The sequence below is a fragment of the Vibrio neonatus genome, assembly GCF_024346975.1.
In the GTDB taxonomy this organism is placed as follows: Bacteria; Pseudomonadota; Gammaproteobacteria; order Enterobacterales; family Vibrionaceae; genus Vibrio; species Vibrio neonatus.
Map to the genome: position 1 here is coordinate 576,716 of NZ_AP024886.1, position 57,671 is coordinate 634,386.

Annotated in this window: 37 protein-coding genes (2 of these 37 running past the window's edge); 15 read left to right on the plus strand and 22 right to left on the minus strand. The window is 43.0% G+C overall.

Translation table 11 applies throughout. The features are described from left to right. Positions 1 to 1,571, plus strand: partial view of a mechanosensitive ion channel family protein gene (locus OCU38_RS14940; protein ID WP_261824311.1) — the 3' portion only. 217 nt of this gene lie to the left of the window's left edge; the window shows 1,571 of its 1,788 coding nt (coding positions 218-1,788); its start codon lies off the left edge, out of view; its stop codon occupies positions 1,569 to 1,571. A gap of 138 nt (positions 1,572 to 1,709) precedes the next feature. Here OCU38_RS14940 and OCU38_RS14945 read toward each other — a convergent pair whose 3' ends face one another. From OCU38_RS14945 to secD, 9 genes are all read right to left on the minus strand, one after another. After that, entirely contained in the window at positions 1,710 to 2,639 is a 930-nt protein-coding gene (locus OCU38_RS14945) for a LysR family transcriptional regulator (protein ID WP_261824312.1), read from the minus strand. A 287-nt stretch (positions 2,640 to 2,926) separates the two neighbouring features. Beyond that, positions 2,927 to 3,628, minus strand: coding sequence for a hypothetical protein (locus OCU38_RS14950; RefSeq protein WP_261824313.1), 702 nt, complete (start codon positions 3,626 to 3,628; stop codon positions 2,927 to 2,929). 246 nt (positions 3,629 to 3,874) lie between these two features. Further along, positions 3,875 to 4,552, minus strand: coding sequence for a hypothetical protein (locus OCU38_RS14955; RefSeq protein ID WP_261824314.1), 678 nt, complete (start codon positions 4,550 to 4,552; stop codon positions 3,875 to 3,877). 156 nt (positions 4,553 to 4,708) lie between these two features. Further along, on the minus strand, positions 4,709 to 5,359 hold the full coding sequence (locus OCU38_RS14960) for a MarC family NAAT transporter (RefSeq protein WP_261824315.1): 651 nt from the start codon (positions 5,357 to 5,359) through the stop codon (positions 4,709 to 4,711). Between the two features lie 36 nt (positions 5,360 to 5,395). Continuing rightward, complete coding sequence (locus OCU38_RS14965) at positions 5,396 to 6,787, minus strand: magnesium transporter (RefSeq protein ID WP_261824316.1); 1,392 nt, start codon at positions 6,785 to 6,787, stop codon at positions 5,396 to 5,398. Between the two features lie 45 nt (positions 6,788 to 6,832). Continuing rightward, positions 6,833 to 7,489, minus strand: a complete 657-nt coding sequence (locus OCU38_RS14970) for a DedA family protein (protein WP_261824317.1) — start codon at positions 7,487 to 7,489, stop codon at positions 6,833 to 6,835. 57 nt (positions 7,490 to 7,546) lie between these two features. Continuing rightward, on the minus strand, positions 7,547 to 8,638 hold the full coding sequence (locus tag OCU38_RS14975; protein WP_261824318.1) for a calcium:proton antiporter: 1,092 nt from the start codon (positions 8,636 to 8,638) through the stop codon (positions 7,547 to 7,549). A 341-nt stretch (positions 8,639 to 8,979) separates the two neighbouring features. After that, the gene (gene secF, locus OCU38_RS14980) at positions 8,980 to 9,882 is read right to left on the minus strand and encodes a protein translocase subunit SecF (protein WP_261824319.1); all 903 of its coding nucleotides are present in this window, start codon (positions 9,880 to 9,882) and stop codon (positions 8,980 to 8,982) included. Next, positions 9,882 to 11,669: a protein translocase subunit SecD gene (gene secD / locus OCU38_RS14985; RefSeq protein ID WP_261824320.1), complete on the minus strand. Its 1,788-nt coding sequence runs from the start codon at positions 11,667 to 11,669 to the stop codon at positions 9,882 to 9,884. Before secD ends, secF begins: the two co-directional genes overlap by 1 nt. Before the next feature lie 313 nt (positions 11,670 to 11,982). Between secD and OCU38_RS14990 the strand changes: the two genes are divergently transcribed. The 3 genes from OCU38_RS14990 to OCU38_RS15000 all read left to right on the plus strand — a co-directional run bounded on the left by OCU38_RS14990 (position 11,983) and on the right by OCU38_RS15000 (position 15,486). After that, positions 11,983 to 12,357: a hypothetical protein gene (locus tag OCU38_RS14990; RefSeq protein ID WP_261824321.1), complete on the plus strand. Its 375-nt coding sequence runs from the start codon at positions 11,983 to 11,985 to the stop codon at positions 12,355 to 12,357. 147 nt (positions 12,358 to 12,504) lie between these two features. Further along, positions 12,505 to 14,265: an alkyl sulfatase dimerization domain-containing protein gene (locus OCU38_RS14995; RefSeq protein WP_261824322.1), complete on the plus strand. Its 1,761-nt coding sequence runs from the start codon at positions 12,505 to 12,507 to the stop codon at positions 14,263 to 14,265. 312 nt (positions 14,266 to 14,577) lie between these two features. Next, positions 14,578 to 15,486: a haloalkane dehalogenase gene (locus OCU38_RS15000; RefSeq protein ID WP_261824323.1), complete on the plus strand. Its 909-nt coding sequence runs from the start codon at positions 14,578 to 14,580 to the stop codon at positions 15,484 to 15,486. A 42-nt stretch (positions 15,487 to 15,528) separates the two neighbouring features. On the opposite strand, the gene OCU38_RS15005 is transcribed toward OCU38_RS15000, so the two are convergent. Together OCU38_RS15005 and OCU38_RS15010 are read right to left on the minus strand one after the other, a co-directional pair. Continuing rightward, entirely contained in the window at positions 15,529 to 16,476 is a 948-nt protein-coding gene (locus tag OCU38_RS15005; RefSeq protein ID WP_261824324.1) for a LysR family transcriptional regulator, read from the minus strand. A 714-nt stretch (positions 16,477 to 17,190) separates the two neighbouring features. Continuing rightward, a complete protein-coding gene (locus OCU38_RS15010; RefSeq protein ID WP_261824325.1) occupies positions 17,191 to 17,541 on the minus strand; it encodes a DUF805 domain-containing protein in 351 nt (116 codons plus the stop codon). 372 nt (positions 17,542 to 17,913) lie between these two features. Here OCU38_RS15010 and OCU38_RS15015 point away from each other — a divergent pair, with 372 nt between their 5' ends. Beyond that, complete coding sequence (locus tag OCU38_RS15015; protein WP_261824326.1) at positions 17,914 to 18,468, plus strand: hypothetical protein; 555 nt, start codon at positions 17,914 to 17,916, stop codon at positions 18,466 to 18,468. Between the two features lie 879 nt (positions 18,469 to 19,347). Beyond that, the gene (locus OCU38_RS15020; RefSeq protein WP_261824327.1) at positions 19,348 to 21,198 is read left to right on the plus strand and encodes a M3 family metallopeptidase; all 1,851 of its coding nucleotides are present in this window, start codon (positions 19,348 to 19,350) and stop codon (positions 21,196 to 21,198) included. A 99-nt stretch (positions 21,199 to 21,297) separates the two neighbouring features. On the opposite strand, the gene fruA is transcribed toward OCU38_RS15020, so the two are convergent. Genes fruA through fruB form a run of 3 tightly spaced genes read right to left on the minus strand, consistent with a single transcriptional unit; the run spans position 21,298 to position 25,143 of the window. Next, positions 21,298 to 23,037 carry a PTS fructose transporter subunit IIBC gene (gene fruA / locus OCU38_RS15025; RefSeq protein ID WP_261824328.1) on the minus strand — a complete coding sequence of 580 codons (1,740 nt, stop codon included), beginning with the start codon at positions 23,035 to 23,037 and terminating at the stop codon, positions 21,298 to 21,300. Positions 23,038 to 23,048: 11 nt separating this feature from the next. After that, positions 23,049 to 24,005, minus strand: coding sequence for a 1-phosphofructokinase (gene pfkB, locus OCU38_RS15030; RefSeq protein ID WP_261824329.1), 957 nt, complete (start codon positions 24,003 to 24,005; stop codon positions 23,049 to 23,051). 4 nt (positions 24,006 to 24,009) lie between these two features. Next, a complete protein-coding gene (gene fruB, locus OCU38_RS15035) occupies positions 24,010 to 25,143 on the minus strand; it encodes a fused PTS fructose transporter subunit IIA/HPr protein (RefSeq protein WP_261824330.1) in 1,134 nt (377 codons plus the stop codon). Positions 25,144 to 25,518: 375 nt separating this feature from the next. On the opposite strand from fruB, the gene cra reads away from it, so the two are divergent. After that, positions 25,519 to 26,508, plus strand: a complete 990-nt coding sequence (gene cra, locus OCU38_RS15040) for a catabolite repressor/activator (RefSeq protein ID WP_261824331.1) — start codon at positions 25,519 to 25,521, stop codon at positions 26,506 to 26,508. A gap of 4 nt (positions 26,509 to 26,512) precedes the next feature. On the opposite strand, the gene OCU38_RS15045 is transcribed toward cra, so the two are convergent. The 3 genes from OCU38_RS15045 to OCU38_RS15055 form a co-directional block, all read right to left on the minus strand. After that, positions 26,513 to 27,466 (minus strand): LysR family transcriptional regulator, encoded by a 954-nt coding sequence (locus OCU38_RS15045; protein WP_261824332.1) that lies wholly within the window; start codon positions 27,464 to 27,466, stop codon positions 26,513 to 26,515. 132 nt (positions 27,467 to 27,598) lie between these two features. Then, positions 27,599 to 28,501 carry a LysR family transcriptional regulator gene (locus tag OCU38_RS15050; RefSeq protein ID WP_261824333.1) on the minus strand — a complete coding sequence of 301 codons (903 nt, stop codon included), beginning with the start codon at positions 28,499 to 28,501 and terminating at the stop codon, positions 27,599 to 27,601. A gap of 119 nt (positions 28,502 to 28,620) precedes the next feature. Beyond that, a complete protein-coding gene (locus tag OCU38_RS15055; protein WP_261824334.1) occupies positions 28,621 to 29,775 on the minus strand; it encodes a winged helix-turn-helix domain-containing protein in 1,155 nt (384 codons plus the stop codon). Between the two features lie 820 nt (positions 29,776 to 30,595). On the opposite strand from OCU38_RS15055, the gene OCU38_RS15060 reads away from it, so the two are divergent. The 3 genes from OCU38_RS15060 (at position 30,596) to pdxY (ending at position 33,080) form a co-directional block, all read left to right on the plus strand. Beyond that, on the plus strand, positions 30,596 to 30,979 hold the full coding sequence (locus tag OCU38_RS15060; RefSeq protein WP_261824335.1) for a Rid family detoxifying hydrolase: 384 nt from the start codon (positions 30,596 to 30,598) through the stop codon (positions 30,977 to 30,979). A 106-nt stretch (positions 30,980 to 31,085) separates the two neighbouring features. After that, positions 31,086 to 32,195, plus strand: a complete 1,110-nt coding sequence (locus tag OCU38_RS15065; RefSeq protein ID WP_261824336.1) for a porin — start codon at positions 31,086 to 31,088, stop codon at positions 32,193 to 32,195. A gap of 27 nt (positions 32,196 to 32,222) precedes the next feature. Next, positions 32,223 to 33,080: a pyridoxal kinase PdxY gene (pdxY, locus tag OCU38_RS15070; RefSeq protein ID WP_261824337.1), complete on the plus strand. Its 858-nt coding sequence runs from the start codon at positions 32,223 to 32,225 to the stop codon at positions 33,078 to 33,080. 317 nt (positions 33,081 to 33,397) lie between these two features. On the opposite strand, the gene OCU38_RS15075 is transcribed toward pdxY, so the two are convergent. The 3 genes from OCU38_RS15075 to OCU38_RS15085 form a co-directional block, all read right to left on the minus strand. Continuing rightward, entirely contained in the window at positions 33,398 to 34,261 is an 864-nt protein-coding gene (locus OCU38_RS15075) for a YDG/SRA domain-containing protein (protein ID WP_261824338.1), read from the minus strand. Between the two features lie 481 nt (positions 34,262 to 34,742). Beyond that, complete coding sequence (locus tag OCU38_RS15080; protein ID WP_261824339.1) at positions 34,743 to 35,651, minus strand: dienelactone hydrolase family protein; 909 nt, start codon at positions 35,649 to 35,651, stop codon at positions 34,743 to 34,745. 172 nt (positions 35,652 to 35,823) lie between these two features. Next, a complete protein-coding gene (locus OCU38_RS15085; protein WP_261824340.1) occupies positions 35,824 to 35,949 on the minus strand; it encodes a hypothetical protein in 126 nt (41 codons plus the stop codon). Positions 35,950 to 36,011: 62 nt separating this feature from the next. Here OCU38_RS15085 and OCU38_RS15090 point away from each other — a divergent pair, with 62 nt between their 5' ends. The 3 genes from OCU38_RS15090 (at position 36,012) to OCU38_RS15100 (ending at position 39,043) form a co-directional block, all read left to right on the plus strand. Continuing rightward, positions 36,012 to 36,617, plus strand: coding sequence for a hypothetical protein (locus tag OCU38_RS15090; protein ID WP_261824341.1), 606 nt, complete (start codon positions 36,012 to 36,014; stop codon positions 36,615 to 36,617). Positions 36,618 to 36,886: 269 nt separating this feature from the next. Then, positions 36,887 to 37,630 carry a sulfite exporter TauE/SafE family protein gene (locus OCU38_RS15095; protein WP_261824966.1) on the plus strand — a complete coding sequence of 248 codons (744 nt, stop codon included), beginning with the start codon at positions 36,887 to 36,889 and terminating at the stop codon, positions 37,628 to 37,630. A 120-nt stretch (positions 37,631 to 37,750) separates the two neighbouring features. Further along, positions 37,751 to 39,043, plus strand: a complete 1,293-nt coding sequence (locus OCU38_RS15100) for a cytochrome-c peroxidase (protein WP_261824342.1) — start codon at positions 37,751 to 37,753, stop codon at positions 39,041 to 39,043. Positions 39,044 to 39,150: 107 nt separating this feature from the next. On the opposite strand, the gene OCU38_RS15105 is transcribed toward OCU38_RS15100, so the two are convergent. Next, on the minus strand, positions 39,151 to 39,450 hold the full coding sequence (locus OCU38_RS15105) for an isoamylase early set domain-containing protein (protein WP_261824343.1): 300 nt from the start codon (positions 39,448 to 39,450) through the stop codon (positions 39,151 to 39,153). Positions 39,451 to 39,879: 429 nt separating this feature from the next. On the opposite strand from OCU38_RS15105, the gene OCU38_RS15110 reads away from it, so the two are divergent. Next, positions 39,880 to 41,373, plus strand: coding sequence for an anion permease (locus OCU38_RS15110; RefSeq protein ID WP_261824344.1), 1,494 nt, complete (start codon positions 39,880 to 39,882; stop codon positions 41,371 to 41,373). Positions 41,374 to 41,477: 104 nt separating this feature from the next. On the opposite strand, the gene OCU38_RS15115 is transcribed toward OCU38_RS15110, so the two are convergent. Then, a complete protein-coding gene (locus OCU38_RS15115; protein WP_023403087.1) occupies positions 41,478 to 41,705 on the minus strand; it encodes a hypothetical protein in 228 nt (75 codons plus the stop codon). 533 nt (positions 41,706 to 42,238) lie between these two features. Between OCU38_RS15115 and OCU38_RS15120 the strand changes: the two genes are divergently transcribed. Next, positions 42,239 to 57,671, plus strand: the 5' portion of a protein-coding gene (locus OCU38_RS15120) for a retention module-containing protein (RefSeq protein ID WP_261824345.1). The gene runs 4,316 nt beyond the window's last position; 15,433 of the gene's 19,749 nt are visible here — the first part of the coding sequence; the start codon lies at positions 42,239 to 42,241; the stop codon falls past the right edge of the window.

A 57,671-nucleotide genomic window follows, 5' to 3' on the forward strand; every position in this document is an offset into this window, starting at 1 on the left:
TCTCAATGGTGCCAAATCGTAGTAGAACTGTGGTTGTGATGGAAAAAGTCATTCTACTAAGAGAGTTACTTGAGCGAATAGACCCAAAGATTCATCAACTTGCTCCTAGCCATAAACAAGTTGTAGAGCGCGGGATTGAGCATTGGCGATTTGGAAATACGGAAATTGTCATTTCGCGTCAATTGGAGGGTGAGCGTAGCGACCAGTTTTTATTTAGCTCTAGTACCATTCAAAGTTTGCCACGTTGGTATCGCACGATGTCAGCGTCTCCTTATGATAAAGAACAACGTCATGATTATTATCAAGAGTTTCTGATTAGCCCTGGACCACTATTTTCTAAGCAGTTCATCTTATCTCTGCCTAAATCATTTAATCAGCTTCTTGGCCCATTACCTTTATGGCAATGGTTGGCATTTGGTGGTGTCCTTATCATGTGCCGGTTATTGATGAAAATCAGTTTTCATTTGGGGGCACGTTGGGATCAGCGCTGGGAAAGCAGAGGCATAAAGTGGCGGGCAGGCAGGTTGTTCTCATTAGTTGGGGTGGTGAACTTATTGCTTGTTGCAAGATGGGTAATTGATGATGGTGTCTGGATCACAGGAAGTATCTATCAACTGTTTACCACCTTATTTTTACTGGCTCAGTTCTTCTTTGTCTCATGGCTCATCATGGCCATTTTTAATTACTTTGCGAACATTTATACCTTTAAAAAGCACAACGGAAAACATGTTGATTCATCATTGATTACCGTGCTTGCCCGTATCTTTGGTGGCCTTACTATTGTCATTCTTGGCGTTTATGTCATTGAGTTCATGGGTTTTTCAATCTCACCTATTCTTGCGGGTCTGGGTGTGGGTGGTCTAGCGGTCGCGTTGGCGGTTCGACCTATCCTAGAAAACGTTATCAATGGACTCACACTCTATGCTGACGGCGGGGTTAAGCTGGGCGAGTTCTGTCGTTATGGGGATAAACTGGGAACTATAGAGAGTATTGGCTTACGCTCAACGCGTGTTCGAACTCTAGAGCGCTCTTTGATTACCATCCCCAACTCTGAGTTTGCCAATATGGAGATTGATAACTTAGAGCGACGTGATAAACGACGTATGGATCATATTATTCGGCTTCGTTCAGAAACGACACTCGATCAGCTGCGGGTACTGATTGTCAATATTCGTCGCTTGTTATTGCAACATCCTATGATTGAAGAAGAACCGGTGCGGGTTCGATTGATGGGAGTAGGGGAATACTCAATTAATATCAATATGATGGCTTACATTAGTTGTCGCGATAATGAAGAGTTTATGGCGGTGCAAGAAGATATTCTGTTTTCAATGCTGACTCAGGTCGATAGCGTTGGGGCGAAGATTGCGCATTCCACGCAGTACCAATTGTTCAATAAAGTATCATCGGATAACCAAGAACAGAAACGCAAAGCGGAGCAAGTGGTCGCACAGTGGCATGAAGAGCAAGCGTTCCCGTTTCCTGATTTTAGTTACGAATATAAATTTGAAATTAAAGACTCAATTATGTACCCAGCAGCAACGTCTGCAGTGCGTCCGTCTTCTACTTAAAACGAAGCCAATTAATACGTACTCAGCTCCTTCATACCTTCAAGTATCATGCCCTAAAGCGATCCATTATCGCTTTAGGGACTTGAGTTTGGCTGGTGGTTTTTATTTGAGAGCAGAAGCCAGAAAGCGGGCGTATTATCAACTGTCTGGTTGAACTACGCTGTCAAAGTAACTCTGCATAGTTTGATGCAACAGTTGATGAAGCGGAAAGCCTCGCTTGGATTGAAGATAGCCACCCTCTACAACAATTTGGCGCATTTCTTTTGGCAAGTTGGGTAATGGGTAACAGCTGAGATCCGGATCATTGGCGGTCATAAAGCTGCTACCAAAAGAGAAAGCATCTGAATTTTTCAGCTTACTGCGTAATACAGTCAGACTATGTGTCGCTAACACAACATTTGCGGTGTAGCCTTTTGATATATAAAGATCTTCGATTGGCGCTCGTTTGGTGTTGATGCCATCAATCAGGATTCTTGTGATCGGTAGATGATGAATATCTTCCCATTCACTGCTCCTACTTAGTACCGGATGCTCTTTGCGCGCAATAAGGCTCAACTTTACTTCGGTAAGTTTATGTTGGTAGATATCTTGAGGTAATGGGATGCCGGAAAGTTGCAACAAGTAATCGACTTGTCCATTTAGTACTTCTGCTAAGCTTTTGTCTTGCCAGTAGACCAATTTAAAGTTCGCTTGTGGAAGTGCCTCATGTAGAACCTTAAAAATCCCTTCTCCGTATTGTTCAATTAGAAATATGTTCAAAGCGATGGTGACTTCACCGGTAAACATTTTTGGATCAAAGTTGTGGTAGGACTCAACCACCTTAATCAAAGGAGAGTACATTTCATCGGCCGCTTCGGCGAGTTTCTCTGCCAGTTCTGAAGGCTCAACGCCGTGTGCTTTGCGAAGAAAAAGTTGGTCGCCAAAAGTCTCTCTTAACTTCGCCATTCCTCTGCTGACACTGGTTTGCGATATACCCAGCTTGTCTGCTGCCGCGTGAGTATTACGAGTCTCCACAACCGCTTTAAGTAACTTGAGCAGATTTAGGTCTAAGTCTTGAAGTTCTTTCATGGGTTCCCTTGTGGCAATGAAGTTCTATACATCATTTAAGAATAAGGGAAATTAGCGTTTCTTCAATAGCTTAGGAATGAAATGTGTTGAATAATGTTTGCTACGATTCGCAGGAATGTACTATGAGCAAAATGAGCGTTCAACCAAAGGTATTTTATGTCGTAAGGGCTGGCAACATCCGTGTTACAAAGGGCTGGTAAAGAGTTGATGTGAAATAACAAGAGCCTAAGTTAGAGTGTATCGAATTAGCTTAAGCACGCAGAAGCACTAAAAATGCATAAATACAGTTAAAACGCATACGCGTAGTTAAGGCCAAGTTTGTTGTCTGACTGATCATAGATGCCATAGTTAATGGAAACATTTTGATTATCTGCGATTCGATAGGAGAAGCTAGTTTCCCAGTCTAACGTATTGATTTTAAGTGTCTGGTCACTCAAAGACATCGTATAGATGGGTGCGATCATTATTGAGGTTTGTTCTGTAATAGTAATCACACTGTATAATTGTGCCATGGCAATAGGGACATTTTTATCAAGATTATTGCTGGAGATGATGCCCGCGCCAATAACGGGTGCGATAATGAGTCGTTCATGCAGTGGCAAGACTTGCATCGCGTTCAATACGACAGTGTGTGTGTCGTTGCGATCATCATATAAGTAGTCGCCCATCACGCCGCTACCAAAATGGGTGCTGAGTGCCGCAGCTCTAACTCTATATGTGTCAAAGTTATTCAAAGCCTGAGCAAATATCAGAGCAGCCCAATTGTCGGAGATAGTTCTCGCATAACCAAATCCGGTATCAAAGCCTTCGCTGTTGTAGCCTAACTGAAGAGAACTATAAGCTGCGGTCGGATCGGTGAAATCAATAGGGGATGTTTCTATGGTCGCTTCTGTAAATTCTTCTACAGCGGATTCAAAGTCGAGAGTATTTTCATTGGCGATTGAATAGGCGCTTATTACACAACTCAGCAATAATAGTTTATTTTTCAAAGTGGCTCACTTATTATCTGAAATAGGGAATATCTATGGTTAGGTGTTATACCAATCGTATTAAATTACGGGGCATTCTAGCTTGTTAAAATACTCGATAATTGCGTCACAAATTGATTGTAGAATAACTACTTGTCGAAAAGTTCTGCTTTGTTCTAGAACATTTTGCCTACGCTGTTTTTGCTCACTTACTTAGTGTGATTGGAATTAAAAGATGAGCTGCCAAAAATTGGCAGCTCTAATAATTTAGAAAGAATGTTTAAATGAGAATAATGAGAGGTTATTACCATCATCATATTGGTAGCTATACACGAATGCGTTTGTACTATTCAATTGATAACCCAATTCTGCCTTGTAATCCCAATCTCTCAGCTTTGATTGGTTGCCATTCTTTTCTTTCACTTTACCTAAGCTGTAAGTGTATTCGGGTGTGAAGCCCATCCACAGGCTATCGTTTAGGCTATAGGTCATATCAAGTGATGCACTGGTGTAGTAGACACTACTGCTCATCTGTTGGTGCTTTAGATTACCCAGTGTCACCTGAGGTATCACAGAAAACGATTCATTAGCCATATTCGCTTTATACAGGCTGAAGCTATAGTCATTCGCACGTAAATTATCTGATTGGTAGTTGGTATCATGCACATATTCAAAAACAAGCCCTAAGCCATTGTTTCTTTGAAAATCAAATGCAAATTCGTGGTGATTGAAATTATCGTCACTGCTATATGAACTTAACAAGTTCCAGTCGTTATTGAGTGATTTGGCATATTGAATGCCCATATCAAAGTCATTGCTTCCGTAACCAATATTAAAACCTGAGTAGTGTTGTTTAGATTCAGAGAAATTAACATTGGAATCTGCAATGACTAAAGGCGAAGAAATAAGTGATGCAATTAATAGTGAAGTTTTCGTTAGTTTCATAAATATAATCCTACTTGTGTTTGTTTATGCCTCCATTTTATTTATCGACTTAGTTATTGACTATGAATTACAGTGATTCATATTTGACAGGTATATAGACAAAAAAGCCCCGACTTAATAGTCGAGGCTCGATTCTTTTTTAGGAGGGGTATTAATTTATAAAAGCTCATTGATCTCAAGAACAATCTCTTGAATCCCTAGAGTGAAAAACTGCACTCCCATACAGATCAATAGGAAGCCCATAATGCGGGTAAATGCATTGATACCATTTTGACCAAGTGCTTTGAGCAGAGGGTACGACATGGTTAATGTGAAGGTGGCAATAAGTGCGACCAGAGCAAGCCCTGCCACTACACCACCATAGACGCTAGTCATACTGGTGTGGTTTTCATAGGTAGCAATTTGAGCGGCTAAGCTAATGATCATCGCCATAGAGCCGGGGCCACATAGTGAAGGAATGGTCAAAGGCACGAGTGCGATTGAATCTTGTCCAGAAGGGGCTGCGCCATTATCGGAGCGAGGAAACAGCATATTGAAGCCAATCGCGACAATGATGATGCCACCGCCTAAACGCAAGCTCGGTATTGAAATACTGAAGAGCTCGAGTACTGATGCACCAATGAAGAAGGTGATGCACAAGGCAATGAAAAGATAGACTCCTGTCGTTTTGGCTTGCGACACAATGTAGCTCTTATCTCGCCCTTTACTCAAACCGAGTAAAACCGTTGCGGCTGCGGGCGGGTTCATTATGGGTAATAGGCCAAGAACTGTGAGTGTCATATAGGTGAACAATGTTTCTAAATGCATAGGAATCCTTATTTTGTGGTGGCAAAGAAAGTTAAATCAAAGTAAAAAAGTGTGCGCTAAATACAGAATACTGAAGAACGAAATCGCGTCGGTTAAGGTGGTCAGCATTGGGCTTGATAGCATGGCTGGATCGAAGTTGAGCCGCTTTAGTAGTAAGGGCAATGTCCCCCCGATCACGACGGCAAGCGTGGAAGAAAGTGTGTAAGCGATGGCGATAACCAATGGCAATCCAGAGTGCTCCCCGCCAAGCGTGAACAGCGTCAGCAGAGCCAATACACCACCAATTAGCATTCCATTAATCGCGCCGATGGGGATCTCTTTTGCCACCACATACAGCAGATCTTTGGCTGAGATCTGCCCCGTGGATAATTCACGTATCGACACGGCAACGGATTGATTCCCTGCAGCGCCAGAAAGGTTGGCGACCAGCGGTAACACAGCCGCTAAGACGGCAATCTGTTCAATAATGGGTTCGTAAAGGGCAATGATTGAAATTGCGGCATAACTTAAGGCGACAGAAGGCAGTAAAAAGGCGAGTCGACGCAGATTGCGTTTTAGTATTGACATGCTGCGAGACTCATCCCCACCAAATACACCAGATTGCTCTAGCATTTGCTGTTTCGAGCGTTGGTATAACGCTTCATTGAGATGTTTAAAACCGACGATGCCTATTTGGAAACCTTGTTCATCAACGATGGGAACAACGGGATGTAAAGTGTTATCCAGTGTACTTTTAATTGTATTTAGATTCGTATCAGGGCCAATAGTAGGCACTGTGGTATCTATGTATTCCTTTAATAACGTCCCGCGTGGTAGCAAGAGTACATCACGGATTTTCAGCCCGCCTAAATAGCTGCCGTCATTGTTATGCAAGTAAACATAGCGCCACTCTAGCCGATCTAGGTTGTGTTCTTGTGCGCTTAATATTGCGCTCAAACTGTCTATGGTAGCGTCTGCGGGGAGTTTGAGGACTTCGCTTTTACAGATCCCTCCGGCAGAGTCTTGTGGGTAGATCAAGGCAGCACGCTCTTCGTCTTTCCATGCTGACGGTAGGGCTTGCCTGAGTCGTTTTTGTAGATCGCGTGGCAGTTCATTGAGTAGCAGTCTGCGGTCTGCGGAATGCAAATATTGAAATAGCACTATGGTGCTGTTTTCAGGTAGTTGACTGATCAATCGTAGCAGTTCGGGATTGGATAAGTGATCAAGTAAGTTGGCCGCAAGGCTTGGGTTTACTTCGCTTAATAGCGCCCAAGTGGCGATACGTTGCGGATCAGAAAGCTTTCTTAATACTGAAGGCAATTCGACAGGTTCAGCCTTTAGAAGTGTTTGATTCAGTCGTTTAGCCTTTCTTAGAGTAAGGCTCTCCAGTATTTTGAGGTACAGCTTTTGCGCACCTTCTGATGGAAAAGCTAATGTTATTAATGTCATATGTTAGACCTTTGACAACAAGTGAAAATGCGATTGAAGCGATTTTTATTCGGATGTTTGTGGTTGTCGTTTCTTGGTCGTAAGCCGAATAAAGAGGGCGACAAATGCGGTGACCATCAGGAGTAAACTGCTGATTAAGAACCACTTTGTAATCAACTCTTGATATTGAGAGACGAATGGATGTCGCATGATCCACTTTCCTATCAGCAATAAACTGAACACCCAGGTAATTGAGCTGGTGAAGCTAACAATAAGCGTTCTAATTGCGCTGAGTTGTGCAATGCCCATTAACATCGGGGTCAGCACGCGAACAAATGGCACAAATCGTGATACGAACAGGGATAGAAATCCGAATCGATTCAATAGCGTTTTTGCTTTGGGTAACGATTCATCGGGCAGCGTTCGCTCTGCTTTACGCATGAATTGGGTATTGTGTAGCCAGCGTCCTTGGACATACGCCACAATACTGCCAAAAAAAGCGGCACTGGTTAGAAGCCATAGTGCACTTGAAAACTCAATCAATCCTAAACCAATCATGCCCCCAACAAACAACACTAGGCCATCTCCGGGCAGTGGTAAGAAAACAAAACTCGACTCAAGGAAAAGTACAATACCGAGTAATAGCAATAAAACGTGCAGTGAATTCAATTCAAGAAGGGCATCAAAGTCTTGTAGCCAAATAGCAGAAATAATGTCTAACATGGGAACTCCAGATTATTGTTAGGCTCTAGCGGGTGATAGCTAGAGCCGCACTATCTTTTAATCAAACATCAAGATGATGTAGGCAAAGAACAAAATGAGATGGGTAGCACCGTTGAGAAAGTTTGTTCTTCCACTGCTAAAGCTCACGCTAGTCATTAATAGTGTCGCACCCAATAACACCATTTCAGCGGGGGCGAGGCCGAGCTGGATGGGTTCGTTCATTACTCCAGAAATCAGCAACACGGCCGGAACGGTGAGTGCAATCGTTGCGAGAACCGAACCAAAGAACAGATTCATCGCGCGCTGTAATTGATTGGTCACGGCGGCTTTGACGGCGCCCACCGCTTCAGGGGCGAGAATAATCAAGGCAACAATTAAACCACCTAGAGCCGCAGGAGCGCCCATTTCTGTGATGCCATCGTTAATTGGAATCGCCAGACTTTTCGCTAACAAAATCACCACCATCAAATAACTCACCAGCATAATGGTGTGGAATATATTGCTGTGCAGAGGGCCATGATGTTCGTGGTGATCTTCATTATCACCATCAATGAAGTAGTCGGTATGGCTACGTGTTTGGATGAACAGGAATACGGCATACAATGCGATTGAAGCGAGCACTAATGTCCATGTTAGGCTAGTCGACATGTTACCTAGCGAATCCATACTGGTGAAATTAGGCAGTACTAAACACAGTAATGAGAGTGGAATAATGGCCACCAAGTACGCTTTTATTCCATCAAGGTTGTAGGTTTGGGTATGGTATTTAATACCACCGATTAGCAAGGTGATGCCGACAAAGCCATTGAGCACCGCCATCACAACAGCAAACATGGTGTCACGCGCTAGGAAAGGGTTAGATTCTCCTGTCAGCATTACGGACGAGACCATAATGACTTCGAGCAAGACAACAGACAGCGTTAATATGAGAGTGCCGTATGGGTCGCCAAGTTTTATCGCCAGCGCATCTGAGTGACGAACAACAGAAAAAATGGCGCTCATTACCGCGTAAAACAGTACCGCAGTAACCAAAATGTAGGCGAATTGAGATAATTCTCCTGTAAGTAAGTTGTCGCCGAACAGTTTAAAAAACAGCACGGCAACAATGCCAAGAGGCAGTTTGTATTCTTGTTTGAGAGCGTTGAGCATGTTGAGCCTTTATTGAGTAACCGAAGGCTCGCTAATGTCCTTTAACGAGAGTAAATCGGGTGAATACTGCAATTTCCTGTGCAGCAGACGGTTCGTTTCAAATTATGTGTTTAAGCTTTTACGTTTAAAGCGATCTGCGCGCCTAACCATGCAGCTAACTTAAAGTGAACCGAGGATTCAGGCCATGAATTAGAGAAATTCTTTGTTGCTATCAGACGACCAACGGTCGCCTAATAGCGTTCTTAAATACGCCGCTAGCTGTGAGCCCTAGCAGTAAGCAATAAGAGCAGTAATAAATAAGATCAGTAAGAAATACGAGTAATAAGCGCAGTAAGCAAAAGCTAAGGCATGCTTTGCAGGGGTTCCTCTTTGTCCAGTTTATAGTGGGAGGGTTTCAAACCCACGCATGTGGGTAAGAGTGTGCCAATAGAGATTGAGGACCATGTACCACTGACAATCCCGACGCACAGCGCAATGGCGAAACCTTCTAGTGCACTCCCTCCTAACAACCACAATGCGGAGACTGTGACCAAGGTAGTGCCTGAGGTGACTAGCGTTCGTGACAAGGTTGATACGATGGACTGATCGAGAAGAGTATCGGTTTCTCCATCTGGCTTGGCGCGAAATACCTCACGGATGCGATCGGAAATGATGATCGAGTCATTTAGGGAGTAGCCCATCACTGCCAGTAAAGCGGCCAACACAGTTAGGTTGAATTCAATTTGAGTTACCGCAAAAAGCCCTAGCACAATGACAATGTCGTAAACCAACGCCGCAATTGAACCTAACGCTAATCGCCATTCAAATCGGTAGCTCAAGTACAGCAAGGTAAGGACGAAACACGCCAAAATTGCCAAGCCGCCTTGCTCGACCATTTCTAACCCAACCTGAGGACCAATTACACTGCTGTTGGTAATCTGAAAATTACTGTCTACTGGCAACAGTGCTTGGTTGAGCGTTTTTCGCAAATCGAGGTCGGTATCATTGAAACGCAGCTGCCAATTTCCCTCGTTGCCTGCCGCCGTTACTTGAACATCTTGGCTTAGTGCTGAATCGAGGTGAGATTTGAGCAGAACTTGAGTGACGTCTGGTTTTGTTTGAATATCGGCGACGACACCTCCGGTAAAGTCGAGCCCCCAATTGAACCCCTTTGCAACGATGGATGTCATGGAAAGTGTTAATAGAATCAGAGATATTATCGTCATCAATTGACGTATTTTGGTGACGTTAATTGATTTGGTCATTACAGTTTCACCTCATGTGAGGTGTTTCTTCCCCACAAATAATTGATAAGAATTCGAGACGCAAATACGCCGGTAAATAAGCTAGTCAGTAGTCCTAATCCGAGTGTGATAGCAAAACCTTGAATTGGGCCGTTACCTATTGCATACAAAGCGATGGCAACGATCATGGTGGTGAGGTTGGCATCGAAAATAGAAGAGAATGCACTATCGAAGCCTCTATCTATGGCTTGGGAAAAGTTTCTGCCTTCTCGCATTTTGTCTTTGATACGTTCAAAGATAAGTACGTTGGTATCAACAGCCATCCCCACGGTGAGTACGAGTCCAGCGATGCCTGGAAGTGTTAGTACAGCGCCAGGGATGAGTGCCAACAGGCCAAACAGACACACTAAGTTGATCGTCAGCGCAGCATTCGCAACCCAACCAAGGCGTCGATACCAACAGGCGATAAACACCAGTGTAAAACCAAGCCCCAAGGCGAGTGCAGCAAAGCCATTTTTGACGTTTTCAGCCCCAAGAGTGGGTCCGATGGTGCGTTCTTCTACAATGGTGACAGGAGCGGTGAGTGAGCCAGCTCTTAATAGAAGTGCAAGGTTTTGCGCGTCAGCCATTGACCCTGTGCCGGTGATGCGAAAACGGTTCCCTAGCGTGGATTGAATGGTCGCGACGCTGATCACTTCGCTTTGTTCAATGGATTGCCCGGTTTCCGTCTGACTGTATTCACTGTACACAGTTGCCATCAGGTTTCCGATATTGCTACGCGAGTGATTGCTTATCAGCCGTCCACCCGTGTTATCAAGCGTGATGTTAACTTCGGGTATTCCCATCTCCCCTAGGCTAGCGCGTGCATCGACAATATGTTCGCCCCCCAAGATACTGTTTCTATGCAAAATGACAGGTCGACCATCTTGGTCATTAATGGATTTTGTTCGGGTGTTGGCGTTGGGCTCCATATGGTAAAACGCCAGCGATGCCGTGGCGCCGAGAATGTTTTTTGCAGATGTCGGGTCTTGTACTCCCGGCAGCTCGATGCGAATTCGATTTTCCCCTTGGCGCTGGACTGCGGCTTCCGTGATCCCTAACTCTTCGATGCGACCTCGCATTGTTTGAAGATTTTGCGTCACCGTCAGCGTCTGAATTGCGCGTTTTTCGTCCTCATTCATTGAGAAAGTTAAACGTTCACCAGATTGGCTAACAGTCCAATGTGGATACTGCGTTCTTAAGTGGGTTCGAATATCGCCAAGTAATGCTTCGTTATATCGAGTTATGACCACTTCCCCATGCTCTACACGAGCGCGTAGACGAAACGTCTGGCGTAGGTCGTCGACCATAGATTGTGCGTGTGCATCAAAGACAGGGGCGAGATCTACGTCTAACAGAAATTGCACACCACCACGCAGATCTAATCCGAACTTAATCGGTTGAAAGCCTAGCGAGGTTAGCCAAGAAGGGGCTGAAGACTCAAGTGCAAGGGCAACGGTCTCCGGTGATTGAACGAATTTGGACATTAATGCTTGTGCGGCGGGCTGTTGTCCGCTTGAAGCAAACGTCACAACTAACCGATCGTTGTTTTCGCTAACACTGTGAACATCAATGTTGTTGTCTACAAGATAGCGATATACATCATCCGCGTGTGCCGAATGCGTTTGGTTTGAAATGTGCAAAGCTTCACGTTCACCAAAGGTTGAGGGCAGGGCACTGAGTAGCATCAGTACCACAGACAGCACGAGAACGATGACCTTCCATTTAGCGGAATAATTTATGGGTGCGATTGAGCGCTTTAACTTCATTTTGGTTGCATCTTATTGATTAACGCATACGTAAGTAGCACAGAGTTTATGTATTCAATAAACACAAGTATTAATCAGGTATGAGTTGAAACTAAGGGGTCTGAAGGAGTGTCGATGGCACTTTCGCTTGCATCGATAAACCTAACTGTTGGTTACCGAGCCATCTTAGTTTCTTGATTCAATAGAGCTATGGGTTAGAGAAATTCATATTTGGTTTGCTCGACTGTTCAGATATGAATTTCTCTAATTCCTCGCAGAGATTTGATTTATTCAAAACAATGGAATTTGAATTAATGATTGAGGATAAATCTACATGGATTACACAATATATTTAAACGACCGCAAGTATAGAGTTTGCGATATTGGCGAAGGGAGATGCACTCTAGTGCTCAGCTACGCAGAAGGCATAGAGTCTTTGCATGAGCACTTTAGCCATCCGCTTCTTGAGATAGAAAGAACGATAGTCATTGATATTTCAACCTGTTGGAGCGGAGAAATCGACACACTGTGCGAAAACGATCGCTACGAGTTAACCGAAGATGTTCGGTTATTAACGGACATCTTTTGGCTTGATGACTTTGAAATTAAAACGGATCACGGACAAGCCATATTTCAGGGAATTTCTGAATCCGCTTTGCCGATTGAAAGTAGTATGAGCTGCGCAAGTAGTGGTAATGAGTCATTGTGATGCGCCAGAATCCAAAGGTGAATTTGAGTGCTGATTAACCAAATATGACTTTCTCTAATTCATCGATTTAATCACTGATATTGAGTGTAATGGCGTCATCGAAAGGGGCTAACCCTAAATTATTCCTTTAACTAGAAGAACGATATTATGCGAAAGATAATTCTCAGCAGTACGCTTTTACTCTCTACTCCATTTGTTGCGGTTGCCGACCAATACAACCTTTCTCTTCAATATAATCCTATTGTTACGGATAGTGGCATTGTCACTACCAAGCCTGCCGCAACGGTGGATCATTTATGGGACGTAGACGTGCAATCAATCACTCAGATAACTGACGGTGTCTATCGTATTGCTGGCTGGGGAATAGGCAACGTTATTGCCGTTGAGGCTCCAGAAGGTTGGATTATCGTTGATACGGGAGACGATGTAAAAGTAGCGCAAGAGCAACGCAAACAGTTAGAGGAAAAACTGAACAAAGAGATTGATGTTCGCGCTGTTCTTTATACCCATTCACATTATGTGTGGGGCACACAGGCTTGGAGTAATGAAAACACCACTATTTATGCTCATGAGTGGATGGAGAAACACCTTTTAGCCGACAATGGCGTGAGCCCTTTAGCGGGAACCTTTTCTACACGAGTCGCTATTCAATTTGGTTTGTTACACCCAGAAAGCGGGCCCGATGCTTTTCCTAACAAACTCGGTTTTACAATGGACAAGCTAGAGGGAGAAAAAGGTTACCAATCTCCGACTGTTACTTTTAAGCACAATCAAGTAGAAACTCACACAATAGCGGGGACGGAGGTGATTGTTTTACCTAGCCCTACGGATGTGACAGACAGTGTTGCCTACTATTTTCCCGAAAAGAGCCTTATGGTGACCAATGCCATGAATGCCGGTTCAATTTTCAATCTCTATACTTTGCGCGGAGATAGGTACCGTGATCCTATTCGCCTTGTTGATGCTGCAGATTTAGTTCTTTCTTATGACTTTGACCATCACGTTGACATACACGGCGGTGCTAATGTGACAAAAGAAGCCGCTGAAAATGCCATTTATGAGTTTCGTGACTCGATGCAACTGATACATGACCAAACAATACGCGCAATAAAGCTTGGAAATGACGCTCAAGGTGCTGCCGAATTTGTGTATATGCCCGCTAACTTGCGAGTGGATAAAGAAACTTATGGGCAAGTTGAAAGCCACGTTAAGCAAGTCTATAACGGTGTTATGGGGTGGAACGGTTGGGATGTGTACGACATCAACCCTCTCAAGACAAAAACCTTTGCTCATCAATTTATCGAGAGCTTAGGAGGGGTTGAACTGGCGAATGCACAGGCGAAACAGTCGAATCAGAAACAAACGCTGGAAGGGTGGCAGTGGTCTTTGTATTTAACCTCACAAATACTTGAAATTGATCCTGATAGTGCCGACGCCAAACATTCTCGTGCAGAAGCTGCCAGAGCACTAGGGCAACGTACTAGTTCAGCCAATGCTCGTGGATTCTATATTTCCGAAGCATTACTTCATGAAGGGAAACTTTCATTTGGTGCGCATCATTTGGATAATTATCAAACGCTAACCCAGTTACTCGGCGCAATCACAATGGAAAAGCTAGAGAAATCACCGATAGAAAATAATGTAGAGTACATCCGTTATTTGGTGGATACACGCAAAGCGGAAGGTTTGTCTTCTCAATTTAACCTAAAGATGAGCGATAGTGAGCACGCGTTTGGTATTCAGCTTCGAAATGGCATCATTCAAATTAGCTCTCAATTAAATTCTGGAGTTACCGTTAATTTATCTCACTCGGACTGGAGCGAAGTGTTACTTGGCAAGACAGAGTTTAAGCAATTAGATAAGTCTCTAGCAGACTTTGATACAGCGCTCATTATTGCTGAGAAATAAATAAGCCTTAGCGTATTTTAGCATTTTCAATGGTGGTGAATTTCGCCACCGTTGTTGATGTTTTCTTATTTATCCTAAGTCGTTTAGGGAATTATCTGTAAACGACTTTTGTCCCAGAGACGGGTTAGTGGCCTAGTGCTAATCTGTCTTTGCTCTATTTCTTATCTCTCTATTACGGCAGTGCTTTGACGCTTGCGAATGTCATTGTTGCAATATCACCCCTAATCTTTTGCCAAAATTCCGGATTATCTCAACGAGAAAATGCGACATCATAGACCTCAGTTACAGATTACAGGCAAATTGGAGAAGAAGATGAGCGCAACGTTATCAACAGAAATCCCGTCAACAACAAAGTATACACACCAGTACATTGAGGTTTTAGGTTCTAAAATAGCCTATATCGATGTAGGAGAAGGTGACCCAATTCTTTTTCTACACGGTCAGCCAACATCGTCGTACTTGTGGCGTAATATCATGCCTCACCTTGAAGGTCAGGGGCGCTTGATTGCACCGGATAACATTGGTTTTGGTAAATCTGACCAACCAGATCTAGCGTATACCTTTGAAGACCATTACCGCTATTTTGATGCATTAATGAAGAAACTAGACCTTAATAACATTACCCTGGTTGTACACGATTGGGGGTCTGGTCTAGGTCTGCATTACGCACGTCTTAACGAATCAAGAATCAAAGCAATTGTCACGATGGAGGCGCTAATGGCACCGCTTCTACCGGCTGAAAGCTACGATGCTTACCCAAAGAAAAAGGCTGAGTTTTCTAAGATGGTTCGAGATCCTGTTCAGGGGCGTAAGCTTGTGATTGAGGACAATTTCTTTTTGGAAAAAGCATTTCCTGCTGCGATAATTCGTCCACTAGATAAAGAAACTCATGAAGAGTATATGAAGCCATTTCCTACTGAAAAATCACGCATTCAGGTTTTCCAGTGGCCACGTGAGCTACCCATTGGTGGAGAGCCTGCGGTAACGACTAAAGTTGTTAGCAACTACAACTCATGGCTTGAAACAACAGAAATTCCTTGGTTATATTTGTATGCGACTCCGGGTTCTCAGAACCCACCAGAGGCGGCGGACTACTGGGAAACTCGTGCAAAAAACATTCAAATTTCCTACATTGGTGAGGCCATTCACTACGTACAAGAAGATCAGCCATACGCCATTGGTCGTGCTATCTATGATTGGTATCGCCGTATCAATAAATAGTTCAACAAGCGGTTGGGGAAATTCATATCGTGCACTAAAGCGCTATTTGTAATAATTGGAAAAGTCATCAATGTAACTTTCCCAGACTGGTGTTTCACCGATAACATCTTTAATTGTTTCTATAAATTTGTTTACCAAAGGTGTCGGGTTACGGTGGGGGTATACGGCATGGATGCTCCCCAGACTATCAGGTAACGTATGATCGGTAAGCAGCGGAACGAGTCCAAGCTCTTCGAGATTTCTGTCAAGCATATACGCCCCTAATATGCCGAACCCCAACCCTGATTTAATCGTGTCTAGGATAAGTTCTGGCTCGTTTACCCGATAGCGTCCCTGAAACTCCCATATTTTGCTAGCTCCTGTTTTTGGATCGAGCCCGATAGGGATTCGGTTTACTACCAGTCCGTCATTAGCATAAAAAACAGCGGGGAGTTTAACTAATTCCTCTGGTGTTTTGGGCATGCCATATTCTTCAATAAACGCTTGCGATGCTAATATTACGGGCTTATTATCCGCAAGTTTTCTAGCGACTAAATTTGAGTCCTGAGCCTGGCCTATTCGAAACGCGATATCGTATCTGTCTTCTATGATGCTTCTTTTTTTGTTGTCTAGAATCAACTGGATATGTGCATCCGGATACTTTTTCATAAAGATCTTTACGGCCTGTTGAACGTAGCGTTTGCCAAACAAGGTAGGGCTGGTTATTCGTAATAAACCTTTAGGCTGATTGTGAAATGATTCAACGATCCGATGAGTGTCAGAGATAGTTTGGCGGACGGATTCGGCTTGTTTCAGAACCTCTTTGCCAGCTTCTGTCAGCGATAGGGAGCGGGTAGAGCGATTAAGAAGACGAATACCCAGCTCATCCTCCAAAGTCTTTATCTGCTTGGACAGCGATGATCTATCCATATGCCTTAAATCGGCAGCCTTGGTATAAGAGCCTTGCTTTACCACGTCGACAAAAAGATCAAGCCGCGTTGCTATGTCCATGATGTAAACCTCTCCGTTAAACTGCATGGTGAATAAAGACAAACCACCTCAAATAATCACACTTTCATTATACACAAGCGGTTTAGGTATTGAGGGAATAACCTCCACAATGATTGGATAAATGCTTCGATTATTAATCCGAGAATTTACGTAACAATAAGCGCTATTAAATCAGTACATCAGCTTAATCTATAGGCGGATATATGAGTAAAAAATAAAGATAGAATTTGTTTTCGGTGCTGTTTGTCTCTCGTAAGCAATTGGTTATAAGCGTTTAAAGCCGGCTATTTTGGGTCTGAACTTATAAGAAAAGATCGAGATTGAATGGCATCCGGCCAGCGAAGTCATATAAGTAGAGTTTGAACTAATTAAACATTGATAAACCCCAGCTATGCAGGGATGACTCGCATTGGTTTGACCGTGACAACGGTATATGTAATACCAATCGTACTAAATAACTGGTCATTTTTCCTGCGCTAGTTCTGATCACTTACTTAGTGTGATTGGTATAACTTCTTTGCTCGACCAAAAGTAAAGAGGACACAACCTTTGCGAGACAATACGAGTCTGTCTCATACCTGATGGGATCGTAAATTGCCTAGCTGGGCAAAACACGCCTATGCCCTTAAGTATCTAGGTAAGCTCGAAAATGTCATAAATCTAGTCGGCTATTTGCCCTAGTTATTCCAGTGCTGATAAGGTGAATTCATTCAGCTAAACGACCGCTGAACCAAAACGATTGTGTCCATCACTGCCTTTAAAAAAGCCAAGATAAATCAACATCAATAGTGAACCAATCAAAGGCACTAGGTTGACCACTACCCACCAACCTGTTTTATCAAGGTCGTGTAAGCGTCTTACTTGTGTTGCGATAGACCACCACATCAACAAGATACTCACTATAAAAGTCACAAACGATGCTAATGGCGAAACATTGTCGGGACTCTGATGAGATAAATTGCTATCAAGTGCGAGACGCATACCTACGCTTATCACTAAACAGATGACGAACATCAACCAATACGTTTTGCGACTGGCGCGGCCTTGAAATGAAAGAATGCCCATAAATTGACTCCTTTATAGCGATAGAGTTGTTAATTTGACTCAATATAGCACATCCCCAAGTGCGCCTAACTAGACCAAGCTATAGTTTTCGAAACCATTTGTTGCGCTTTTGCATAAACGTTTTTTAGATAGCGGTAATAGCGCAATTTTCGCAATCTTATACTGCATAGCCATTGTTGACTTTTTAATCATTTACCATAAAGACAGATTTATACCAATTGCAGTAAGTAACTGAGCAGTCTTGCTGGTTAAAGCACTTAATTACTGTGATTGGGGTTAGACCTGAGTGCTTGATAACGCTGGTGGAATTTATTACCAATAAATTTTCATCGTGAGCAAGAGACAAGCGAGGTTAATTTTTAAGGAAACTAAGTGAACAGTTATCAGATTTTGTACAAAAAAAAGATTATTTGGGCGGTCAATCTTGGCGGTAACAATGTTGTAGATCAGATAACCAGTTTAACGGAACAAGGGTATGAAATATTCAGTCGAGTAGTGCAGGCAAGCACTGAGAGTGATGCTATCCGTCAATTTAAAAAACTGTATAAACCGGCTAAAGACAGCCATGATGTGACAATGGGTAGTATCTTTTTCTTCAAAACCAACAAGTTACAAAGGCTTCCTTATCTGGCATATTCGATAGCCAGTTATATTGTCGCTTTAGTCAGCGTATTACTGCTGGCGATGGTCGCACACGAAAGCGATATGGATTACTCAATGTTTTTGTTAATCCCTACTTTCCTAGGATTGGTATGGTTTATTAGTGCATTATCTATTGCCAGATGGAAAAACTGCGGGCATAAAGTGTGGCAATATGTGGTCGTTGCGTTAATTGTTACTTTGCTTGATTTATATTTCCTAGGTGCAATGAATGTATTATTGATGTTGTATTTATTTTTTAGACCTCAGTCAAAAAATATAGCCTAAGAATTAATATAAATGTCATAAATAAAGCGTCAGACTATTAATAGTTTGACGCTTTATTTTTTTGTGAGTTGTTCATTTATTTAACTTGGTGTGAAAATAGAGGAAAGGTGCGTATTAACAGCTTTTGTGACACCTGTTTAAATAACTATTTCGATTAACTATTTTAACTTAACTATTCTATTGTGCGGGATAAAGCTTACCAATACTAGGCAAGTAAAGTCTTATTGGACTTGAGAAGTCTAGTGAGTTGATCCGTTAAGTTCAATCGCTTTGATAGCGTTAGTCGCCCTGCATCGTACAGTCTTACTAGCACACTGTTATCAGTCAGTTCACATCGATTTTCATAGCGTATTTCTTCTAGAAAAGCGTCCAGTTTATACGGAGATAAACAAAACCTTTCCATTTCACACTCTTGATCGCAGTTGTATATAACCACTTCCATACATGCTCTCCTAAGAGTAATTATTTTCGATGGATTTATTATCCTTAAATATTACTTAATAAACTCGTTGCTAAGTCACATAAAGAGTTTTGGCGCTAGTATGTGCGAGGTTGATCAACAAATTTACTTTCAAATCCTCTTTATCTGAGAAATAGGTCACTATTGTCAGTGCCCTAAATAAGGATAAAACCTTATATTTATTGCCTTAAATAAAATATGTAACTCGTTAATAAATAGTTAGTTACATAGGTTTGTGATATACGATGCATATAGATGTGGATTGATTGTAATGTTTAACTTTGGTTATTGTTAAATTTGGAAAATAAGTAGCAGAAAAAGACATTACTCAATCCATTTCATTATTTGAGTCAAATGACTAGAATGATACTGTGAAGCAATATCAATTAGATTCGTTGCTAGAAAGCAAAAGGAAACATATGAACCCGCAAAACTACCTTAACTCTTTAAATAGAGATTATCTGAATGTGCATCGTCAAAAAGAAGACCTGTTTTGGACAACTTATATGGGGACGTCAAACGATCAGGCGGGTTCAGCTGCCGCTGAAACCAAGTGGAACCAGTTTCTAAGTGACCCTGAAAGATTGAGCCAAATTCAGCAACAGCTTGAGCAATTAAATCAATTAGACAGCAATGAAGAAACGCAGTTGGTGAAACAAGGTTTGCAAGGCTGGTTAGCGACTTTTAAGGCGCACGCTTTACCTACCGAAGAATCTCGTCAACTAAAAGCCGATTTAATTAAGTTTGAATCGGATCTGTTTGAGAAAAAACAAAACTACACTCAAGTGTTTATTGATGCTGATGGTAACGAACAACAAGGTTCACTGCCGGTATTGGCGGCAAACATTCGTACCAGTGATCATGAAGCGGTGCGTAAATCGTCTCACCAAGCCTTGCTAGATGTGGAGCAATGGCTACTGCACAATGGATTTTTAGATCTGGTTAAGCTGCGCAATAAGTTTGCTCGCTCATTAGGCTTTGATAACTTCTTTGACTATTCCATTGTAAAAACAGAGCAAATGTCGACAGACGAGCTGTTTGCCATTTTAGACGACTTTGAACAGCGAACTCGCGACAGTAATTTACGCAGTTTGCAGGAGTTGGCGGCAGAAAAAGGCGATAGCGCCGTTGAAGCGCACAACTTTGTATTCTCTTTCTCTGGCGATGCAATGCGTGATTTGGATCAGTACGTGCCATTTTCACAATCGCTTCGTCGTTGGATTGAGTCGTTTGGTCGCCTTAACATCACCTATGCAAATGCGGAATTGACCTTAGATCTTTTGGATCGTAAAGGTAAATACCCTAATGGATTCTGTCATGGTCCAATTCCATCATTTGTCGATGAAAATTCGCAATGGGTTGCGGCAAAAGTGAATTTCACTAGTAACGCTAAACCCGATCAAGTCGGTAGTGGCTATGACGGAATTAATACATTGTTCCACGAAGGTGGACATGCCGCGCACTTCTCGAATGTGAAAATGAACGCGCCGTGTTTTGCGCAAGAGTTTGCACCAACTTCAATGGCATACGCTGAAACACAATCGATGTTTTGTGACAGCTTACTAGGGGACGGTGATTGGCTAAAACTGTACGCGCTGAATGAGAAGGGCGAAGCCATCTCAGATGACGTGATTAAAGCGATGGTGGAAAGCAAACAGCCGTTTCGCGCTTATGGTGAACGTAGCATCTTAGTGGTGCCGTATTTTGAACGTGCTTTATACCAACTTTCTGAGCAAGAGCTGACGCCTGAAAACGTGACTCGCCTTGCTCGTGAAACAGAGCAAAAGATCCAAGGTTTGGCCTGTAGCCCACGACCGCTAATGGCGATCCCGCACTTATTGTCGGATGAATCTGCTTGTGCGTACCAAGGGTATTTATTGGCGCACATGGCGGTTTATCAAACTCGCGCGTACTTTACCAAGAAGTTTGGCTTCCTTACCGATAACCCTGAAATTGGTCCGTTGCTAGAGCAGCACTACTGGCGTCAAGGTAATGCGGTCAATCATAATCAGACCATTATTCAACTGACAGGCGAGGGCTTTAATGCCAAATATCTGGCGGATGAGTGTAACTTAACGTCTGAGCAAGCGTGGGACAACGAACTACAAAAAATTGCGGGTTTAGCGGATCGTGAACGTGCAAGTGTACACGCTTTAGACGCTCGCATTAGTATTGTGGATGGCGATAAAGAATTGGCAAACAATGAGCTTAGCGATGAGCAAATGTGCCAAGGTTTTGAACGCTATATCGTAGAGACCTACGGACGTTAATGACGTTGATAGAGCGTTATAGCTAACGCCCTCATTTATACAGACAATAAAAAAGGTCGGAATCACTTATGTGACTCCGACCTTTTGTTTTTTAGTGTATTACGCTTGCGCTAATACTTTCTGGTCGCTTTTCTTCAAGAAAGCGTAAGTGAAGCCAGTCACCAGTGTACCTGCGGCAATTGCCACTAAGTACATCACCACTGGTGTAATTGCGTTTGGAATTAACAGTACGAATAAGCCGCCGTGTGGTGCCAGTAACTCTGCGCCAAACAACATACATAGCGCACCGGTAATTGCTCCGCCAATCATACATGATGGGATAACACGCATTGGATCTTTAGCTGCAAATGGAATCGCACCTTCTGAGATAAAGCATAAACCTAGTACAAAAGAGGCTTTACCTGCTTCACGAGCACTGGATTCAAACTTGTTTTTCGCTAAGAAAGTCGCTAGACCCATACCGAGTGCAGGTACCATACCTGCCGCCATAATTGCCGCCATTGGTGCGTATTGTTGTGATGCAAGTAGACCCACACCGAACGCATACGCTGCTTTGTTTACTGGACCGCCTAAGTCAAAGCACATCATTGCGCCAAGTAAAATACCTAGCATTACCGCATTACCTGCGCCCATAGTGTTTAGGAAGTTCTCAAGGCCACCCATTGTTGCTGCCACTGGGCTACCGACCACGTAAATCATAACTAAACCAGTAAACAGAGTCGCAACAAAAGGAATGATTAAGATGGGTTTAAGTGCTTCCATCGACTGTGGTAAAGAGAGTTTTTCGGCGATAAATTTTGCGCTGTAACCGGCAATGAAACCTGCCGCTATGCCACCAAGGAAGCCTGCGCCTAATGAACTGGCTAACATGCCACCCACTAGACCGGGTGCAAGTCCTGGACGGTCAGCGATGGAAAAGGCGATGTAACCAGCAAGCACTGGAATCATCAAGGCAAATGCAGAAGCGCCACCAATCTTCATTAATGAGGCAGCAAGGGTGCCTTCTTCTTTAAATGCTTCAATACCAAACACGAAGCTAAGAGCAATGATAAGTCCACCTGCAACCACAACCGGTAGCATGTGCGATACACCGGTCATTAAGTGTTGATAGACGCCTTTGCTAGCAGTGTTGCTGTCACTAGAGGTTGCTGCGCCTGTTGCTTTATAGGTAGTTGCTTGGGCAAACGCATTTTCAATTTCTTGCTTGGTTTTCTTAAGCGCAGGGCCAGTTTTGGTGCGATACAGTAATTTGCCATCAAAACGATCCAGTGGCACATCAATATCAGCGGCAATAATTACTAAATCCGCGTCTTGGATTTCTTGGTCAGTCAGTTGGTTTTTAGCACCAACCGAACCACGTGTTTCTACTTTTATTTGGTGTCCTTGACGTACCGCTTCTGATTCTAGAGCTTCAGCGGCCATAAAGGTATGTGCAACGCCAGTAGGGCAGGCGGTGATTGCCACAATCTTTTTGCTAGCAGAAGCACTTGGCGCACTTGCCGCACTTGCTGTTGTCACATCGGCATTGGTTAGCGTCGTTGCATTGTGAATTGCTTTATTTAAGAACTCACTGGCATTGCTTACGGCATTTCCAATACTTCCTTGGTAGACACTTTTCCCAACAAAGCGAGAGGTATCAATTGGGGTATCTGCGGCGATGATAATGGCATCGGCGTTATCTATATCGTGCTGGGTTAATGTATCTCCTTTTACGACTTTAGATTGGCATTCAATTTTCGCACTGATCTGTAGCGATTGAGCGGCTTTTTCTAAAAGTCCCGCAGCGATGATGCTGTTCGCAACTCCACTTGGGCAGGCTGTAATAATTGCAATATTCATAGGGAAGACCTTTATTTAGTTGTAATAGAGTGTCGTACATCAACTTGATTGATGACGCTGTGCAATTGTTCTTTACTGGGTATACCGACTCCAACTTGGGCGACGGCAAGAGCGGATAAACCTGTAGCAAACTGCAACAAGGGTTCTTTTTCCATGTTTTGCATATGGCCCCAACATAGGCCTGCAACTAATGTGTCACCAGCACCAACGGTGCTAACAACGTTCATTTTCGGTGGTTGGGAAAATAACCATTTTCCCTGTTTTAGCCACATTACGCCGTTTGCACCCATCGACACGACGATGTTATCGATGCCTTTATCGGCAAGCTCTAATGCGGCTTGTTGGCACTGCTCGGCAGTGCTTAATGAGCGGCCGACAAACTCAGCCAGTTCTTCATCGTTAGGTTTGATAAGCCAAGGCTTCGCGTCCAGTCCAGCACGCAGCGCATCGCGACTGCTATCAAACAGGACTTTTTTGCCAAGTTGATGCAGTTTTTCAATCCACGAGGCGCAAAGCTGTGGTGAAATCCCTTTGGGTAAACTACCTGCTATCACGAAATAGTCATGGTCTTTGGCAAGTGCAAACAGGGTTTCTTCAAAGGCTTTGATATCTGCTTCTGTGACCGCCACGCCAGGGAAGTTGATGTCGCTGACTCTGCCATCTTCTTCAATCAATTTGACATTAATGCGTGTTGCGCCATCGACTCGAATAAAGGCATCTTTGGCTTTGATATCGTCAAATAGTTGGCTAAATAACTCTGGGTTATCTTTGCCTAAAAAGCCGGTTACCGTGACCTCTGCGCCAAGTTCACTCAGCACTTTAGCGACGTTGACGCCTTTGCCTGCGGCGTGTAGTGAGCCTTGTTCAACAAGGTTTACTAAGCCTAAATGTAGCCCCTTTACACTGCCTGTTAGATCTAACGCAGGGTTTAAGGTAACGGTGACTACTTTGTTGGTTGTTGAAGTCATGTTCTTATCCTTCACCAAGACCAGATTCTATGGCGATTCCGATGGCCTTTAGCGCCGCTTCTGCATCAATACCATCGGCAGAAAACTGTAATTTGTGACCATGTTTGACGCCCATCGCAATCACCTTCATCAGGCTCTTAGCGTTTACCGGTTTTGCTTCGCCGTCTAAGTTGCACACTTTGATATCGGATTGGAATTTCTTCGCTTCAGCCACCAACATTGCGCCAGGTCTTGCGTGCAAACCGTGTGCATTTTTGATAGTAAATTGGGCTTGAGCCGCCGCTTCGCTAGCATCAGCTGCGTCACTATCACTTGAAAACAGAGCAAGCAAGGCTTGTGGTGTGGATTGCAACAGCTCGTTTTGTCTTTGCAAAGCCACAGTGTTCGTTAAGGTGGTGAGCATAGGTTGATGAGTTGCGTTAGTGGCAGAAAATGCCACTAAACCTTTCACTGGTTGTCCTTGGTACTGGCAGTGGTTTGCGGTAGTCACAAATGACATAGCAGTGCGCTGACAGCCGACATCACTGGACAGCAACCATAGACCTTGACCTAGATTGGTCGGCGTTTTCGTGACCAAATCAGCGATAAAGTCATTGTCTACGCTGCCTTGGTTTTTAAGCAAGCCCCCGGCAACGGCGGCCAGTTGCAATACATCGTTAGCTGGGAAGTTAAGCTCGATAAGGGACTCATTGAAATCGGCATCAAATTGCACGTCACCGTTAAGTAAGCCGACAATCGTTTGCGCCGTTTCTGCATTTTGCAGGGCACTTTCCACACCATCAGATGAGAGAACTTTAGTTAACTGTTTTAAAATGCCTAAATGTTCATCAGATTTAGCGGCAATGCCAATCGCTAAATACACTGTATTGCCGTCACCCCACGGCACACCGTCGGGAAAGTGATGGATTGCAACGCCGGTGCTTTTTACTAGCGAGCGCGTGTTTACTGTGCCATGGGGGATAGCAATGCCGTTACCCAAAAAGGTCGAGTTTTGCGATTCACGGTTTAGCATTCCTTGAACATAGCCAGACTCAACAAGTTGTTTGTCCGCTAGACTTTTGGCAATGCTTTGAATCGCTGTTTTTTTATCAACCGCTTTTTGCTGCAATGTGATGTCTTGTGTCGTAATTGTGAGCATGTTCGCCTCTTCCTATTTGGTTTCACTCTCACTTAATTGTTGCTTTAAGTGGTCTGCTTAATCGATTCAGCAAATTGAGAAATAAAATGCCCTTTATTTCTAGGGCGACTGCGTTTGTCTATTTCAAAGCAGTGTTTTATTACTTAACGCTGTATGAACAAATCATTTTTTGGGGTCAATAAAGTTGTAGTTCAATTGCGTTACTAATGATTAATCGGCAATCTGTTTAACAACGAAATAGTGACCTTGATCATCTATTTTTATCTGCTTAACCGTTTCAGCTTTAATAATTAACCGATTCAGCATATCATTCAAATAAAAGTAGCGATTAATCTAAATAAATATGATCTACTGCACAATTTACTAGGAATTGAGATGACCTTAGAAGAAATTGCCAAGCTGGCTGGCGTATCAAAAACCACAGCAAGCTATGTGATAAACGGTAAAGCGAATAAATATCGCATTAGTGAGAAGACGCAGCGCAAAGTGATGGCGGTTGTGGACGAGCATCACTTTCAACCGGACCACGCGGCATCGTCTTTACGAGCGGGTAATAGCCGCTCATTTGGCTTAATCATTCCCGATCTAGAGAACGGCAGTTACGCAAAATTGGCAAAATTGCTGGAGCAAAATTCAAGAAAAGCCGGCTATCAGATCTTAATTGGTTGCTCTGACGACAACCCAGTGACGGAGCGTGCATTAGCTGAAGCTTTGTTGAGTCGTCGAATAGACGCGCTATTTGTGGCAACGTCTATGCCTCAAGCAAACGAGTTTTATCAGGCGCTTTTGAACAAAGGGACGCCAGTAATCGCGATAGACCGTTTGTTAGATGATGAAGTGTTTAGCTGTGTGGTCAGTGAAGATTTTGAAGCGGCGCTGCAACTCACCCAATCCATTATGCATGAAGAGGTGACAAGCCTTGGTATCGTGGGCGCACTGCCAAATTTACCCGTTTCACGACATCGTCAATCGGGCGTTGAAGCGGCTCTTAAAGGCAGTTCGGTATCAATCAGTTTTGCCTACGGAGAGCACTTCTCAGCAAACGAAGGAAGATTGTTAGCTCAGCAGTGGGTGGATAATGATTGTGTTCCTGATGCGATTATCTGTACCTCTTATACCTTGCTCGAAGGGGTGTTGGATGTGGTGCTGCCGAACCCTGAATTGGTCAAGCGACTGAAAATTGCCACCTTTGGTGATAATCGGTTATTGGACTTTATCCCAATCAAAGTCAACGCCATGGCGCAGCGTTTTGAAGACATTGCTGACAGTGCATTAGCATTAGCACTAAACGCCAGTGCAAAACGTTATGAACCGGGTGTTGAGTTGATTGAGCGTGCTTTAAAAGTGCGCAACCAACCAACGTAATAACTTATTCAACGCAAAATGCCTTGTTTTGTAAGGTATCTATGATGAGCTGTTTCAGCCATTGATGAGCCGCGCTATTTAAGGTGCGTTTGTGTTCAATAAGATAAACGCTAATCGCCATTTTAGGCTCATTTTTTAGCTCATAAACCGGCGCTAGGCGCTGCTTAAAATTATCAACGCTGCGTAGTGTATGCGTTGATATCAATAGCTTATCTGAGTCTTGCATGGCATCGACTAATGTATTGAGCTGACCACTTTTAAAGACCACATCTCGCTGTAATCCCTTCGTTTCTAGATAAGTGTCGATGGGGTTGTGCTCACCAAATACTGAACGAATGTCTAAGTTCAAATCAACAAACTGATACTTTAAGCAATTTTGCAACGTTACTTTTTCTTGCAAGGTTAGAGGGTGATCGAGCATGCCATAAAATACCGCATGGGTATGTCCGATAAGCTCACTGGGAAATTCTTCGGTGTTGTTGGGTTTTTCAATGTGGATTGAAAAGTCGACTGCTTGCTCTTTAAGTAATGCAGTAGGATCAAGAGACGCTGAGTATTCCACCAGACTGGCGTTTGGCGCGTGACGCATCAACTCTCTAATTAGCGGTACCGATAATTGTCGGCTCATCAGTGGCGGTAGCGAAAGCCTGAATGTTTGGTTACAGCTTTGCGGAGAAAACTGAGTGCTATCAATAAGCGAGTTGATAGACAGCAGTATTTCATTGAGCGGCTCTTGCAATGACAGCGCTTTTTCTGTGGGTTGCAATCCGGCTGATTCACGATAAAAAAGTGGATCATCGAACAAGTCTCGTAACCGTTTTAAGGTTCGGCTCATTGCAGGTTGAGAGAGAAACAGCATCTCTGCCGCTCTAGAAACATTTTTCTCTTTTAATAGCACACTTAAAGAGACTAAGAGGTTTAAATCTAACCGTGATAACTGCTGCTCTAACGTCTTCATGATATCCACTTAAATCATAGTAATTAATCATATGGTAACGATCTATGAATATGACTATAGAAGTGTTTTTGACAGTTTGCCTAGTTAATTTCAGGTCAACGACAAAGCGTATTTATACATAGAACCAAGCATTTACCATGTTTTTGATTGTTGAATAGACTCTTGTATAAGCGTAATAAACTGCTGATAGCGACTAGGAAGAGGGCGATCTTTTTTTGAAATCAAATACAGGTCATCTTCCACATTAGTCTTGGCTTGGTGAACATAGAGATCGGGATAAAAAGGCGAGGAGTGCACAGCGCTTAAAGGCAGAACGGTAAAACCAATCCCTTGTGCGACAGGGTATAAAATTTGGCTTAACTGATTGATATAAGTCACGCGCTTTATAGTCGGTAATGACAGTTCACTCAGCTCTGAGTTTCCACACTCTTGCAAATACTGCGCTAAATATTGTTCAGCATCAGGGTGTTCAACAAGCCCTAACTTTTGCAATGCGTCGGCATTGATTGGTGCTTGCGCGTAGCTTTTAGGCAACACCAGACATAAAACTTCAGTGCCAATTTTAGCCACCTCAAATTCAGCTTGGTTTGGCACTTGAGTCACAAGCCCAATCAAAGAATGCCCCTGCTGAACATGCTCACAAATTCGTTTGTTAGGCGCAGATTCAACACTGATACTAAGTTGGTCGTATTGGGATTGTAGTGTGATGAACTTAGGATAAAGCCACTGCGCCAGCGCACCTGAACAGGCCAGTTTAATACTACCGCTATACGGATCATCGGTTTTTAACGCAGTAAGAAGATGCTGCTGCTGTTCAATCAATTGGCAAGCATATTCATACACAGTATTACCTTGCTCAGTCAACTCAAAGCTTTTGCCTTTTTTGATCAAAAGCGGCGCACCGCAAGCTTGCTCTAATTTTTGAATATGCTGAGTCACCCCAGGTTGGGTCATAAACAGCGCCTCAGCTGTGCGGGTAAAATGATTCACTTCTACCAAGGTTTTAAAGGTTTTTAGCCAGCTATTGTTGAGCATGTTAATAACATTAAGTAATGAATTTGTAGTTAAATCATAATTTAATGTTGAGGGGATGCAAGGCGTGATTGAACTAAATTGTTTATTAACTTGTTTATTTATCTATCAGGCCTAAACGCTTATTTTAATCTATGAATGGGATAGCTCATATCCGGTTCAACATTATTAAAGGTAGCAAATCTGATGAGCTCAGCGTTGAACGCTTCCATAAACTCATCATGTCTTTTTAGTGATGGTTCAATAAATAAGTTGATGACGTTTAAGGTGGATGTTGCTTTGTTGATCTTGCAATCGACTCTTGCCACGAGGCGGCCATCCCACAGAACGGGAAGACAAAAGTAACCAAATTGCCTTTTTGTAGCAGGGGTATAGCATTCAAGAGTATAGGCGAAGTCAAACAGATGTTTGGCTCTTGCCCTTTGAATGACAAGGTTATCGAATGGTGACAGGATTTTTGCCTGTTTGCGTTTCAACTTATTGTTTAATAACTCAAGAGATGAAGATGTCGTGAAATAGCGTTCATTTTTTACTAAAACCTCCACTATCAGGCCTTCTTCTTTCAATTCAACTAGGGCTTTGCTGACCTCTTTTTGTACTCCTTTTAGTAGATAGGTGATTTCCTTGAGTTGGCCAATACCATGAGCTTTAAGGAAGTTTAAGATCAAAAATCGGGCATGTTCTTTAGAGGTTGGTATCGAGGTGTCGATATGTGTAGGAAGCACTCTTTCGGTCAGATCGTACACCTTATGGAAGTTTTTTCGCTCGGTGATCATCAGATCGCCTTGCATATACAAGTTTTCCAACGCTTGTTTGGTTGGCTTACTTTCCCATCCTGTATGTTTGTTGCAATTGGATTGAAAATCTTTTGCCATCGACGGCCCTTCATCTTTGATACGGGCAAGTACCTCTGACATTATTTGCGGGCTTTTCTTGAACCAGTGCGTATGTTTACCCGATTTTATGGCAAGTTTACGTGGTAACGTGAATCGATAATCTTTCATTGCAAGATAAGACGCGGCATGTGACCAATACTCGAAAACAATCTTTTCTTTGACCATTTGCTGTAAATTATCAAGTTGATAGTCACTATTACGACTCCAAAGGACATGATGGTGGGCTCGTTGTACAACCGATATGGTATCTATCTGGATATAACTTAAACGCTCTGCAACTTGAACTGATTTGCTGTAGGCGTTACCGACTAACGGTTGAGCAAGTAATCCCTGCGACAAAAGTGCCAATTTCTGGGCTTGGTGTAGTGACAGTGTTTCCATTGGCCTCATTCACATATTAGGTAAAGGGATGTTCTTCTGAGATTATAAGTAATTTATAAACAAAGAGGGGCAGTGAAATATTATTGGACACCTTGATTGGATATCAAAGCTCAGGATCCAAGAGACTATATCTTCAATTTTGGTTTGATTTCCGTTTAAAAGGAGCATCTTGCAAATCGTTGTCGCCGCTGTTTTAACTTTGGATATGGTTGGTGAAACTGGTAGGCAGTCAATTCCTATTTCCTGCGATTCATTTCTCATAGCATGACTCATCTCGATTTCAGATCATAGGAATGATGATTGCTATAACTCTATACGCAAATAACAGCAACGCAATAAAGTGCCTGATATGATCAAATTATCAGGCATTACATACACTAATTCACCTTCATTATTTATTAATTTAGCACCTTATATAAATTCATTTTTGTGATTGAAGACAAAATAACCATCTATTTAGCTAGATGATTGTCACATTTATAATTTGGTTTAATGTACTTAAAATCTAGTTTGTGGAAATATTGCGCCATCAGTCAACCAGCTATAAAGAACAAAGGAATTAGATATGAGTAACAATCTAAAAAACCTAGACCAATTATGGTCAAGCTCTTTAGCTTGGTACACCAACGACTATAAAATCTCTATTCTTCCTGCATCAATGCACTCCTAACTTCTTTGATTAGAAGCTTTCTTAGTTTCTAATGATCTGTTTTATACAATCAAAAATATTAATTCATAATCATTGAATCAATTTTTAATAAATTGATGGCTGATTAGTATTAATAAAACTTCTATTCTAAAAACAATAAGAGAAATAATAATGACCAATATTATTAACACTGAAAAAGCGCCATTGGCGATCGGCCCTTATGTGCAAGGTGTCAACTTTGGCAACCTAGTCATTACCTCGGGTCAGTTGCCGATTAACCCTGACACGAAAGTGATGCCAGAGGATGTGGCAGAGCAGACTCTACAGTCACTAAATAACGCGCTGGCAATTATCCAAGAGGCAGGTTTAACTGCGCAAAATATTGTCAAAACCACAGTGTTTGTAAAAGACTTAAACGATTTCCCTATAGTGAATAAAACTTACGGTGAATTCTTTGAGAAGCACAATGCTAATTTTCCTGCTCGCTCTTGCGTTGAAGTAGCTCGTCTACCTATGGATGCAAAAGTTGAGATAGAAGTAATAGCAACAAAATAAATATAATTAATTTACTTCCATTCTTTTTTAAAACGTGAATTTAAACATGGCAGGACATATGAGTCTTTTTGTCATGTTTTTTAATCCCTACATTCTGGAAATTAAAATGAAAAAATATAATAAAATATTATTATTGAGTGCAGGTCTAGTAATGTCTAGCCATGCAATGTCTGCCACTATTTACCAAGATGAAGTTAATAAAGTAGATATCTCTGGTGCATTCTTAGCGGATTACTGGCAGCCAGTACACTTCTTGGATCATTACTTTAATACTAGCCGTACTACTATCGGAATTGCTATTGAGCGTCAAATGGGCAATGGCTGGTCTGGTGATGTGAAATTAGAGTGGGATACACTGCTTAATCCACCATCAAATAAGATTGGTGATACAGGGCACGATCAATTCCGTAACCGTTTAGGTTATATCACCATTAATAATGAAGACTACGGTAGCCTACGTATCGGTAAACAATATTCGGCTTACCATGATGTTGCAGGTTATATGGATAACCTAATCGTGTTTGATCCAGATGCAACGCCACTATTTAGTGACGGCAAAGACGGCGGTTTCCTAGCAACGGCACGTGGTGACAACCTAGTGGTATACCGTAAAAGCATCAGCGGCTTAAACCTTTCTGCGCAATACGGTTCTAATAACGTGTCTAACGTGGCTGGTACGCTGGAGCGTGATAGCAACATTGCTGTTGCTGCTAGCTACGACTTTGAGTTCGGCCTAAGCGTCGGTGCGACTTACATGCAAAACAACATGGATGGCGCATCGGCCGTGCTTAGCGGCGATGATACGCAGCAATTAACCACATTGGCGGCTAAATATACCCATAAAGGTTTGAAAGTTGCTGCCGCTGTCACTGACGGTAAAAAAGCACACGAAACTGACTTATTAGGCTATGGCTTTGATGGCACTGCGCCAACGGGTAAAGCGAACGAATATGCCGATGCACTAGGTTACGATATGTACGCTCATTACTACTTCGGTATCGGCATTCGTCCTTATGTATACCTATCTCACGTAGACTTTGATGATAGCGATGTAAATATTGACGGTGAACGTAGTATCTATTCTTTAGGTTTGAGTTATCATGCTACTCCGCAGCTGATTATCTCAGGCGAAGTTAGAAAAACCGAAGAAGATAATCTAGGTGCGGGTAAACAAGAGGATACTCTATCTGGTTTAACAGTTATCTACGCATTCTAACTGCGGTTTAAGTAAGGTGTAACAACAATGCAAGGCGTTCTTTCAATACAATCTCATGTTTCTTTTGGTCACGCTGGCAATAGCAGCGCGGTTTTCCCAATGCAGAGAATGGGATTAGAAGTTTGGCCGATTCATACGGTTCAATTTTCTAATCACACGCAGTATCCCCAAGGTTGGAAGGGGAGTGTGTTTTCTGCTGATGACATTAGTGATGTCGTCCAAGGGTTGAGTAATATTGGAGCGTTAGAAAAATGCCAAGCGGTGCTGACTGGTTATCAGGGCAGTGCTGAGCAGTGCAATGCAGTAGCCGATGCTGTTACCCAAACCAAGCTAGCGAATCCTGATGCACTTTACGTCTGCGATCCTGTGATGGGGTCGCCAGAAAAAGGCTGTATTGTTGCATCAGGTGTGGCAGAGCATTTGTTAACTCGTTTGATGCCTATGGCCGATGTAATCGTACCTAATCAGTTTGAATTAGGGCAATTTGTTGGCATGGAAATCAATAGCTTGTCAGATGCGGTCAGAGCGTGTCAAAAAGCACTGACCATGGGACCAAAAATAGTATTGGTTAAGCACATTTATTGTGTGTCTGATGACAAGTTTTCCATGATGTTAGCCTATGAAGGCCAATGCTATTTAGCACAGCGCCCTCAACTTGATTTTGAGCGAGCATTGGTTGGAGCAGGTGATTTGATTTCATCTGTTTTCACTGCCGGCTTAGTCAAAGGTTGGCATCCAACAACTGCGTTTAAACATTGTAATGAAGCAGTTTATGGTGTGGTTAAACAGACCAAACAAGCCGACGAATGGGAATTGCAAATCATTGCCGCTCAAGATGAGTTTATTACCCCAAGTGAATCGTTTGATTTGATTGAGTGTGATTAATCATAATTTCGATAGTGTTTCTATAAATGTGGGGTGTATTTCGCACCGAATAGGAACATTCGAATAGCTCTTGAATAGTGTGAGTTTTTAAGAAGTTATCAATGTTAGGTTTTGATGGCTTCTTTTTATATGTAGACCAAATGATACTTTTAAAATATGACCACCTGCGTTACCTACAGCATCCATTCAAACGAACAAGATACCCCATTATATTAGCTCTTATAGAGGTGCACCCTCTGTCAAATTCGAGGCAACGCATCGAGTTTATTTATCAGTTAGGATAATACGTTGGCTTTGTAACGCTTAGTTCTTAATTTCTATGTATTTTTGTAATAGTGTTCTCTATGGTACTTAATAAAACGGATATCAACTTTATGAACTTTAACTTGTGTAAGTTCACCAGGTAATCCTATTAATGTGAAATCATCTGCGATAGTGAATCCGCCATTGTCAAACATAACGTGGTGATTTGGGCACAAACATAAAATATTATGCTCACTATCAGGGCCATTATGAGGCTCTCCTAGTGGTTTAATATGAGCAGCTTCAGCATAGAGGCCAGCACTAGTTTCTATTGCTAACCCGCAAACCTGACATTTGTATTTATGCCAGTTCTTCACATTTAGCGCTTTCTGATAATCACGTACAATCTTGTTAGAGCTCGATGACTTTCTTTTAGGGTCTACATAATCAGCTGGCGGTTCATTTACTTCAGTCGTTGGGGCCGATGAATCGAAAGAGACTAATCTGTAGCGCCAAATAATATAGCCAGCTTTACCTACTTCTTTCCAATAATCTTCTACCAGGTATAAACCTGAGTACTGATACCCAGATTTAGGACTATATTCACTCTTATGATTGTGCCCCCTTACAACTCGGACAGGCAAAGATTCGGTTTTACTTTTTGCTAGGGAGAGATTTACAGAATCTAAAGTTTGGTCGGCAACTTGTTTCTTTTTAGAGTTTTGGCCTCCAGCCCCAGTGTAAATAATGACATCACCGAAATCTTCATCATCCTCATATCCACCGGATAAAACGATTGAATCTGAACCTACATATTTTGAGCCACTTATTCCGGCTACTGTTGGACCGTGAACTCCGGCTTTTGAGAGTAAATCGCGATTATTAAATTTATCTCCGACCTTCACATCCGGAATATGGCCAAATATTCTTTTTTTCACGGAACCTCCCAATACAAAACGTTCTTGATCGTTTCTCTACTTGTTTAATTTTCATTTAAGCTACGATAAATTATTGGAATAAAATGCATATACGTAACATTCAGTTAGCATTGTGTCTTAACACAATAATAATCCTGCTTATTATCTTAGAGTAGAATAGCATTAATCTTTTTATTAATAATTACTTACTGTTTATTGAATTGAAAAATGAGATTGGGCCCTAGACAAAACATACCATTCTCATACTTAAACTGAATTTAGCCCTAATATGCATGAACCCCCAAATTCTAGAGATTAGAGTGCCAAGCAAATTTGGCCGCATAGTTCATGGTTGGGTAATTTGGTGTAGTGAAAAGTAAGTCAAATGCCCAGCAGAAGGTTGTGCAGAAAAACTAGCTTAAAACATAATAGCTCAACGACGTGCTGTGCAAACTCACACCAACACGTCTCTGAGCCCAACCTACCTCGGCGCAATTCCTCGCTAAGAAAGCTGCTTCGTAAAGAACTCAAGCGTACGGGACCAAGCTAATTCCGCTTCTTCTTTAGCATATCGGCCGGTTGAATCGTTGTGGAAGCCGTGGTTTACGCCTTCATAGATGTAAGCGGTGTATTCTGCGTTAATCTTTTTGAGCTCGGCTTCATAGTCCGGCCATGTTGCATTTACGCGTTTGTCGATGCCGGCAAATTGGATCAGTAGCGGTCCTTTTACATTCTTTCTTAAATCAGGCGCGGCAGGTGTGCCGTAAAAAGGGACACCTGCATTTAGCTCGTCTGGCATTACGGCCGCTAACATATTGACGATATAGCCGCCAAAGCAAAATCCGACTGCGCCTAGTTTTCCGCTGCTTTTATCATGAGTTTTCAAAAAGTTGGCAGCGGCGATAAAGTCTTCTTCAATTCGCTCTTTTGATAGAGATTTTTGCATCACTCGGCCTTCATCGTCATTGCCTGGATACCCGCCAAGGGAATAAAGTGCATCGGGTGCAAACGCAATAAATCCTGCGGCGGCAAGTCGTCTTGCAACGTCTTTGATGTATGGATTTAGGCCTCTATTTTCATGGATAACCAATACAACTGGTAACTTGCCATCGATCTCTTTTGGCACGACTAAGTAACCTTGGCCTTCTCCATGACCTTTAGGGGATGGGAACTTCTCGTAGGTGGCTTTAATGGATGGGTCGTTAAAAGAGACTTGTTCTGCTTTGGCGTAGTTAGGAATCAGCGCAGAAGTTAATGTTGTCATGGTTAAGCCAAGTACAGCCAGTCCAGACAGGCGAGCCATAAATTCTCTGCGATCAATTAGGCCGTGTGCATATTCGTCATACCAATCAAATGCTTCTTGAGGAATCGTTCTAGTTGCTGTTGATTGAGATTCGGGATTTTGATTCATAACCTTTCCTTGTTGTGAGTTGTTAAACCAAATAACTATAGTAGATTATTGAACGATCGCTCAATAATATTTTAAAATGTTTGTAACAACAAAGCGCCATATGTCGATGACAGTAAAACAAAACTCTGGCACAGCGCTTGTGAGGCCTCATGTTTAGGCCCCATGTTTAGGCCTATGTTTCTTGCTGAGTGTATTGGATAGAAGCACCTACAACATCCGCTGTATTGTTACAAATCATATACTTGTGATCTGCTTGCTTCTCGCTGATATCTACTTCTGTAAAATGGTTAAACGTCATTAAATTTGTTCGTAAACCACGCCATTGTTACTTGTTGTTAAACAAATGGAGCTTGATTAACTATGAAAATGATCTTTGTTGATGCTGAAAATGTTGGATTAAAAGCATTGGAAAAACTTACGGCTTCTGTAGTAGATAAGGTGTTCGTTTTTTCTAAATCTCACTCAGTTAAATTGGTGTGTGAAAAGTCGCTGTATTTGTTTTTAGATGATTATCCTAATGGGTCAAATCAAGCGGATTTTTATATTGTTGCTTATCTATCGAGGGTGTTGTCAGCTCTAGATAAGCGACAATTGGGATCAACTCATTTCGAGTTATACAGCAATGACGAAAGCTTAATATCTGCGTTTGAATTTCAGTGTGAGCAATTGGGATCAGCATGTAAAAGCATTCGAACTAGAGAGCAAACTGTGGTTCCTATCCTTAAACCACAGCCACTGAAGTCTAAGTTGTCAAAGCCCACTCTGGCTATATCTAATCAATCCAAGTCTAATTCGCCTGAAGAAAAGATGCTCAAAGCATTAACCTTTCCCCGCACTTTAGATCCAAGCTTGCAGAAGCAATTAGACTTATCTCAATCTGATTTTACTAAAGTGATTAATACACTTCGATCCACGCAAAAAATTAAACGGACCGAAGAATCGAAGAAAAAGTGGGTACGATGCTAGCGTTCATTATCTGAAATCTGGTCCCTTTCGCTTGAGAGTTAAAGACAACTGAATACTTTTTATTACAAATAACCACGCGCAGTCGCTGAGCTTATGAGTACACTTTACTTTGTGGACAGACTGCGTATTAACTGCCTTTCTATACTCCATTTTTATCGTTGTATACATTGCTATATGACGCACTCAGCATTGATAGCACTATAGTGTTATCAGACATCATTTTATAAAAAGGCAATTAAGTGGGAATTTTGGAATTTGTTTTGCTGTTTATGGCAGGTGTTGTGGGCGGCGTGATGAACTCCATTGCCGGTGGTGGCAGTTTTGTCACTTTTCCTGCGTTAATGCTCAGTGGTGTGCCGCCGATCATGGCAAACGCCAGTAATACATTGGCGTCGACAGCGGGCTATCTGAGCGGCGCTTATGCTTTTAAAGAAGACATTAAAAAAGATCGCGCCAATTTACCTAAGATCGTACTGCTCAGTATTATTGGTGGAGGGTTAGGGGCGTGGTCGCTGATGCGCGTCGAAGAGCACACCTTTTTAAAAGTGATCCCTTGGCTATTATTGTTTGCCACTGTGCTGTTTATTGTTGGTCCTCAATTTAATCGATTTTTGCAGACGTTAGCCGCTCGATATAAACACGCCTCTAAAATAGGACAAGTTTCGATTTGGTGTGGGCTATTGATTATTGCTACCTATGGCGGATTTTTTAATGCTGGGCTAGGCATTATTTCTCTGAGTTTTTTGGTGATTGCGGGTTATCGAGACATTAACACCATGAATGGCGTTAAGCTGTTGATCTCTTGTGGTGTTTCTTTGACTGCGATTGTCATTTTTATGCTACAAGGCGCGATTGATTGGCCGGCCACTATGGTGGTGTTAGTCGGTACCTTGGTGGGAGGATATTATGCGGCGCATATATCAAGGCGTTTACCACAGATATGGGTTAAAAATATTGTGGTGGTGATTAGCGTGTCTATTACTTGCTACTTTTTCTACAGTACCTATTTGTAAACAAAGATATAAGCCAACACATAAACAAGCTGGATTTTAATCAGGTTTATCATCATCGAAGGTTTTCACCTGAATATGCTAAACTGGCATATGATTAATGGATTAAAGTTATTGCTAATTATGCCAACAATAAGTACTAAAAATACGTTAGTTATCTTACTAGCAACCCTATGCTTAATGGCGTGTAATAGTGACGGTGGAAGTGACAGCGGTAGTAGTGAAGACGTTGCCGATCCAGAAGTTCCAACAAGCCCTGAAACTACTCCTGAAACCAGCCCATCATCAGCACTTAACTTGCCTGAAACTCATTTTAATTACTCTAATATCGAGCTTCCCGAACATTATTTGGTGAACGATTTTCCAGCGGGCTTTCAGTTTCAGCGCGCGGCTATCAATATGGATAATCAGCCCGATCACAACTTAACTACGGATGCGGGAGCAACGTTAGGCAGAGTGTTGTTTTACGACATAAAACTGTCTGCGAATGGAACCGTTTCGTGCGCTTCATGCCATATTCAAGAAAATGGTTTCTCCGATCCTAAAGTATTAAGTGTCGGTTTTGCTGGCGGTGAAACCAGAAGACACTCTATGGGATTAACCAATGCCACATTTTACTATTCAGGAAAGTTTTTTTGGGATGAAAGGGCGGATTCATTAGAAGAACAAGCGTTGATGCCTTTTCAAGATCCTGTAGAAATGGGGCTGGTGTTAGCTGAGTTAGAAGAGATTGTCGGAAATCAGGATTATTATCCTGCATTATTTGAAGATGCCTTTGGCGATCCGACCATTTCAAGTGACAGAATCTCACGAGCATTAGCTCAGTTTATTAGGAGCATGGTCAGTACCACGGCAAAGTATGATATTGCCAGGCAAGATGTAAGCTCACCAATAAGAGATTTCCCTCAATTTACTGAGCAGGAAAATCTGGGTAAAGCGTTATTTTTCTTACCGCAAGAAACTCGAAATGGCGACATGGTCAATTGCGCAGGATGTCATATATCCGAAGCCTTTGTTGGTGTTGTTCCGCTTGAAAATGAGGTATTAGCGACCACCATTGGCACAAATAACGGGCTTGATCTTGTATCAACCGATGATCTGGGTGTTGCTGAAACGACTTTACTAAGAAAGGATGAAGGTAAATTTAAAGTCCCATCTTTGCGTAATATTTCGGTTAGAGCGCCCTATATGCATGATGGTCGGTTTGCAGATTTGGATGAAGTTATTGAACACTACAGTACCGGTATTCAAAAGCATCAGAATTTATTGAGCCCATTGTTAGGCAGTGATGATGAACCTATTCGTTTTGATTTTACTGATGAAGAGAAGTTAGCTTTAATTGCGTTTTTAGATACGCTGACCGATCAAAGCATGTTGAGCGATGAAAAATACAGTAATCCTTTTGTAGAGCAATAATATTGGCAGGTATCAGGGGTTCTTATTTTCATTGTTAATTTGAACGCAATAAAACAAAAGGCTTAGTCGCAGACTAAGCCTTTATAGTATTTGGTTAGCAACAACAGTTATGCTTCAGCAGTAGAGAGCATGCTGTTATCTGTACCACAGTCGTTGGGTACGTAAGCATCAGCTTTAGGATCGTTTTCCCAAATTTCACCGTCAATCAAGTAGCGAAATTGGAATTGTTCATTTTTTGGAAAACGAGTTTTAAAGTTGAACGCCTTCTTTGCTTTGCTGTATTTCATGGCAACAGGTTGCCAATCAGTAAAATCACCAGCTATAGCAATAGATTGCTCTGCAGATTTTGGCCACTCGAACGTTACTTCAACTTCATCCTTAGTCTTGAAAAATCGTTTTTTCAGCACGGTTGATATTCCTTATATATGTAAATCAATGCTTACTCAATTTTCATTGATTAAAATATGAACTTCAAGTTTTTTTGTATTTTTATAAGTTATCTTTAACAATCTGTAACTCGCGGTGACTGTTTTGTAACTGATGCTGTCGTTTTGTCATATTTATAAGCGAGAACCGCAAATGCCACGTGCTCATCATCACAGTTTATTTGAGTAACCTTGTATGATGAAAAAGGAGGGCTTCTTCGGAAAATAGCGCCGTTAAATTGCTAGGGGGCTTGTCGCAAATTTACTTTTTGCAGTGAAATTTAAGTATGCAACTATGCGTCCTATTTTTCGATCTCAAACAATTACGTATGGTTTATAGTTGCATTGTTAATTTTCTAACAAAACTTTGTCAGTGCCAGTTTATGCCCTTATTACGAAGGGATATGTTCTGTGCTCAACAGCGAAACGCAACTACAAGGCGCTATCTATATTGTCGCCTTCACCGGTAAATCAGGTAATAGTATGACCCGAATAAAAGAATTAATCCCATTAATAATAATAGCAATAGTCGCTGTAATTTTATGGCAAGTGCAACCACCAAGTGGATTGAATGTAACGGCGTATCATACGGCAATCGTCTTTATTGCCACCATTGCAGGTATTATTTGTAACGTATTACCGACAGGGGCAACTGCGCTAGTTGGGCTGACGGCTTTTATTCTACTTGATCCTACAGGTGCGGGCTCTTCTAAAGGTGCATTGACGATTGCTTTGCGCGATTTCAATCATCCTCTGATTTGGCTTATTGTTATTGCCACTTTACTGGCGAAAGCATTTGCCACTACAGGATTGGGTGAGCGTATTGCATTGCTGCTTCTGAGTAAGTTTGGTCAATCGACTTTACGAGTAGCATATTGCCTTGGCGTTGCCGATTTCTTAATTGCACCGGGTACACCCTCAAATACAGCGCGTGCCAGTATCATGGCTCCAATTGCTGATTCTTTGGCAAAAGTCATTGATAAAGACGACAAGAAATTAGGTCAATTTCTAATTTCATCATCGTCTGCGATGAATGATGCATCCGCAGTTGGCTTTAGCACGGGTTTTGCGGGCAATGCGGCCTTGGTGGGTATTGCATTGAGCGTAGCGGGTGTGACTTTAGATTTTGCCACTTGGTCTGAATATCTATTGGTTCCGGCATTAGCATTATTGATCAGCATTCCTTTTGTTCTGTATAAAACCATTTCTCCTGCAACTAAAGAGACGCCAAAAGCGCCTGAGTTTGCTAAACAAGAACTGGCGAAACTAAAAAGCACAACGGCGCCAGAGTGGATCTTGCTCGGCACCTTTATCGCTATGATCATTATGTGGGTGACAAAACCATTTGGTATGTACACCACAGTAGCGGCGTTTATTGGTTTGTCAGTATTAATTATTACCAATGTGCTTAGCTGGAATGATGTTAAAAATAACTCTGCAGCTTGGGATACGTTCTTTTGGTTTGCCACTCTGATGGGTATGGCGAACAATTTAAAAGGTACTGGATTTTCTACTTGGGTAGGGCACAGCGTTGCTCATGCATTGAAAACCGGTATGGTGGGTGCGTCACCAACACTATTTTTAATGGCAATGATGGCTCTTTATCTGATTAGTGCGTACTTATTTGCATCTGGCACTGCAAAAGTAATGGCGTTAGGCCCTGTAGTGATTGGCGCGTTGATGACACTGGGTGTTTCACCAATTATAGCTGTTTTAGCTGTTGCAGGTATTACAAACGTAGGTTGTAACCTATCTACCTATTCTCACGCTCGTAACCCTATCATGATGGGGTATGGCTATCATACTAGTGCGGAGTGGATGAAGATTGGTTTGGTGATTGCTATCAGCTCGGCGGTTGTATTCATGTCAACGGGGATGGTTTGGTGGTCAATATTAGGTCTGTAATGGCTTGATCTAGCCTATAGATTTTATATTTGATGCTCTAAAAACATAAAACGCCAGTGGGGGATCACTGGCGTTTAGTTTTTTGAGCAGTAGTACATTCATTATTACTCATATTCACAATTACATTGATAGGTCGCTCGCCAAACTAAATTTCGCGAGTGCTGCATGGTGTTTAACAGTTCTTTTCCCGTGATCTGTGGGATTGCAAGTAACACTCTAAAATCTAGCCCAGAATCATCTGCCTGATAGGCGCGAACATGGGTGAATGTTGTACGCTCATTTTTTTTAAGCATGGCACTATTAATGCAAATGCCAAATGAGTCTTTATTCATGCCAAAAACCTCCTTTTATGAAGCCGTTGTCATAATACTCCTTACTACTTTTGGGGTATAGTCATTAGTGGCTAATTTTTGAGCTCGATCAAATCTTTAATTCGACATATTCATCTTATATATTGGATCATAACCTTAACAAATAATATTTTATCTGCTTATGAGTGCTAGTATTTAGAGTTTTATATCGTCACTTCATATTTTAATTTTACAATATTATGAGTAATAGATTTCTTAAGCATAAAATATTCAATTACATTTGTGACACATTTCCGAGTTGATTCCGTAAAACATCACAGTAATTTTTATGCACACAGTGAGTTAAAACGTTACTGCTACGCATATATATGCGAGTAAAGGCTAGTTTTGATGTATCAAATAAAAGAAATGTTAAGTAAATGTTTGGTAAAGGGTTTTATATTATCTGTCGATTGTTAAAATGTAATTTAAGAAAGGTGCCGTAACAACTCAGTTGTATTGTGGAGTACTGCTTCGATGATGGATTACTCGAGCAGAAGACAAGGATGTAGGTTATGAAAGAACAAGTACTGATCACGGACATATCCGTTGTGGAAGCTGTGGGTAATTCAGTTGTCATTAATGCATCTAGCCCTGCAAAGCCAATTAAGAAAGGCGATACCCTGCAAAAAGGGGATGTTTTGCTGATTGGTGAGGATGCGAAAGTCATGGTGCAATATGGCGCTAAGGCGGAGATCTTTACTCAAAACTGCGCAGTGTGTGTCGCTAGCGTAGGCCCGGAACAATCATCACTTCTCGCATCATCAAATTTAAGCGCTTCTTTAGAGTTGCAAGACCATCCCTCTCAATATAGCGAGCAAGATATTGCAGCAGTGCAACAGGCTATTTCGCGTGGTGCCGATCCCTCTGAGGTTTTAGATTTTTTAGCTTCGGGAAATAACAATGTCGATGCGCAAAACTCAGCCAATGGTGGCTTTGTCAGTGTCGAGATGAATCGTGCTGAAACCCGACCAGAAACTGGATTTGAAACCGATGGAGTAGACATTACTGGGGAAAATCTGGCAGATGACAGTTTAACCATCAATTTTGCGGAAGGGGGCGGAGAGATCAACACAGCTGTTGTTGAAGGCTCTTTGACTACCAATACCTATCCTCAGACCACCGTAGGCAGTGTGGTAGTTGAGCAAGCCACCTTTGCTTTAGATCCTGACACGTTTACTGTCGTTCCTTTAGATGTTGATGCGGTGCTTGCAGAGCTAAATGCTCATATTAGCTCCGGCGGTGAAGCGGTGAGCTTTGTCTATGATGAAGGGTTAAACGCGCTGGTGGGGACGCTTAATGGCCTAGAAGTGATCTCTTTTACCATTGCTGAAACTGTGCTGGATAGTGGTATTGAATTAAACGTGACGACCTTAGTTTCACAACCTATCGACCATGTGGATGTGAATGGTCAGTACGTTTCTATTGCCAACGATCAACTCAGCGTGAACTTTGCCATTACTGGTGAAGACATCAGTGGCTTTGAACTTATCGACCCTGTGCAGTTTAGTGTAGTGGTATCCGATGGAGACAATGCGGTTATTGATGCGGTTGTTTCAGACGAAATAGAATCAAACGGGGCAAGCGTCAATGCTATTTCTGGTGAATTGTATCAACTGGGAAGTGACGGCTTAGACACCATTGTATTTGATGCAGAAAGCTTGGCCTTATTTGATGGGTTACTGTCGAATAATTCACAAACGCAAGTACAGCTCAGTGACGATGGCACTACCTTGACGGTGGTATTGCGTGACGACCCCTCGAGCAAAGTGTTTGAAATTACGTTAGATCGCAACGGCGGTTATTCGTTACAAGCTTTTCAAGCCATAGAACAAAACAGTTTAGAAACCTTAAGTGTTGCTTTGCCGGTTACTGTGACTGACAACGATGGTGACATTACAAAAGGCTTTTTAACTCTAGGTTTAACCGACGGTAATGACTTAACCATCAATAGCGTGATTGCGCCAACCGCGAATGAGGACGAAATCGGAGCCACTTCGCCATCTTCTTCTGGTGACATTGGTCTTATTCAAGGTAGTGACAACGTTGAGTCCATTACTATTGCGCCTTCAGTACTGCTTGATAGCGCATGGAATCAATTAACATCTAATGGAGAAGCAACAGGCTTGCGCCTTGAAGAATCCACGGTTCAACAAAACGGCGTTGGGGATTTAGTTAAAGATAAGCTGGTGGTGTATCTGGAAAGCGATCCGTCCAGCGTGGTTTTAGAAGTTGTCGTCAACGTAGACGGCACCTATCAAGTTTATCTAAAACAAGCTCTAGACCAAGATAGCCAAAACCTGACCTCTCTTGATGTCCCTGTGATAGCCGTTGATACCGATGGTGATAGCAAACAAGAAACCATCTCTTTGGAGATTGCCGATGGCAGCGATCCAACCGGTCAAGATAGTTTGCTTGATTACATTGAAATCGAAGACGAATTTAGCACCTCTCGCGAGATAGTATTCACCCAAGGCAGTGACAAAATTGCCGATATTTCTTTTGAAGCGAGTGTGGTGGATGACGCCACCTGGCAAGGTATCGTCAGCAACGGTGAGCAAACCTCAGTGACTTTTGTGGATAACAAAACCATTCAAGTCAATACCGTCAATGGCGATCCAGTCTTGCTGGTCACTATTGATAATACCGGTAAATATACGCTGACTCAGTATCGCGCTATTGAGCAAGATACGGATGTGTTAAATCTGATTATTCCGACCACCGCTACCGATACCGATGGCGACTCAGTGACTCAAAACATCACTATTACCGTGCGTGATAACATCAGTCCAACAGGTGATCCAAGCGAGGTGAGTTACACCGAAACGGGCAGTGTTGGGCAAGCCAATCAAGGCCAAATTGATTTTTCGGTGTTTAGTGATGCCATCGAAACGGTGCAATTTTTGCCGTCTAGCATTGTGGCACCAATTTGGGCCGATCTGACTTCTAATGGCGAAGAGACCAGCGTTAGTTTGTCCAGTGACGGCACAGTGTTAACCGTATCAACCGCCACTCAAGACGTGCTTATTGTCAGCATTGGCGTTGACGGCAGTTACAGTATTGTGCAAAACGCAGGGCTTGATCACCCAAGTGCCGGTGATCTATCTGATAATTTATTAGTGTTACCCATCAATGTATTAGCCACTGATTATGATGGTGATACTGCCTCAAACGTGGTTTCGATTAACATCACGGATGGCGCCGATCCACAGGCTGCCAACAGTAGTATTCAATATATCGAACTTGGCGAAATAGTGAGAACCGTTTCGGCGCAAGTGGTGATTACTAAGGGATCGGATGCCATAGATACTGTGGTGATTGACCCAGAAATCATTAATGATCCTGATTGGTTAGGCATTACTAGCGGTGATTTGGATACCGAGCTTCGCGTCGATGGAAATGCATTGACCGTTTATTATCTCGATGCTGGCAATAATGAAGTGCAAGTGCTGAACGTGAGTATTGCGCTAGACGGCACTTATACCGTGGTGCAGTCCAAACCGATAGACCAAGATCCGACAACCGATTCTATTTTGCTCGACATTCCAGTGCTTGTCACTGACACCGACCAAGATACCGCCAACGCTAATATCTCCTTGACCATCATTGATGGTGCTCCGCCACTGGTGAGCGACAAAACCATCGCCTTTACTGAAAAAGCCACTGAACAAAGCTTTTACGATCAATTTTTAATTGTGGTGGCTGATGACCCTATTGAGACTGTGGTATTTAATGTTGATGCGTTAAACGCCGATCCTATCTGGGATGGTTTGGTCAGCAATGATTTACCACTGAGTTTTTCTTTAAGCAACAATGACACTTTGCTGACTCTGTATGTTACTGGCGATACCAGCAATAAAGTGCTTGAAGTTGAACTGGAAGATCTGGCGGGCAACTTTAGAGTCACACAATTTCAAGCCTTAGATCATAGCGTGCTAGAGACTTTGTTATTAGATCTAAGAGTAGATGTATTTGATACCGATGCGTTAGACAGCGAACCGCAAATTGCCAATATTAGCATCGAGATCACTGATGGTGACAATGCCACTATCACGCCGAGCACAGCGCCATTGAGCACCGAAACAGGCCAAGAGATCACTATCTCAGGCACAGTAAATGTGCAGCAGGGAAGTGACGATGTATTTAGTGTGGTGTTCGATAAAACCAGCATTGAAAATGATACTGATTGGACAGGGCTGTTAAGCAATAATAGTAATTTAGAAGTCAGTGTTACTGGCAATAATTTGATTGTGTATGTGTCAGGTGACAGCAGTAATTTAGTACTGGAAGCCAGCATCAACGCAGATGGTGGTTACACTGTCACTCAATATCAGGCGCTAGAGCACAACGGCACTGATTCTATCTCATTAACCTTACCTGTGATTGTCACCGATACCGATAATGATTCAGTCTTTACCGACATCTCTTTGCAAATAGAGGACGGGGACGACCCTGTTATCGTCAATGCGAATGTTGAGTTGTTTGATGACGCGACTGATACGCCAACCGCAGCGACAGGAAATGTCGGCTTAGCGGTTGGCAGTGACGTTATAGAATCGATGAACGTCACCTTAACAGATGCTGAATTGGCCGCATGGTCCAACATTAAAAGCAACGGTCAAGCAACCACCTTAGAGGTCGCATCAGGGCAATTATTGTTGACCTTAGATGACGGAACCGAGGTATTAAAGCTGGAAATTGGTTTGGACGGGCAGTACTCGGTCACGCAATTTTTGCCGATAGACCAACCTGCTTCCAACCAAAACCTATTGTCGGTGACCGTAACCGCGACTGATGCGGATCAAGATGCTGATAGCTCTGTGATTAGCATTACTATCAATGATGGTGTTGATCCAACTTCAACGGCTAGCGTGAGTACGCCACTGGATGAAAATGACATCAATGACCCCGATCAGGTGGCGAAAACCGGCAATATTGGTTTAACCGATGGAGTGGACGATTTTGCCAGTGTGGTGTTTAACGCCAGTGCGGAACAAGATGCCACTTGGCTTGCGCTTCGTAGTGACAATCAAGCCACAGAAGTCAAACTCAGTGATGACGGCACAACGCTGGTTGTACATCTGCAAGGGGATGAAACGGCGATTGTGCTGACCGCCACCATTAACTTTGATGGTAGCTACAGCATTCAACAATTGCGCGCATTAGAGCAAAACATTGACAGCAATGTGAATGATTTAACTCTGCAAGTTGATGCGACCGATACCGATGGCGACGTGACTTCAACGACCATATCGGTTCCCGTCACCGATGGCGCAGATCCGAGCATTGTCAATGACTCCATCACTGTGGAAGAAGACCAAATTGGCGACCCTGATATTCAACCCCAACAAGGGGATCTAGGTTTAGTCAAAGGGACGGATTTAGTTGAGTCAGTCGTGATTGATGATTCAGTATTAACAAACTTGGATTGGACATCCATTACCAGTAATGGTAATGGCGTTACCTTAGAGTTGTCATCGACCAATCAGCTGAATGTGGATGATACCTTGCTTATTAGTCGCGCCGATAACGATGCTCCAGTGCTAAAAATCATCGTTAATATTGATGGTACATACAGCATTGAACTGTTTGAGCCTATTGATCAATTAGGTGACCAATTAAACGGTGATTCTGTTACTTTATCGCTGCCTGTTTCAGCAAACGATGCTGATGGTGATAGCTCGCAAGCAAATATTATTGTGACTGTGAATGACGGCGCGGATCCTAGCGGCGTAGACAGCATAGTCAATTTACAAGAAACCACAGGCGTTGTTAGCGAAGGCAACCAAATCGTCTTTATCGCAGGCAGCGAAGATATTGCTGACATCTCTTTTGATCCTGACGTGGTTTTAGATTCTGTGTGGAACGGGTTACAAACCAATGGCGAAGGGGTAACGGTTGCATTAACGGACAGCAAAACTTTAGTGGTATCTTCGGTATCTGGGGCTGAAGTATTAAAAGTAGTGATTGATAACGAGGGAAATTACCTTGTCACTCAATTTAAGCCAATTGAACAAGACTCAACGACCGATCTGACCAAGCTGATACTGCCGGTTATCGCCAGTGATTCTGATGGAGACTCAGGTACGGCAGACATTACCATCAATATTACGGATAATATTGCACCTTCCGCGCCGCTAAGCCCAATCGCCTACATTGAAACCGGTGAAAGTGGCCAAAGCAATACCGGAAATATCCTGTTTACCCCTGGCAGTGATGCTGTGGAAACCTTAGTCATTGATGACAGCGTTGAAAGTGATGCTATATGGGGCGCATTGACTAGCAATGGCGTAGCCACCGACTTAACTTTGGATGCAACGGGTAAAGTTCTAACGTTATCCACCTCAAGTGGCGTGGATGTTCTAGTGCTGACACTTGCCGATGATGGCAGTTATTCCTTAGTGCAAAACGCCGCTCTTGATCAGTTTGCTGCCAGTGATATTAGTGAACTGCTAGTGCCTGTGATTGCCACCGATTACGACCAAGATTCTAACTCGGCAAATATCAGTATAAAGATCACCGATGGCGACAATGCCACTGTCGAGGCCAGCAGTATTTCATTGGATGAAGATGGGGTTGCCATTATTACGGCAACCGATACTGGTAGCATTAATTTGCAAAAAGGCAGTGATGCCATTAAATCGGTCGAGTTTACTCTTAGCGACGCGCAACAAACGGCGTGGGAGTCATTAACTAGCAATGGGCAAGACACGCAACTTGTCATCACCAGCAATGGTTTGACCGTACAACTGACCGATGGTACGCCTGTATTAACTTTAACTATTGATATTTCAGGCTCTTATACGGTCACTCAACTGCAAGCGCTGGACCAAACGGCAGATGTAAATGCATTGCAAGTGGGCGTTGCCGTTACCGATACTGACTTAGATGTGGTCGCGACCACTATTGATATCACCATCAATGATGGCGATGAATTTGCGCTCTCTGTTGATGAAGCGCTGTGGAATGAAGACAGCATTGGTGATGCACTGGTGCTGCCAATTACTGGCAGTTTGGGTTATCAAGGCAGTGACGCAATTTCGAGCGTGGCATTGGAACTCTCGCCAGAGCAACTTAGCGCGTGGCAAAGCATTACTAGCAATGGTGAAGCAACCGTTTTAACCATTACTGATACAGGCATTACTGTGACCACCTTGGGCGGTGATGATGTGTTGGTGATTTCGGTCGATACAGACGGCACCTATACGCTTAATCAGTTAGCCGCTATTGACCAAGATGAAAACGACGCACTCAATCCCGATACGTTAGTGTTAGATGTAGGGGTTGCGGTTACCGATACCGATGGTGATGTCACTCGCGCACCGATTTCTTTCTCCATCGGTGATGGTACTGACCCCGTCATCGTAAATGATATTGCTGATCTGCTGGAAAATGATATTGGTGATGTGACCAAGCTGCCATTTGCTGGCGATTTATCATTAGATGCAGGCAGTGATGCTGTGGTCAGTATTGCGATTAATGAAGATGTGGTTGCACTGGATAGCCCTTGGCAAGATCTCACCAGTAACGGCCTTGCGACTAATGTTGCTTTATCATCCACCCATCAAAGCGGCATCAACGACACTTTAACCGTATCACTTGCCGATGGTACGGTAGTGATGAAAGTGATCGTTGGTATTGATGGTTTGTACAGCATCGATTTGAGAGAGCCCCTTGATCAAGACATCAATAATTTAACGGAGTTAAGTATCGCGGTTGATGTTAAAGACAGCGATTTAGATGTTAGCTCTGCAACCATTACCGTTAAGGTTACTGACGGTACAGATCCAAAAGGTGACGATAGTGACATTACTTTAAATGAAATTTCTGGCGTGCAATCCGATAGCGGGCAGATTGATTTTGTTGCGGGTAGTGAAGATATCCAGAGCTTGAGTTTCAATCCAGACGTGGCGTTAGATGCTACATGGAATGGATTGCTTAGCGAAGGCTTAGCAACAGACGTCGTGCTATCCAATAGCAATAAAACTCTAACGGTTATTGTTGATGGCGACCCAGATCAGAAAGTGCTTGAAGTGACCATTGATGATGATGGCGAATATGTTGTCACTCAGTTTAAACCGATAGAACAAGACACGCTTTCCAATCTTACTGAACTCATACTGCCAGTGTTGGCAAAAGATTCCGACGGTGACAGTGGCACAGCCAACATCAACATCAAAATTAATGATGCGGGTAATCCGGTTGGCACGGATATCAATGTCAATTTCAAAGAAGAGGGTTTGCCGCTTGAGATCAGCGATCAGCAAATTGTCTTTACTCCAGCAAGTGACTCTATTGAAACCTATCAATTGGACGCCAGTTCCATTGCAGTAGATGCCTGGAATAATCTTACCAGTAATGGCGCTGCCACCTCGGTAAGCATAAGCGGCAATACTTTGTCGGTGATTTTAGCCGATGGTTCTGATGCGGTGGTATTGCAGTTGGTTCTTGCCGATGACGGCAGTTTTAGCGTTAAGCAAAACTTGCCTCTTGACCAAGATGTAACCAGCAACGTTAATGAGCTCTCTGTGAGTGTGATTGCCACCGATTTTGATGGTGATAGTGACAGCGCAGACATAAAACTTAAGATCACAGACGGTATTGATCCCAAAATACTGGACGCCACATTGAATTTTGTCGAAGTGATCGACGGCTCATCTTTTACTGGCACTATGACCATCAATAAAGGCATTGATGACATCGCCAGTGTTAAATTTGCCGATTTAGCGGCCGATTCTCCTTGGCACTCCATTACCAGTGATGCTCAACCCACAGACTTAACTATTAACTCTGATAAAACCGAAATTACTGTCTATAAAGACGGTGATCTTTCGCAATTGGTGCTGGTGGTGAAGATTGCTGCCGATGGCACCTACACCATTACCGAATACGACGCGGTTGACCAACCCGTTGATGGGCCGTTAGCCCTTGAGCTTGATGTGGTGGTAACCGATACCGATTTAGATGTGGATACGGGCACGCTAAAACTGAACATTTTTGATGGCGCGGATCCCGTGGTATTGGATGGTGCGATTGATATTGTCGAGATTTCCGGTGAACAAACTTTTTACGAAAGCTTTGTGATTACCCAAGGTACAGACGAAATCGTTGCGGTGACGTTTGGCGATAGTATTGAAACCGCAACAGAATGGACTGGATTGGTCAGTAACGACCTAGCCACTAGCGTTGCGGTGACTAATAGCCCCAATAATAACTTACCAGGTAACACCTTAATTACCGTTTATATTGGCAATGATCCGACCAATAAAGTGTTGGAAGTTGAAATTCTCGACCTTGAAGGGAACTACCGAGTCACTCAATTCCAAGCGCTTGATCATGAAAGTTTAGAGAAGTTACTGCTCGATATTCCTATTTTTGTTGAAGACAGTGACGACCAAACAGACCCAGTAGAAGCAAAAATAGCGCTGACGATTTCTGATGGTGACGATCCTGTACTCAGTAGCGATACACAAGCGTGGAATGAAGACGATATTGGTGTCGCTTTCCCTATCTTCTCTGATCTAAATCTTGTGACTGGCAGTGATGATATCAGCAGTGTCCGCTTTGAATTGACTACAGACCAGCGCAGCGCATTAGAAAACTTAACAAGCAATGACTTAGCCACAGACGTTGTCGTGACAGATAAAAGCATAGTGGTCAGCCAATCAGGCCAAGATGTGTTAGTGGTGACCTTAAAAGACGATGGCTCTTATTCCATTGAGCAAAAACGACCACTTGATCAGGACGCAACAGATAAAACCAATTTAGTGTTTGATGTGGTGGTGGCAGACAGTGATGGCGACGACAACATTGATCCTATCACCAACAGGCCGCCCTCTGTGATTGATATTACCATTACCGATGGCAGTGTGATTGAGTCTGATGATGCCGCCCTTGCTTGGGATGAGGATGATATTGGTATTGCAGGTTATGAGGTGGAAGGGGATCTGAATTATCAAGGCAGTGACGCCATTGATAGCGCAGTGATTAACTTAACGACTGCGCAGCTAACGGCGTGGCAAGCCATTACCGTGAATGGTCAATCCACAACGCTGGAACAAACAGACCAAGCTTTAATTGTACGCTCAGCTGGCGTGGTGGCTCTGCAACTTACCCTCAATAGTGACGGCACTTTTAAGTTGGAGCAATTCCTCGCCGTTGATCAAGCCAACAGTGGCGGTGATGAAACTTCACTTAGTGCAGGTGTGCTATTTACCGATACCGATGGTGATACTGCAAATTCAACCATTACTGTCACCATTGATGACGGCACTGATATCAAGTCCAGTGATGTGATTGAGGGCTGGAATGAAGATGAAAGAGGCACAGATACTCAGCCAATAGAAGGGGATATAGGCCTGACGTTGGGCGCTGATGTGCTCGCCAGTTTAGATTTTGTATTTAATGCGGCGCAACAAACCCAGTGGCAATCCATTACCAGTAACGGACGTGCGACTAGCTTGGTAGTGAATGAACGTTCAATTGAAGTGTTCGATGGCACTACTTTGGTGTTGTCGATGAGCATGGATATTGCGGGTAACTACAATATTGAACAATTTGCTGCCATTGATCAGAGCGCAGATAATGATCTGCTTGAGCTTTCGGTCGGGGTGAGCGCGATTGATGCCGATGGTGATGAAACACTCAGTGAAATAGAACTAAAAATAGAAGATGGCGCAGATATTGGGCTGATAGAAGATACGGTAGTAGTGAACGACAATGCTTTAGATAGTACGCCATCTGAAGGGGATCTGAGTTTCATTGCGGGCAGTGATGAGTTGGTCAACCTAGCGTACAACCTGACTACTGCACAGAACACTAGCTTAGATGCCTTAACCAGTAACGGTAAAGCGACAAGTTTCACCATAACCGAAGACAACACTCTAATAACCGTTAGCCTGACCCAAGCACCTAACACACCAGTAATGACCATCAAGCTTAATCAAGATGGCACCTATGTGGTCGATCAAATTCAAGCGATTGATCAAACTGCAAGCAATGATAAATACATTTTAAATTTGAATGTGGATGCCACTGATACCGATGGGGATGTGACTAGTGCGAATGCCATAGTGACCATCGAAGATGGTGATGATCTTACCTTCACCGATGCCGCTATCTCTCTGCAATGGAACGAAAATAATATTACTGGTGGAGTAGATTTCCCAGTCACTGGCGATGTGGGGTTAACCCAAGGGGCCGATGCGATAGCCTCAGTGATGTTCTCACTGAGTAGCAGTCAGCAATCTGCGTGGGACGGATTAACCTCCAACGGTATTAAAACCAAAGTCGTGATAAGCGATGACGGACAAACCTTTAGTCTAGTGACCGATGACACTAATTTAACCCCTGTATTTGTCGGCACTATTGATATCGATGGCAAATACAGCTTTGAGCAGCTGCAAGCGTTAGATCAAGTTGCCTCGGATGATTTTAATCGCTTAGGTGTCACCGTTGAAGCTACCGATAGTGACAATGACACAGTCACTAAAGAGATCAGCATCAACATAGAAGATGGTACCGATCCAACCTCCGACGACCAAGTGACGGCTGTCGATGAGAATCTCATTCTTGACCCAGATGCAGATCCTGTCACGGGCAGTGTCGATTTAGTGAAGGGGATTGATGCGGTTGCGACAGTAAAATTTGATGCTTCATTGAGTACAGATTTGGCGTGGGGCTCACTGCTCAGTAACAATCAAGCGGTTGGTTTACTGTTAAGTACAGATGGCACCACTTTTACCGTACATATTGCGGGCGATACTCGCGATGTAGTGCTAGTGGCAAGCATCAACTTAGACGGCTCTTATTCCATTGAGCAGTTGCAAGCTCTTGAGCAAGACAATTCGGCTTTGGATATTAATGACCTTACCTTGATTGTGAATGCAACCGATACGGATGGGGATGTCTCAACCGCTGAAATCAACCTCAAGATTGCCGATGGCACTGATCCACAAGTGAATGTTGTGCCAGCAGTGACACTGGCGGAGAGTAGTATCGACCAAGGTGATACAGGCGTGCCACCAATCCAAGGTGGTAAAGATCCCGATGCGAACTTAGAGAGCGCAAGCTCTAGTGTTACATACCTACAAGGCAGTGACGATGTTGAAGCTTTCTATTTAGATACCGCCAATGTGAGTGCCACTTTTGCCGATGGTAGCGGTGATGTCGCACTGACCTATCAAGGCCAACCGATTACCTTTATTGTGGTTGCCGGCGGCTATATGGGCGTGGCATCGGTAAATGGTCAACAGCTGGACATTCTGTCCATTCAAATCAACAACGATTTAACCAGTGCTGACTTTGGCCAATTTGATTTTGAGTTAATACGATCCATCGATCACCCCATTTCGGGCCCTGATACCAATCCAGACTCTGCTGACACCCTTAACATTGTATTGCCAATCTATGTGCAAGATATGGACGGAGATAATTCTCCAACCAAAGACTTAGTCGTCAGCGTGGCGGATGATGTGCCAGAGGTGATTGAAAAATCCTTTACCGTGACTGAGGGAGATGCTTCTTCAACCATTAATGTGTTGCAACAGAGCGGCCTCGAAACACAAGGTGCAGATGATGGGGCATTAACCCAGATTCAAATTGGCGGCACGGTGATCTCCATTGATCCAAGCGGCGGTTTCCAAAGCTTTAATTTGTATAGCGACGGTAGCGATCCTGCTAATCCTATTGATGCTGATTCTCTGATGGGCGTGTTAGAGGTTCACCCTGATGGGCGAATCCGATTCACCGCAGAGGATGACGTTAAGCAAATAGGAGACTCGGTTGCCATTGATGTACAAGTGACAGCAACCGATGGTGATGGCGATACCAGTACCAAAGCAATCAATATCCAAGTGGATGATATTACGTCACAAATCACTTCAACTGGAGCAAGCGGCAGTGAAGATGCAGGTCGAAGTGTCACTCAAAATGACACTAATGCTCAGGATAATCTTCCTGTAGGTGATGCGCCAATCAAGGTCAATATCAGTGTTAACACGGACGATTTTGATAACAACGAACAGCTTGGCGCGATTACGGTAAAAGGGGTAGATGCCACACAAGGTGATTTTTATTACTTCAACGGTGCTAACTATGTAGCGCTGACCGTTAATGGCTCAGAAGTGACCCTTAGTAAAGATCAGCTGATGGTGTCAACGCTGGATAATGAAAACTGGAATGTGGAGAATTTATTCTTTGTTCCGGCGCGAAATCAAGGTTCAGAAGGCACCGATTACACCTATGACATTAGTGTCGAGGTGTATCGAAATAATGCCCTTAGCGAAACGTTAGATGGCAGCTTGGACGTTGAGGTAAAAGCCATTGCAGATTCCGCAACATGGGAGCCATCAGCGGGTAATTTTGAAGTTACCGTGGATGAAGATGGTGACGATGCGATATTGCAAATCTTGGCGCAAACTCAAGACCAAGACGGCTCTGAAACCATTACCTATGAAGTGAGCTTTGTTGAAGAACTAGGCCATCAACTGTTGATAGATGGTGTAGTACAAACGCCTAACGGCTTTGGATTGTTTATTATCTCTGCCGATGATATTGGCAAGGTAACGGTGAATCCAACCGATAACTGGAGTGGCACTATTTCTGTAAAAGTGGTCGCTATTACCACTGAATCCGATGCCAATGCTTTAGTACCTGAAGCTCGCTCTGAAGAGCGCTTCTTTAGTATCAAGGTCAATCCAATCGCGGATGATGGCGCTATGGTACTCACGCGTATTCAGTTAGAAGAAGATACCACCACCACTTTAGATCAACATATTAAGCTTAGCCCAAGCCAAGATCTTGACGGTTCAGAGCAATTATTGGTGCAAATTTCTGGGCTAGCAGACAGCAATGGCAACTTAGCCACGTTAACTTGGCTTGGAGACCCTGCGGATAACCCGATCACTGAGATTTCCACTGGGGTATACGAAATCCCCTATGACATGCTTTCGCAAGTGCAATTTACCCCTTACTTAAACAGTAACGTCGATTTTAATATGACGGTGGTCGGGATTATTCGAGACTTTGCCCAGCAACTGGAAAACATTGATGAGACTACAGGTACGGGTACGTCCGTTACGGTCAGCAATGATAAAATTATAGATTCACGTCAGCTGGTGGTTGATCTTAAAGGTGTTGCCGATTTCCCAATGATTAATATTGATGGATTGGGCGATACTTGGCAGCCAACTTTTGATGGCGAAGGAAACGCGATAGGTGTTGAAACATTAATTGATGAAAATACCGATGTACCACTGAACTTTAAAGTGTTTAGTGGGGAGCTTGCCGATACACCGTTAGATGATTCTGAATCAGTGACGGTTCTGATTTCTAATATTCCTGATGGCGTAAAAGTGCTCGATAGTGAGAATAATGAAGTTTACTTATTGTTTGTTGGTTATGACTCATCAGGAGGTCCAATCTATCAAGCGAACTTAACTGAGGCGGGCATTGATACAGGCATAATTTTAAGACCTATTCCCTCGTTTACCGGCAATATCGATCTTAAGGCAACTTTAGTAGTTACCGAAAGCGATGGTGATACTAAGGTTATTGAAGGCGAGATCATCATTAAGGTTCAGCCGGTGATTGATGCCAAAGATGGCTATCAGCGCACCTCTACCGGCAACGAAGACAGCTTTATTGAAATTGATTGGCAGCCCGCAGATGCGGATTATCCTGACTCTGATGAAGTGATTAAATTAGTCACTTTGTCGGGTTTCCCTGCAGGTTCTGAAGTGAGAATTGACGGGGTAATTACAACAGTTGCTGCGGACGGGCGAATTACCATTTCTGAAAGTAACGGCTTGCGTGCACTGCTTAGTGGTTCAGGTATCGTAGAAGTGAAACCGTCTGCCGACGACAGTACCGACTTCCAACTAGATGTGAGCATTGAAGTTTCAGAAGATGACTACGAGTTCACCGACGGTCAAGCCGAGTTTGAAAACACAGCAACGACCATCATTCATGGTACGGTGGATGTGGTAGTGCGCCCTGTGGTGGAAAGTGACGCCAATTTATCGGTCACTGATTTAGCCAACCAAGTCACTGGCGATGCGGCAAACCCAATTGTTGCGGATGCCAATGGCATGATTAACTTCACCATCAATGAAGCTAAAGATGACGCGTACAGTGTTAATTTTACTGATTTAGATATTACGCAAGTAGAGCAAGATGCATTAGATAAATTAGCCGCAGATCCTAGCGCTATCTTAACCCCAGAGGAAGAGCAGGCGTTAGCGCAAAATCCAGATGAAATGGTAGAAGAATTGGTGGTTGATTTCGGAACGCTAGATCAAGATATTCTGGATCAGTTGGTCATCATTGGCGCATTAAATAACGGTGATGGTAAATGGGTTGTTACCGACGAAGATGACTTCACTATTTTTGCTCCTAGCGGGTTAAAAATTGCAGGGGACGGCGACGATGCATTTTCTAATATCACTATCACCTTTACTGCACTGGTGTATGACCAAGGTGAAGAGGGCGAACAAAGTGCGCGCGTTGAAAAACAAACCGATGTTACCTTACGTTTCCCTGAAAATGTGGTCGCGAATGATTCATTTGCCGCCGAGGTAGAGGTGAAAACCGAATCTGATGACATCATCATTGGCACAGAAGATACCAATATCAACTTAGGCCAACAGTTGTTGAGCAAAGGCATTCTTGTCACAACGGCGGATAAAGATGACGTCGCCGATCGATTAACTTTAGTTTTTGCTCAAGCGGATTTACAAGGATTTACGATAGCGGGCGCGGAATTTGATTACACTACCGCAGAATATGTATTTAATGGCAGCATAGACGAAAATGGCAATGTTCTAGGTTTAGAGAATCTGGTATTGGTTCCGCCACAAGATTATGCCGGTGATGCGCTTCTTGATTTTAGAGTTGTGACCACAGACAGCAAATCCGGTGATGAACGATATTTTGATCTTACGATTCCGG

Bases quoted from the DNA above. Each gene is read 5' to 3' on its own strand.
- OCU38_RS14945 (WP_261824312.1), bottom strand. From the start codon at position 2,639: ATGAAAGAACTTCAAGACTTAGACCTAAATCTGCTCAAGTTACTTAAA.
- OCU38_RS15080 (WP_261824339.1), bottom strand. From the start codon at position 35,651: ATGAATCAAAATCCCGAATCTCAATCAACAGCAACTAGAACGATTCCT.
- OCU38_RS15115 (WP_023403087.1), bottom strand. From the start codon at position 41,705: ATGAATAAAGACTCATTTGGCATTTGCATTAATAGTGCCATGCTTAAA.
- OCU38_RS15100 (WP_261824342.1), top strand. From the start codon at position 37,751: ATGCCAACAATAAGTACTAAAAATACGTTAGTTATCTTACTAGCAACC.
- OCU38_RS15095 (WP_261824966.1), top strand. From the start codon at position 36,887: ATGGCAGGTGTTGTGGGCGGCGTGATGAACTCCATTGCCGGTGGTGGC.
- OCU38_RS15065 (WP_261824336.1), top strand. From the start codon at position 31,086: ATGAAAAAATATAATAAAATATTATTATTGAGTGCAGGTCTAGTAATG.
- OCU38_RS14960 (WP_261824315.1), bottom strand. From the start codon at position 5,359: ATGCATTTAGAAACATTGTTCACCTATATGACACTCACAGTTCTTGGC.
- fruB (WP_261824330.1), bottom strand. From the start codon at position 25,143: ATGCTCACAATTACGACACAAGACATCACATTGCAGCAAAAAGCGGTT.
- OCU38_RS15055 (WP_261824334.1), bottom strand. From the start codon at position 29,775: ATGGAAACACTGTCACTACACCAAGCCCAGAAATTGGCACTTTTGTCG.
- OCU38_RS14965 (WP_261824316.1), bottom strand. From the start codon at position 6,787: ATGACATTAATAACATTAGCTTTTCCATCAGAAGGTGCGCAAAAGCTG.
- OCU38_RS15005 (WP_261824324.1), bottom strand. From the start codon at position 16,476: ATGGACATAGCAACGCGGCTTGATCTTTTTGTCGACGTGGTAAAGCAA.
- secD (WP_261824320.1), bottom strand. From the start codon at position 11,669: ATGAAGTTAAAGCGCTCAATCGCACCCATAAATTATTCCGCTAAATGG.
- OCU38_RS15090 (WP_261824341.1), top strand. From the start codon at position 36,012: ATGAAAATGATCTTTGTTGATGCTGAAAATGTTGGATTAAAAGCATTG.
- OCU38_RS15000 (WP_261824323.1), top strand. From the start codon at position 14,578: ATGAGCGCAACGTTATCAACAGAAATCCCGTCAACAACAAAGTATACA.
- pdxY (WP_261824337.1), top strand. From the start codon at position 32,223: ATGCAAGGCGTTCTTTCAATACAATCTCATGTTTCTTTTGGTCACGCT.
- OCU38_RS14955 (WP_261824314.1), bottom strand. From the start codon at position 4,552: ATGAAACTAACGAAAACTTCACTATTAATTGCATCACTTATTTCTTCG.
- OCU38_RS14990 (WP_261824321.1), top strand. From the start codon at position 11,983: ATGGATTACACAATATATTTAAACGACCGCAAGTATAGAGTTTGCGAT.
- OCU38_RS15085 (WP_261824340.1), bottom strand. From the start codon at position 35,949: ATGACGTTTAACCATTTTACAGAAGTAGATATCAGCGAGAAGCAAGCA.
- OCU38_RS15060 (WP_261824335.1), top strand. From the start codon at position 30,596: ATGACCAATATTATTAACACTGAAAAAGCGCCATTGGCGATCGGCCCT.
- OCU38_RS15010 (WP_261824325.1), bottom strand. From the start codon at position 17,541: ATGGGCATTCTTTCATTTCAAGGCCGCGCCAGTCGCAAAACGTATTGG.
- fruA (WP_261824328.1), bottom strand. From the start codon at position 23,037: ATGAATATTGCAATTATTACAGCCTGCCCAAGTGGAGTTGCGAACAGC.
- pfkB (WP_261824329.1), bottom strand. From the start codon at position 24,005: ATGACTTCAACAACCAACAAAGTAGTCACCGTTACCTTAAACCCTGCG.
- OCU38_RS14975 (WP_261824318.1), bottom strand. From the start codon at position 8,638: ATGCTCAACGCTCTCAAACAAGAATACAAACTGCCTCTTGGCATTGTT.
- OCU38_RS15020 (WP_261824327.1), top strand. From the start codon at position 19,348: ATGAACCCGCAAAACTACCTTAACTCTTTAAATAGAGATTATCTGAAT.
- cra (WP_261824331.1), top strand. From the start codon at position 25,519: ATGACCTTAGAAGAAATTGCCAAGCTGGCTGGCGTATCAAAAACCACA.
- OCU38_RS15050 (WP_261824333.1), bottom strand. From the start codon at position 28,501: ATGCTCAACAATAGCTGGCTAAAAACCTTTAAAACCTTGGTAGAAGTG.
- secF (WP_261824319.1), bottom strand. From the start codon at position 9,882: ATGACCAAATCAATTAACGTCACCAAAATACGTCAATTGATGACGATA.
- OCU38_RS15045 (WP_261824332.1), bottom strand. From the start codon at position 27,466: ATGAAGACGTTAGAGCAGCAGTTATCACGGTTAGATTTAAACCTCTTA.
- OCU38_RS14970 (WP_261824317.1), bottom strand. From the start codon at position 7,489: ATGTTAGACATTATTTCTGCTATTTGGCTACAAGACTTTGATGCCCTT.
- OCU38_RS14995 (WP_261824322.1), top strand. From the start codon at position 12,505: ATGCGAAAGATAATTCTCAGCAGTACGCTTTTACTCTCTACTCCATTT.